The organism is Streptomyces sp. NPDC020597 (assembly GCF_044335095.1).
Taxonomy (GTDB): domain Bacteria; phylum Actinomycetota; class Actinomycetes; order Streptomycetales; family Streptomycetaceae; genus Streptomyces.
In genome coordinates, this window is the sequence record NZ_JBIRUL010000036.1 from 1 (window position 1) to 57,671 (window position 57,671).

8 protein-coding genes and 1 pseudogene (1 of these 9 running past the window's edge) are annotated in these 57,671 nt (G+C 74.8%); 4 read left to right on the top strand and 5 right to left on the bottom strand.

All coding sequences use genetic code 11. The features are described 5' to 3' along the window. The 4 genes and pseudogenes from ACH4ZA_RS35685 to ACH4ZA_RS35700 all read left to right on the top strand — a co-directional run. Positions 1 to 496, top strand: a pseudogene (locus ACH4ZA_RS35685) (dehypoxanthine futalosine cyclase); the annotation flags it as partial. Positions 497 to 596: 100 nt separating this feature from the next. Further along, positions 597 to 1,586 (top strand): ATP-binding cassette domain-containing protein, encoded by a 990-nt coding sequence (locus tag ACH4ZA_RS35690; protein ID WP_398433302.1) that lies wholly within the window; start codon positions 597 to 599, stop codon positions 1,584 to 1,586. Beyond that, the gene (locus ACH4ZA_RS35695; RefSeq protein ID WP_398433303.1) at positions 1,586 to 2,437 is read left to right on the top strand and encodes an ABC transporter permease; all 852 of its coding nucleotides are present in this window, start codon (positions 1,586 to 1,588) and stop codon (positions 2,435 to 2,437) included. The genes ACH4ZA_RS35690 and ACH4ZA_RS35695 overlap by 1 nt, the downstream gene beginning before the upstream one ends. A gap of 10 nt (positions 2,438 to 2,447) precedes the next feature. Beyond that, positions 2,448 to 5,024: an AMP-binding protein gene (locus ACH4ZA_RS35700; RefSeq protein ID WP_398433304.1), complete on the top strand. Its 2,577-nt coding sequence runs from the start codon at positions 2,448 to 2,450 to the stop codon at positions 5,022 to 5,024. A gap of 324 nt (positions 5,025 to 5,348) precedes the next feature. On the opposite strand, the gene ACH4ZA_RS35705 is transcribed toward ACH4ZA_RS35700, so the two are convergent. From ACH4ZA_RS35705 to ACH4ZA_RS35725, 5 genes are all read right to left on the bottom strand, one after another. Next, positions 5,349 to 6,383: a ketoacyl-ACP synthase III family protein gene (locus ACH4ZA_RS35705; RefSeq protein ID WP_398433305.1), complete on the bottom strand. Its 1,035-nt coding sequence runs from the start codon at positions 6,381 to 6,383 to the stop codon at positions 5,349 to 5,351. Then, positions 6,373 to 18,909: an SDR family NAD(P)-dependent oxidoreductase gene (locus ACH4ZA_RS35710; protein WP_398433306.1), complete on the bottom strand. Its 12,537-nt coding sequence runs from the start codon at positions 18,907 to 18,909 to the stop codon at positions 6,373 to 6,375. The genes ACH4ZA_RS35705 and ACH4ZA_RS35710 overlap by 11 nt, the downstream gene beginning before the upstream one ends. Positions 18,910 to 19,361: 452 nt before the next feature. Then, positions 19,362 to 30,251 carry a type I polyketide synthase gene (locus tag ACH4ZA_RS35715; RefSeq protein ID WP_398433307.1) on the bottom strand — a complete coding sequence of 3,630 codons (10,890 nt, stop codon included), beginning with the start codon at positions 30,249 to 30,251 and terminating at the stop codon, positions 19,362 to 19,364. 37 nt (positions 30,252 to 30,288) lie between these two features. Further along, the gene (locus tag ACH4ZA_RS35720; protein ID WP_398433308.1) at positions 30,289 to 40,503 is read right to left on the bottom strand and encodes a type I polyketide synthase; all 10,215 of its coding nucleotides are present in this window, start codon (positions 40,501 to 40,503) and stop codon (positions 30,289 to 30,291) included. Between the two features lie 66 nt (positions 40,504 to 40,569). Next, positions 40,570 to 57,671 carry the 3' portion of a type I polyketide synthase gene (locus ACH4ZA_RS35725; protein ID WP_398433309.1) on the bottom strand. It continues 6,988 nt past the right edge of the window, so the window shows 17,102 of its 24,090 coding nt (coding positions 6,989–24,090); the start codon falls outside the window, past its right edge — the gene reads right to left on this strand; the stop codon is at positions 40,570 to 40,572.

Below are 57,671 nucleotides of genomic sequence, written 5' to 3' on the forward strand. Positions count from 1 at the left end.
CCTGCGGATGATCCGTGACGTGCAGGACCGCACGGGCGGCTTCCGCGCCTTCATCCCGTACACCTACCAGCCCGAGAACAACCACCTCAAGGGCCAGACGCAGACCACGCAGTTCGAGTACCTGCGGATCATCGCGGTCGCCCGTCTGTTCCTCGACAACGTCCGGCACATCCAGGGCTCCTGGCTGACGACGGGCAAGGAGATCGGCCAGCTCTCCCTGCACTACGGCGCGGACGACCTCGGCTCGATCATGCTGGAGGAGAACGTCGTCTCCTCGGCCGGCGCCAAGCACCGCTCCAACCTGCTCGAACTGATCCATCTCATCCGGTCGTCCGGCCGTGTCCCGGCCCAGCGCGCCACGACGTACGAGCACCTCGTCGTGCACGACGACCCGGCGAACGACCCGGTCGACGAGCGCATCGTCTCCCACATCTCGTCCACGGCGATCGAGGGCGGCACGGCACACCCCGAGCTGAAGCTCATCGCCGCCACCTGAGCCGCCGGGCAGGGCGTTCGGGGCACGGGCATCCGGCCCGGGGCGCCCGCCCTCGTGACTCGCCCCCGCCCCACCCCTGCACACGAGGACGGAGAACCCCATGGCGGGTGCCATTCACGCCACGGGTCTGGTCAAGACCTTCGGCGAGACCCGGGCCCTGGACGGAGTGGACCTTGACGTGCCGGAAGGCAGCGTCCTGGGACTGCTCGGCCCCAACGGAGCGGGCAAGACCACGACGGTGCGCGTGCTCGCCACCCTGCTGCGGCCCGACGCGGGCACCGCCGTGGTGGCGGGTCACGACGTGGTCCGCCACCCCGACCGGGTTCGGCTCTGCATCGGCCTCTCGGGCCAGTTCGCCGCCGTCGACGACCGGCTCACAGGCCGGGAGAACCTGCGGATGATCGGTGAGCTGTACGGGCTTCGCACCCGGGCCGCCCGCCTGCGCGCGGACGAGCTGCTGGACCAGTTCGACCTGACCGGGGCCGCCGACCGGATGTCCAGCACGTATTCGGGCGGCATGCAGCGGCGTCTGGACCTGGCCTGCGCGCTCGTCGTGCGCCCTTCGGTGATGTTCCTCGACGAGCCGTCCACGGGCCTCGATCCGACCAGCCGGCTGATGCTGTGGGACTCCATCGAGGGCCTCGTGGCGCAGGGCACCACACTCCTGCTCACCACGCAGTACCTCGAGGAGGCCGACCGCCTGGCGCGGGACATCGCGGTCGTCGACCACGGACGGATCATCGCCCGCGGCACACCGCGCGAACTGAAGGCGCAGGCGGGCGGCCAGCGAGTGGAGGCGGTCGTCTCCCGTCGCGAGCAACTCGACTCCGCGGCCGCCCTGCTGACCCGGTACGGCACCCGTGCACCGGACGTCGACGGTCCCCGCGGCATGGTCTCGGTTCCCGTCGACGGCGGGGTGCGGCTGGTGACCCAGGTGATCTCCGCCCTGGACGCCGAAGGCATCGAGGTCAGCGACATCGGACTGCGCCGCCCCACGCTCGACGAGGTCTTCCTGGCCCTCACCGAGGTCACCCCGCGGGACACGTCGCGCACGGCGGTCGGTGTCGGCGCGGCGAACGAGAAGGAGTGATGAACGTGTCGGCCACGGCATCGTCCGTACCCGAGCTGCGGCCCGGATCGGCCGCCAAATCGCTGCGCGACGTACTCGTCGTGACGCGGCGCAACGTGATCCGGACGATCCGCATCCCCGAGGTGGTCATCCTCAGTCTGGTGCAGCCGATCGTCTTCGTGCTGCTCTTCGCCTACATCTTCGCCGGGTCGTTCAGTCTGCCCGGCGCGGCGAATCCCGCCGCATACCGCGAGTACATGATGCCCGGGTTCTTCGCGCAGACCATCGCCTTCGCGACCGCCGGCAACAGCAGCGTCAGCATGGCCAACGACATGCAGAGCGGCATGGTCGACCGGTTCCGCTCCCTGCCGATGGCGCGGGGGGCGCTGCTCACCGGCCGCACGCTCGCGGATCTCGCCCAGAACGTCATGGTCATGACGGTGATGGTGCTGTGCGCGCTGCTGGTCGGCTGGCGCATCCATCACGGGGCGCTGCGAGCCGCCGCGGCCTTCGCTCTGCTGCTGCTCATGGGGTACGCGCTGTCGTGGGTGGGCGTCGTCATCGGCATGTCGGTGCGCGCCCCGGAGGCGGCGGCAACCAGCAACTTCCTGTGGCTGTTCCCCCTGACGTTCCTCTCCAACGCGTTCGTGGCGCCGTCCACGCTCCCGACGGTGCTGCGCTGGGCCGCCGAGTGGAATCCGCTGAGCGCCACGGTGCAGGCGACCCGGCAGCTGTTCGGCAACCCGGGGCTCGCGGCCACGGGCGCCTGGCCCGCTCAGCACCCCGTGCTGGTGTCGTTGTCCTGGTCGGTGCTGATCGCGGTGGTGGGCCGGACGCTGGCGGTGCGCCGCTACCGTGCGGCCGGCACGTGAGGGGGAAGTCGTGACCGCGGACGCCACGTTCCGGGCGGACCTCGTCCGCCCGGTGCACGAACTGCTCGCCGGGCACGCGGCCCGGCAGCCCGACCGGATCGCGCTCAAGGACACCGACAGCGCGGTGACCTGGGCCGAACTGGACCGCCGCACCGCCCGGGCGGCCGGTCATCTGGTGGGCCTGGGCCTGGCGCGAGGCGCGTCTGCGGTGATCTGCCTGCCCAACCGGGTGGAGGCGGTGGAGAGTTGCCTCGCCGTCACCCGGGCGAGCGCCGTCGGCGTGCCGCTCGACCCGAAGGCCACCGACGCGGAACTGGCGTATCTGCTGGACGACTGCGCGGCGCGGCTGGTCATCACCGGCTCGGCGCAGCTGCCCCAGCTGCGCCGCGTGCTCGCGGACCGGACCGACGTCGTCGTGGTCCTCGTGGGACGGGACTCCGAGCCGGGTTTCGCGGAGGCGGCCGACGACGAACTGCCGCGCTGGGAGGAACTGGCGTCGACGTGGTCGCTGCGCGATCCGCCCCGCGACGACCTGGGCCTGGACGAGCCGGCCTGGGTGCTCTACCCGTCCGGGACGACCGGCCGTCCCCTCGGGGTCGTGTCCACGCAGAGGACGGCGCTGTGGACGACGGCCGCCTGCGGCGCACCGCTGCTGGGTCTGTCCCCTCAGGACCGGGTCGTGTGGCCGCTGCCGCTCTTCCACTCGGCGGCGCACACCGTGCGCGTGCTCGGTGTCGTGGCGGTCGGCGCCACGGTCTGCGTCACGGACGGTCCGGCCGCCGACGAGGTGCTGCGCCGGGCCCTCGACGAGGACGCCACCTTCCTGGTGGGTGTGCCGACGATGTACCGCCGGATGGTGGAGCTCGCCCGGTCCGGTGAGGCCGGCGTTCCGCGGCCGAGGGTGTGCGTGGTGGCGGGCCCGCCGTGTCCGCCGCCCCTGCACGAGGCGTTCCGCTCCGCGTTCGGCGTCGCGCTGCTGGACGGCTACGGCGCGACGGAGACGGGCGGCGCGATCACCACGAACCTGCCGCGGGGCCCGTACGTGCCGGGTTCGTGCGGTGTCCCGCTGCCGGGACTGACGCTGCGGCTCACGGACCCGCGCACCGGCGGCGAGGTGGAGCGGGGCGCCGAAGGCGAGGTGTGGGTGTCCGGCCCGGCGCTGATGCCCGGCTACCACCGGCAGCCGGAGGAAACCGCGAGGGTGCTGTCCGGGGACTGGTACCGCACCGGTGACCTGGCCCGCCAGGACGCGGACGGATATCTGACGCTCACCGGCCGGCTCGAGGAGCTGATCGTCCGGGGCGGGGAGAACGTCCGTCCGCGCGAGGTGGAAGAGGCGCTCGTGCAGGCGCCGGGGGTCGCGGACGCCGCCGTCGCGGGCGTCGCCCACGGGACGCTCGGCGAGGTGCCGGTCGCCTACGTGGTACCGACCGCCGGGGGGCTCGACGTGGCGGCGGTGCTGTCCGCCTGCCGGCGGAGGCTGTCCGTGTTCGAGCTCCCGGAGGAGATCCACGAGGTCGCCGAGGTTCCCCGCGACCCGGCCGGGAAGATCGCCCGCGGACTGCTGGCGGAGTTGCCGACGCGGCCGCTGTGGCGGCGGTCCCGGAAGCGGTCCCCGGAATCGCTCTGCTCTTCCGGCGCCGTCGAGCTGGGGCTGGACGACGCGGGTCATCCCCTGCTCCCGGCCGTGGTCGAACTGCCCGGGCGCGACGAACTGGTGTGCACGGGCCGGATGACCGCGACCGGTGGCGACCCGACGCTGTCGCAACGCGTGGACGGCGCAGCGGTGTTCGCCGGAGCGGCCCTGCTGGACCTGGTGCTGCACGCGGCGGGCCGTGCCGGCTGCGCCCGGGCGCTGGACGTGGCGGCGGACGAGCCGCTGGTGCTGCCGCGCGAGGGCGGCGTCCAACTTCGGGTGACGGTCGGTGCGCCGGAGGCCGACGGCATCAGGCGGGTGACGGTTCACGGGCGGCTGGACACAGGCGCCTCACGCAGACCGTGGACCCGGTACGCGACGGCGACGGTGGCCCCGGCCTCCCCCGCGGGAGCCGACGTGAGACGGTCCGTGTGGCCTCCGCAGGGCGCCCACCCGGTCTTCGGGGACCGCGGAGCCGACCGGCCGGACTCCGCGCGGACGCCCCGCGCCGTATGGCGGCGCGGCGACGAGGTCTTCGTCGAGGTGGCGCTGCCCGACTGGGTGACGGGCCAGGACGGTCACGCGCTCCATCCCGTGCTGTTGGACGCGGCGCTGACCGGCGCCGTGCACCTGGCCCGGGAGGCGGCGCCGCACGGCGCGAAGCCGGTTGCGGTGCGCTGGCGTGACGTCTCCCTGTACGCCTGTGGCGCGTCCGTGCTGCGCGTGCGGATGCGGCCGGCGACGGACGGCTCCTTCGAGCTGGAGGCGGCCGACGGCGCCGGGGACCCGGTGCTGACCGCGCGCTCGGTGACCTGCGCGCCGCTGCGGGGCGACGCCGTACGAGCCGCGTCGGCGACACAGCGGGACGCCCTGCTCGACCACTGCTGGGAGCCGTACGCACTGCCCGCGGTCGGCGGCGCGCCCGCGACGGTGGGCGGTCCCCGGCCCTGACGCGCCGCGAGTCCGCGGCCGGCGCAGACCCGGTTCGTCGTCGTGGCCCGGGACGCGGTCGTCACGGCGACGGGCGAATGCCGGCCGTGGACGCGGCGGCCGTCCGGGTGCTCGTCGGCGCCGCGCAGGACCGGGCCCTGAGGCACTTCGTCCCCTCGACATCGACGCCGTGAAACGTTCCTGGCTCCGCCCCGGTCGGCGTGGCCCGGCCGGCGCCGCGTTTTCGCGGTGGCGGCGGTCCGCCGGCTGCGTTCGGTGTCGTCACACCGCTGCCACCGGCCGCCCTCGACGCATCGAGGACGAGCGCGCGGTGGCAGAAGCACGTCATACAGCCCAGGAGGGAAGATCGACGAGGGTGACGACAGCAGCCGTGCACATCCAGCCCGGGCCCTGGGAGATCAGCAGTACGTGGTCGCCGGGAGCCACCTCGCGCGTACGGACCAGATGCTCCAGGGTGATGAAGACGTCGGCGCCGCCCACATGCCCGATGCCCTTGCCGAAGTCCCACGTGGAGCGTTCCATGGGCAGGCCGAGCGGCATCATGACCGAGTACTGGATCATCCGGCCGTCGATGTTGATCGGTACGACCCTGGCGATGTCGTCGGCATTGAGGTCGGCGTCGATGAGCGCCCGGCGGATGACGCCGAGATTGAAAAGAGTCAGTTTCTCGAGGGTCTCGGAGAGCGGGGTCTCGGTCTCGCTGTAGCGAGTGGCCCGTTCAGCCATGTCCCCGTCGCGCTCCCGGCCTTCGTCCGCCAGCAGCGAGCCGTCGCCACGATGCCACCGTTCGAGCTCGGGCAGGATGCCCGCGCTGAGCGACCTGATCTGCGCGAAACCCTCGTCCGCGCTGATGAGGACCGCGGCCCCGCCGTCGGAGAGGAAGTACGCCTGGCCGATTCCCGTATAGCGGTCCGAGCCCGTGGCGGTGAAGTTCTCGCCGGATGTGAGGAGTACGGTCTCAGCCTGAGCGGCGCCCGTCATCTGCCCGACCGCCACCTCCAGCGCGCCCAGCATGCCGTTGCAGCCCTGGCGCAGGTACAGCGACGAGACCGGCTCCACCTCCAGTTCGCGCAGGACGTATCCGGGTGCGTAGGACCCGGGCGGGCCCTGGTAGTACACCCCGCTGTGCACGTGGTGCGTGATGTCCTCCCGTTGCAGCTTCGACCGGTCCATGGCGACGCGCGCGGCGGAGATCGCGAGTTCCACGGCCGGGATGTCGTGCGCCAGATGGGTGCCGGTCAGCCCGTTCGCGTCCACGAGCTCCTGGCTGATCAGTCCTTTGGACACGGCCCGTCCGACGGGCTCGAACTCGTGCAGCGTGACACCGAGCGAGTCGATGAACACATGGTCAATTCTCATCCGAGGGCCTTTCCGTTCCATTGAGGTGTGAGGGCGCGGAGGCGAGGATCCGCTCGATCAGGTGCTCCGCGAGGTCCGCCGGGGTGTCGAACTCGAACGCCACCCGCGTCGGCAGCCTCAGCCCGGTCGCCTCGACGAGTGCCGTGCGCAGCTGCAGAGCGGTGAGCGAGTCGAATCCGAGGTTCCTCAGCCGGGCGTCCGCGGCCACGCTGTCCGGTGCGGCGTGGCCGAGGACGGCAGCGGCCCGGTCCCGTACGAGGTCGGTCACCGCCGTCTCCCGCTCCGCCCTGCTCATCGCCGCCAGCCGGTGTCGCAGGTCCCTCTGCTCCGCCGGGGTGGACTGGGCCGTGCGGCGGGCGCCGACGGACACCAGGCTCCGCAGGACGGAGGCCACCTCGCCGGTCTCCGCGTCGCCGGTGAGTCCGGCGAAGTCCAGTCGGGACGCGATCACGAGGCCGCGGCCGACCGCCCATGCCGCGTCGAAGAGCCCGAGACCCTGCTGCTCGACGAGCGGATGCGTGCCGCGCAGCGCCACCGGGCGCCGGTCCTTCCCGGACGGCCCCGGCCGACTGCTCGCCCCGGCCCACGGACCCCATGCGATCGAGGTGGCGGCGACGCCGCGGGACCGCAGGTGGTGGGCGAACGCGTCGAGGAAGGTGCTCGCGGCGGCTTGGTCGGCCTGTCCCGCAGCGCCCAGGACGCCGGCGACCGAGGAGAACAGCACGAACTGCCCCACCCCTGCGTCGCGGACCGCTTCGTACAGGTTCACGACCGCGTCCGCCTTGGGGCGCAGCACCTCGCTCAGGCGCTCCGCCGTCAGGGACGGGAGACCGGTGCCGTCCGCCGCGCCGGCAGTGTGCACCACGGCGGCGATCCGCCGGTCCGCGAGCAGGGCGGCCAGGGCTTCGTGGTCCGCCACGTCGCAGGCAACCACCTGCACCCGGGCCCCCAGCTCCGTCAGTTCGGCTTCCAGGACCGCCGCCTCGGGCGCGTCCGGACCCTGACGGCTCGTCAGCAGCAGCTCCCGGACACCGTGTTCGGTGACGAGGTGGCGGGCCACGACCGAGCCCAGCTCGCCCGTCCCACCGGTGACCAGCACCGTGCCGTCCAGGCCGACGTCCAGCCCCGGGAGAGCGCTGCCCGGTGCGAGGCGGGCCAACCGCGGGACCCGTGCCGTCCGCCCGCGCAGCGCCCACTGCGGTTCCGTGGAGGACGCCACGCGATCCAGGGAGCGCCAGGTGGGCTTGGCGAGGTCCGTGTCCACGAGCACGAAGCGGTCCGGGTATGCGGTCTGCGCGCTGCGGATCAGACCCCAGACGCCGGCCGCCGCGAGGTCGAGCGGTGACATGTCGTCGGGCCCGGCCACCGCGGGGACCGCGCCGTGGGTGAGGAACACCAGCCGGGAACCGTCGAAGGCCGGGGTTCCCACCCACGCCCGGGCTGTCTCCAGGGCGCGGGTCGTCGTGGCGTGGACGGCGTCCACCAGTTCCCGCCCGGCCGGCTCGCCGTGCTGCTCCAGGAAGGGGACCACGACGACGTCGGGGACGTCTCGGCCCCCCTCCACGGCGGCCGCCAGCGCCGTCAGGTCCGGGTACGTCTCCGCGTAGCGTCCCGCGGTCATCAGCGAGGACCGCATGCGCACGGGATCCTCGCCCACGATGGCCCATGTGCCGTCGGCGTCGGCGGTGTTCGCCCGGGCGTCCACGGCGGTCCACTCGATGCCGAACAGACTGTCCTGCTGCGCCACGTCCGAGGCCCTGAGCTCCTCGCGCACGGCGGGCCCGAGCCGCAGGGCCGGTACCGACAGAACAGGGGATCCGGTGGCGTCGGCAGCGGCCAGCGACACCGAGCCGTCCAGCCCCGGGGAGACCCGGGCGCGCAGGACGGAGGAGCCGGACGCGTGCAGCGACACCTCTCCCCAGGCTTGTACTCGCCAGGACGCGGCGGCGACCTCGGGTGCGATGCCCTTCATGGCCGCCAGGCTGAGCAGGGCCTGTGCCGGCGCCGGGTGGAGTCCGAACCTCCGGGCCTCCTCACGCAGTTGGTCCGGGACGAAGATCTCCGCGAACACCTCGCTGTCCCGTCGCCACACGCGCCGCACGGCGGAGTGCAGGGCGGGGTGTTCCAGGCGCAGCTCGGGTTCGGGCACCGGGAGGGCGTCCGCGGGCGGCCAGGCCTCGAGATCCCAGTCCGGCTCGGCCGCCGCCGCGACCAGCTCACCCGTCGCGTGGCAGGTCCAGGGCAACCCCAGGACGTCGTCGCCGCGCCGGGAGTGCACGGAGACCGTGCGCACGCCGGGCTCCCCGCCCTCGCCGACCGTGACGCGGACCTGAACGGCGCCGGAACCCGGTATCACGAACGGCGCCTGCGCGGTCAGGGCGCGCAGCCGCCCCCTGCCCAACCGCCCACCGGCCGCGAGCGCCAACTCCGCGGCGAGCCAGTCCGGTTCCCGCCCCACGCCACCGGCCTCCTCATCCGGCGACCACGCGGGCATGCCCGCCGAGAGCCGGCCGGTGAACACCACGGTCTCGGTGCCGGGCAGTTCCACGGCCGCACCCAGCAGGGGGTGCGAGGTGGGAACCGCGCCCAGACCGGACGCACCGCGAGAGGCGCCCGTCGGTGTGTTGAGCCAGTGGCGGGTGCCCTGGAAGGGGTAGGTCGGCAGGTCCGGGTGGATGGGTGTCGGGGGCGAGGTCGGGTGGAGGGTGACGCCCTGTGTCCATGCGGTGCTGAGGGCGTTGGCCCAGTCGTGGGCGTCGCCGTGGTCACGGTGGAGTGTGGCGAGGACGGCGGGCTGTTCGGTGAGCTCGTCGAGGGCGTCGAGGGTTTCCTGGGTCGGGACGGTGAGGTCGGGGTGGGGGCTGACCTCGATGAAGGCGGTGACGCCGGTGTGGGCCAGTGCGCGGGTGGCGGCCTGGTAGTCGACGGTGTGGCGCAGGTTGCGATACCAGTACTCGGCGTCGAGTTCGGTGCCGTCGACGGGACCGCCGGTCAGGGAGGAGTAGAAGGGCAGGTCCCCGCTGCGCGGCGCGATGGGCGCGAGCGCGTCGAGGATCTGGTCCCTGATGGCTTCGGCGTGGACGGAGTGGGAGGCGTGGTCGATGAGGACGCGCCGGTGGCGTACGTCGTTCTCCTCGCACCAGGCGGTGAGTTCGTCGAGTGCTTCTGCGGTACCGGAGAGGACGGTGTTGGCGGGGCTGTTGACCGCTCCGACGTCGAGTCCGAGGTCGGCGGCGACGGTCTCGGCCCGGTCTCGCGGCATGGCCAGGGAGATCATTCCGCCGCGGCCGGAGATCTGGGAGATGAGCTGCGAGCGCAGGGCCACGATGCGCGCGCCGTCGGCGAGGGTGAGGGCGCCGGACACGGTCGCGGCTGCGATCTCGCCCTGCGAGTGACCGACCACCGCGGCCGGACGGACGCCGGCGGCCCGCCACTGCGCGGCGAGGGAGACCTTGACGGCCCACAGAGCGGGCTGGACGACGTCCACGCGATGGAAGTCCGGCTGGTCCGGCTCACCGCGCAGCACCGCGAACAGATCCCAGTCGACGAAGGGCCGCAGCGCCTCACGGCACTCCTGCAGACGCTGCGCGAAAGCACCGTCGCCGTCGCCGTCGAGGAGCTGCACGCCCATGGTCAGCCACTGGGCGCCCTGACCGGGGAAGACGAAAGCGGGATCGCCCAGTCGGCGACCGCTGCCGCGCACCACACCGCTATCGCCGTGCTGATCCGCGTCGGCCAACGCGCGCAGACGCGCGACGAGTTGGACGCGATCGTTCCCGGTGACCGCCGCACGGTGTTCGAACACGGTCCGCGAGCCCGCCAGCATCCGCGCCACCGCGTCGGCCGACAGTTCCGGGCGCCGTTCCAGGAACTCCGCCAGCCGCCCGGACTGGGCCCGCAGCGCCCCCTCACCACGCCCCGACAGCAGCATCGGCGCCCCCACCCCGCCCGACGGCTCGACGACGGCCTCGGCGACGACCTCGGCGGGCGCCTCCTCCAGGATCAGATGCGCGTTCGTGCCACTGATCCCGAACGCCGAGACGCCGGCGCGGCGCGGGGTGCCGGCGCGCGGCCAGGGCTGATTTTCCGTCAGCAGTTCGGCTCGGCCTGCACTCCAGTCGACGTGGGGCGAGGGCGCGTCGATGTGGAGGGTGCGCGGCAGCGTGTCGTGCCTCATCGCCATGACCATCTTGATGACGCCGGCGACGCCGGCCGCGGCCTGGGTGTGGCCGATGTTCGACTTCACCGATCCCAGCAGGAGAGGCTCTCCGGCCGGACGGTCCTGACCGTAGGTCGCCAGGAGCGCCTGAGCCTCGATGGGATCGCCGAGGGTGCTGCCGGTGCTGTGTGCCTCGACGGCGCCGATCTCGGCGGGGGCGAGGCCCGCCTGCGCCAGGGCGGTGCGGATCACCCGCTGCTGCGCGGGACCGTTCGGGGCGGTGAGCCCGTTGGAGGCGCCGTCCTGGTTCACCGCCGAACCCCGCACCACCGCCAGCACCGGATGCCCGAGTCTGCGCGCGTCCGACAGCCGTTCCAGCAGGACCAGCCCGACGCCCTCCGCGAAACCGGTGCCGTTCGCCCCGGCCGCGAACGCCCGGCACCGCCCGTCGGGGGACATGGCGCGCTGCCGGCTGAAGGCGGTGAACGTACCGGGGGTCGACAGGACTGTGACGCCGCCCGCGAGGGCGAGGGTGCACTCGCCCTGCCGCAGCGACTGCGCCGCCAGATGGATCGCCACCAGCGACGACGAACACGCCGTGTCCACCGTGATCGCCGGCCCCAGCAGACCCAGCAGATACGAAAGCCGACCGGAGATCACGCTGGTGGCGTTGCCCGTGAGGAGCATGCCGTCCAGCCCGTCGGGGGCTTCGTGCAGCAGGGTCGAGCCGTACTCCTGGGCGATCGCGCCGACGAACACGCCGGCCGTGCTGTTGCCGAGGGACGTCGGGTCGATGCCCGCGCGTTCGAAGGTCTCCCACGCCGTCTCCAGCAGCAGCCGCTGCTGCGGATCCATCGCCAGCGCCTCACGCGGCGATATCCCGAAGAACGCCTCGTCGAACCGCCCGGCATCCTCCAGGAAGCCGCCGCTGCGGGCGTAGGAGGTGCCCGGTCTGTCCGGGTCGGGGTCGTACAGGGCGTCCAGGTCCCAGCCGCGGTCGGTGGGGAAGTCGCCGATCGCGTCGGTGCCGGAGCGCAGCAGTTCCCACAGGTCCTCCGGCCCCGCGACACCACCGGGCAGGCGGCACCCCATCGCGACGATGGCGATGGGGTCCGCGTCCGTGGTGGCGCCTGACCGGAGCGCCGGGAGGGGCGCCGTTGCCGTGGCTCCGCCGCGGCTCTCGGCCAGGTGCCCCGCCAGGGCTTGCGGGGTCGGGTGGTCGAAGACCACGGTCGGGGCCAGGCGGAGGCCGGTCGCGGTGTTGAGGCGGTTGCGCAGCTCGACGGCGGAGAGCGAGTCGAAGCCGATGTCCTTGAACGCGCTGTCGGCGCGTACGGCCTGCGGCGACTCGTGTCCCAGGACCGCCGCAGCGTGCTTGCGCACCACGTCGAGCAGGGCGCGTTCGGCCTCCTTCGACGAGAGTCCGGCGAGCCAGGCTCCGGCGTCCTGCCCCTCGCCGGATTCGACGGCGGCGGTACGCCGCGTGACGGCGCGGACGAGACCGCTCAGCAGCGTGGGCACCCCGCCCGAACGCCGTCGCAGGGCGGCGTGGTCGAAGAGTGCGGCCACGAAGGCGGCGCCTCGCCGGGCGGCGGCGGCGTCGAGCAGTGCCAGTCCCTGCTCGGCTTCGAGCGGCCGGACGCCGTTGCGGGCGATGCGGACGCGGTCGGTGGCGCCCAGGTGTGCGGTCAGACCGCCACCCTCCCAGAGGCCCCAGGCCACCGCGGTGGCGGGCAGCCCGAGCGAGCGCCGGTGCTCCGCGAGGGCATCGAGGAAGGCGTTGGCCGCGGCGTAGTTGGCCTGTCCCGGGCCGCCCAGGACGCCGGCGACCGACGAGAAGAGGATGAAGTGCTTCAGGTCGGCGTCGCGCGTGAGGTCGTGCAGGTGCAGTGCCGCGTCCACCTTGGGCCGCAGCACGGTGGCGACCTGCTCCGGGGAAAGGCCGGACACCGTCCCGTCGTCGAGGACGCCGGCGCTGTGCACCACGGCGGTCACCGGCCGGTCGAGGCCGGCGAGCACCGTTGCCAGGGACTCCCGGTCGGCCACGTCGCACGCTTCGACCGTCACGGACGCGCCCAGGGCGGTGAGTTCGTCGATCAGGTCGGCGGCGCCCTCGGCTGTGCGTCCGCTTCTGCTCAGCAGCAGCAGATGGCGGGCGCCGTGTGCGGCGACCATGTGGCGGGCGACGAGTCGGCCCAGGCCGGTGGTTCCGCCGGTGACGAGGGTGACGCCCTCCGGATCGAGCGTCCGCGGTTCTTCGAGCGCGAGGTCGGCTGCGCGCGTCAGGCGGGGCGCCAGAACAAGACCTGCGCGAACGGCGGTCTGCGGTTCACCGGACGCGACCGCGGCGCGCAGCCCCGTCACGTCCGCGGCGAGGGAGTCCGGCCCGGGGTCCAGGTCGATCAGGACGAGACGTCCGGGGTGTTCGGCCTGCACCGTCCGGGCGAGACCCCACACGGAGGCCCCGGCCAGGTCGGCGACGCCGGACCCGGGCTCGGTCGCCACGGCGCCACGGGTGGCGAGAACAAGACGAGTCGCCTCGTACCGTTCGTCGCGCAACCAGTGCTGCACCTGCGCGAGGGCGATCTGCACGCGCTCATGGACAGCGGCCGCGGTGTCGGCCGGGGTGCCGGCGGCTTCCGGCCCGGGACGGTCGCAGAGCACGAGCAAGGTGTCGGGCGCGGGCCCCGAGGCTTCCCCCGTCAGGTCCGGCGCCGCGTGCGCGTCGAATCCCGCGTCGGTGAGGGCGGCTGCGGTGCGCGCGGCGTCGGGTCCCACCGCCAGCCATCGGCCCGCAGGCTGCAGCTCCGGCGGGGTCGTCCCGGGCTGCCACTGCGTATGCAGCAGCATCTGCCGGACGGTCTCGTCCTCCGCGGAAGCCGCTTCCCCCATGGGCCGCGTCGACAAGGCGCCCACGGAGACGACGGGGGCTCCTGCCGGGTCCACGGCGAGCAGCGCGACGCCGTCCGGCTCCGGCCGGGTCAGCCGCACTCTCAGCTTGGTGGCCCCTGCCGCGTGCAGTCGCACACCGTGCCAGGAGAACGGCAGGTTGAGCGGCCGGGAGGCGTCCTCGTCCACCTCGCCCAGGACGTCGGGGTGCAGGGCGGCGTCCAGCAACGCGGGGTGCAGACTCCAGCCGTCGGTCGCCTCTCCTTCGGGCAGGGCGATCTCGGCGAAGACCTCCGCGTCCCTGTGCCACACGGCTCCCAGGCCTCGGAACGCGGGACCGTAGCCGTATCCGGCCTCGGCCATCCGCTCGTAGGCGTCCGCGACGGGCACGGATCGCGCGCCCTGCGGTGGCCAGGTGGCGAGCGCTTCGGCGGCGGTGTCGTCCGGCAGGTCGGGGACGAGGAAGCCGTGCGCATGCCGGGACCACAATGGGTCCGCCGTCGATTCGGCGCCGCTCTGCGGCGCGGAGTGGACGCTCACCGCACGGCGTCCCGACGCGTCCGGCGCCCCGACGGTCACCTGCAGGCTGACGGTCTGCTGCGCCGTGACCACGAGCGGGGCCTCGAGGACCAGTTCTTCCAGACAGGGGGCGCCCACCTCGTCACCCGCCCGGATCGCGGCCTCGACGAATGCCGTTCCGGGGAACAGGACGGACCCGCGCACCACGTGGTCGGCCAGCCATGGATGCGTGGCCGTGGAGACCCGCCCGGTGAACACCACGCCTTCCTCGTCCGCGCGGTGGATCGCGGCGCCCAGCAGCGGGTGCACGACGGGGCGCAGGCCGAACGACTGCGGGTCGCCGCCTGTCGGTGTGTTGAGCCAGTGGCGGGTGCCCTGGAAGGGGTAGGTGGGCAGGTCGGGGTGGATCGGTGTGGCGGTGGACGCGGGGGTCGGATGGAGGGTGACGCCCTGTGTCCATGCGGTGCTGAGGGCGTGGGTCCAGTCGTGGGCGTCGCCGTGGTCGCGGTGGAGTGTGGCGAGGACGGCGGGCTGTTCGGTGAGGTCGGCGAGGGTTTCCTGCGTCGGGAGGATGAGGACGGGGTGGGGGCTGACCTCGATGAAGGCGGTGACGCCGGTGTGGGCCAGTGCGCGGGTGGCGGCCTGGTAGTCGACGGTGTGGCGCAGGTTGCGATACCAGTACTCGGCGTCGAGCTGGGTCCCGTCGACGGGACCGCCGGTCAGGGAGGAGTAGAAGGGCAGGTCCCCGCTGCGCGGCGCGATGGGCGCGAGCGCGTCGAGGATCTGGTCCCTGATGGCTTCGGCGTGGACGGAGTGGGAGGCGTAGTCGATGAGGACGCGCCGGTGGCGTACGTCGTTCTCCTCGCACCAGGCGCCGAGTGCGTCCAGTGCGTCGAGGGAGCCGGAGAGGACGGTGTTGGCGGGGCTGTTGAGCGCCCCGATGTCCAGTCCGAGGTCGGCGGCGACGGTCTCGGCCCGGTCTCGCGGCATGGCCAGGGAGATCATTCCGCCGCGGCCGGAGATCTGGGAGATGAGCTGCGAGCGCAGGGCCACGATGCGCGCGCCGTCGGCGAGGGTGAGGGCGCCGGACACGGTCGCGGCGGCGATCTCGCCCTGCGAGTGACCGACCACCGCGGCCGGACGGACGCCGGCGGCCCGCCACTGCGCGGCCAGGGAGACCTTGACGGCCCACAGAGCGGGCTGGACGACGTCCACGCGATGGAACTCGGGCTGACCCGGCTCGCCGCGCAGGAGTGCGAACAGGTCCCAGTCGATGAAGGGCTCCAGCGCCTCACGGCACTCCTGCATGCGCCGCGCGAAAGCACCGCCGTCGTCGAGGAGCTTGACGGCCATGCCGGGCCACTGCGCACCCTGACCGGGGAAGACGAACACGGGATCGCCCAGTCGGCGGCCGGTTCCGCGCACCACACCGCTACCGGTGTCCTGGTCGGTGTCCGCATTCACGTCCGCCAGTGCGCGCAGGCGTGTCAGCAGTTGGGTGCGGTCGTCCCCGGTGACCGCCGCACGGTGTTCGAACACCGTGCGCGACCCGGCCAGCATGCGCGCCACCGTTTCGGTGGGCACGTCCGGGTTGCGCTCCAGGAAGTCCGCGAGCCGTCCTGACTGATCCCGCAGCGCGCCCTCACCACGCCCCGACAGCAGCATCGGCGCCCCCACCCCGCCCGACGGCTCGGCGACGACCTCGGCGGGCGCCTCCTCGAGGATCAGATGCGCGTTCGTGCCACTGGCGCCGAAGGAGGAGACACCCGCCCGGCGGGGGGTGTCCGTGCGCGGCCAGGGCTGGGATTCGGTCAGGAGCCGGAGTCCCCCTGTGCTCCAGTCGACGTGGGGTGAGGGTGCGTCGATGTGAAGAGTGCGCGGCAGTGTGTCGTGCCTCATCGCCATGACCATCTTGATGACGCCGGCGACGCCGGCCGCGGCCTGGGTGTGGCCGATGTTCGACTTCACCGATCCCAGCAGGAGAGGCTCACCGGCCGGACGGTCCTGACCGTAGGTCGCCAGGAGCGCCTGAGCCTCGATGGGATCGCCGAGAGTGGTGCCGGTGCCGTGCGCCTCGACGGCGCCGATCTCGGCGGGGGCGAGGCCCGCCTGCGCCAGAGCGGTCCGGATCACCCGCTGCTGCGCGGGACCGTTCGGGGCGGTGAGCCCGTTGGAGGCGCCGTCCTGGTTCACCGCCGAACCCCGCACCACCGCCAGCACCGGATGCCCCAGCCTGCGTGCATCCGACAGCCGTTCCAGCAGGATCAGCCCGACGCCCTCCGCGAAGCCCGTGCCGTTCGCCCCGGCCGCGAACGCCCGGCACCGCCCGTCGGCCGAGAGCGCCCCCTGACGGCTGAACTCCACGAGGGCGCCGGGGGTCGACATGACGGTGGCGCCGCCCGCGAGGGCGAGGGTGCACTCGCCCTGCCGCAGCGACTGCGCCGCCAGATGGATCGCCACCAGCGACGACGAACACGCCGTGTCCACCGTGATCGCCGGCCCCAGCAGACCCAGCGTGTAGGAGATGCGGCCGGAGGCGACGCTGACGGCCGATCCGTTGCCGAGGTAGCCCTCCAGGTTCTCGGGGGCGCGCTGGTGGAGGCCGGGCCCGTAGCCCCCGTACATCACACCGGCGAAGACACCGGTCCGGCTGCCCTTGAGCGACGCCGGGTCGATGCCCGCGCGTTCGAAGGTCTCCCACGCCGTCTCCAGCAGCAGCCGCTGCTGCGGATCCATCGCCAGCGCCTCACGCGGCGATATCCCGAAGAACGCCTCGTCGAACCGCCCCGCCTCGTCCAGGAACGCGCCCTGCCGGGTGGACGACCTCCCGCCGCCGCTGTCCTCGTCGCCCAGGAGCCGGTCGAGGTTCCAGCCCCGGTCGTCGGGAAGCGGTCCGACCGCGTCGGTCTCCGCCACGAGCAGGTCCCACAGCTCACTGGGCGTCCGGGCGCCGCCGGGCAGACGGCAGCCCATCGCCACGATGGCGATGGGCTCGTCCGACTGCTCCGTCACGGCCGTTCCCTCGGCGTCCTCCGCGCTCTCCGCCCCGGAGCCGCCTTCCCCCAGGCCGTCGAGGTACCGCGCGAGGGCCTGCGGGGTCGGGTAGTCGTAGGCCACAGCGGCTGACAGACGGTGACCGGAGGCGGCCGACAGCCGGTCGCGGAGGGTCACGGCGGACAGGGAGGTGAAGCCGAGTTCGTGCAGAGGCCGGTCGGCGGCCACCTCTTCGGCGGGCAGGCCGAGGACGTCCGCCACCACGGAGCGCACCAGGCCGAGGAGCCCGTGCTGCGACGTCGGGAGGGCGGCGCCGGCGGACTCCGGGGGCACGGCGCCGGCTGTTCCGGTCGGCCCTTCGGCGGCCAGGTCAGGGCGGACGCTCACCGACGGATTGACGACGAGCAGCGTTGCGGGCAGCTCGGCCAGCTGCCGGCGGGCGGTCTTCCCCGTCGCCGTACGCGGGACGGCGTCGATGACGTGGAACTCGTCGGGCACCTTGAAGTAGGAGAGCTCCCGGCGGCAGGTTTCCAGGAGTTCCCGGGTGTCGATGCCCTCGGGGCCTTCCGGACCCGGCACCAGGTAGGCGACGGGTACCTCGCCCAGTACGGCGTGCGGCTTGCCCGCCACCGCGGCCTCGGCCACACCGGGCACCCCGGCCAGGACGTGCTCCACCTCCGCGGGGTGGATGTTCTCGCCGCCGCGGATGATGAGTTCCTTGACCCGGCCGGTGATGGTGAGGTTCCCGGCGGAGTCCTGCCGGCCGAGGTCGCCGGTGCGGTACCAGCCGTCCACGAGCACGGCCCGGGTCGCTTCCGGGGCGTTGTGATATCCGGTCATGGTGGCCGGGCTGTGCACCCAGATCTCGCCCTCCTGACCGGCCGTCACCTCCTCGCCGGTCAGCGCGTCCGTCAGACGCAGCGTCAGGCCAGGCAGCGGGGCGCCGGCCGCGCCGAGGACGCGTGGCCCGGTGAGTGCCTGCGTGGTGATGGCGCCGCCGGTCTCGCTGCTGCCGTAGCTGTCCAGGAGGCGGATGCCGAAGGTGTCCTCGAAGGCTTCGTGCAGCTCGGTCGGGCAGGCCGAGCCGGCCGCCATGCACACGCGCAGCTGCGGCAGTTCGAGCGCCTGCTCGCGCGCGATGTCCACCATGCGGTGGTACGTGGTGGGAGAGCCGACCAGGAAGGTGGCCTGCTCGCTGCGGACGGTCTCCATGATCTCGTCCGGGGCCGAGCCCTCCAGGATGTGGGCGAAGGCCCCGACGGCCAGCGTGGCGAGCACGCCGATGTTGTGCGAGGCGGCGTGGTACAGCGGCATCGGCCACACCAGGCGGTCGTTCGCGGACAGGCCGAGAATCGGCCGGGTGCAAGCGGCCGTGGCCCAGAGGGACTTGCGCTGGGTCGTCACCACGCCCTTGGGGCGTCCGGTCGTGCCGGAGGTGTACAGGATCCAGGCCGTCTCGTCCAGCTCCAGGTCGTCCCGCGGGTCGGCGGGCGGCGGGGTGACGGCGAGGTGCTCGAAGTCGGCGGCGCCCGCGACCGGCTCGGTGGCGCCGACGACGATCAGACAGCAGTCCAGCCCACTGCTCCGGCTGGTCCTCAGCAGCTGGGGTATCTGGGCCGCGCCGCTGATCACCGTGCGGGCGCCGCTGTCGAGGAGATGGTGCGCGAGCTCGGAGTCGGAGGAGCGTGGGTCGACCGGCACGCCGACGGCTCCCGCGCGCGTGACGGCGAGATAACTCTCGACCATCTCGACCCGGTTGCCCATGCGCAGCAGCACGCGGTCACCGCGTCCGACCCCGAGTGCGGCGAGGTGCCCGGCCAGGTACCGGGTGCGCCGCTCCAGAGCACCGTAGGTGACGGACCGCCGGGAGTCCTGGAAAACCCGCTCGTCCGCTCGCTGCAGAGCGTGGTGCGTCAGGATCTCGTGCAGCGGGCGGACAAGTGCGACGGAGGGTTCTTCAGTCACAGCTCGGCTTCCAATCACAGGGGACGATGGACGGACTCTGACAATCCGGGGCCGCCATCCCCCAGGCGCCGTCGGGCACGAGGAGCGGCAGAGATCGGTCCCGATCTTTGCCAAGCAGTATGTCGAGGGCGGCACTAGGTCTTTCTCTAAACCCGGCCCGGCGATGCCCCGGACGCCGCCTGCCGCGGCTGTCAGGGCCCGTCGCGGGCCGGGCCGGGCCGACCGGCCGCGCGGGCCCACCGCAGCACGCGCAGGACACGCGGCACACGCAGCACACGCAGCACACGCAGCCGCGCAACACACGCGGCAGGCGGCAGGCGGCAGGCGGCAGGCGGCAGGCGGCAGGCGGCAGGCGGCAGGCGGCAGGCGGCAGGCAACAAGCAGGCAAGGCCATGGGCCCTGCCCCCGTCGAGGAGGCAGGGCCGTCGGTGTCGGGGCGGCGGGGCGGCCGGTCAGGCGCCCCGGGCGGTGAGCCAGTCGTCGGTGGCCCCGGCGGTGGAGCGGGCGTGGTCCTCCATCATCGTGAAGTGGTTGCCGGGGACGTCGAGGACGGTCTGGGCCCGGTCCCAGGACGTCTGCCACTCCTCGGGCCGCATCTCCTCACCGGGGGCCGCGGGCACCGGGGGCTCGCTGGAGCGCACCAGCAGCACGGGGCAGTCCAGGGGGCCCGGCTCCCATTCCCCGATCATCGCGACGTACCAGCTCATCGCCGTGAGCCGGGCCGAGTCCATGTGCGCGAACATCGACTCCCGTTCGAACATGCCGCTGAGCATCTGCTGGGAGAAGCGCAGGAACGGGGAGTCGGCCCGTGGCATATAGGTGTCCAGCAGGACGACGGCGGCCGGCGGGGCGCCGCGCTCCTGCATCCGACGGGCGGCGGAGAGCGCGAGGACCCCGCCGGACGACGAGCCGAGCAGGACCGGCCGGACGTCCCCGACGGTCCGCCGTACGGCGTCGGCGTGCAGGTCGGCCACCGCGTCGAAGGTCGCCGGCAGCGCCTCACCCGTGCCGAAGCCCTGGGTGGGCAGCGCCCAGACGTCGCGCCGGCCGCGGAACGGCGAGGCGAACCGGGCGTACTGGTGGACGCCGGCGAGGGCCACGTAGGAGCTGAAGCACACCAGTGGCGCCGCGGCGCCGCCCGCCGAGAGCCGGATCGCCCCGGGCAGGCCGGGGAGTTCGTCGGGCGACGTGAAGGTGGGACGCAGTTCCGCCGCCGCCTGGAGCAGGGTGAAGCCGTCGTCGACACGGTCGTCGAGACAGGCCTGCTTGAACAGGCCCCCGAGGGTGTCCTCGGGGCGGATGTCCGGCGCGCCCCCGGCCGTCTCCTGCGGGCCGGTCTCCTGAGTGGCCCGCTCGGCGAGCCTTCCGTGCAGATGGGCGGCGAGGGCCTCGGGCGTGGCGTGGTCGAACAGGAGGGTCGGTGCCAGCTTCAGGCCGGTCGCGGTGGCGAGGTGGTTACGGAGTTCGACCACCGTGAGGGAGTCGAAGCCCTGTTCGGTGAAGAGCCGGTCGGGCTCCACCTCGTCCGCGCTCGCGTGTCCCAGCACGGTGGCGGCGAGGTCGCGCACCAGAGCGAGCAGCAGGGTGCGGCCCTCCTCCGGGGAGCGTCCGGCCAGGAGGGACGGGCCGGCCGGCTCGGCCGGACCGGACGCGCTCCTGCGTCGCACCCCCGCGGCGCCGGGCCTCAGCATCGAACGGACTCCGGTCCGGCCCGCCCCGGTGGCGACGGCGATCACCGCGGGATCGGCCGTGGTGAGGGCGTCGTCGAGAAGAGCCAGGGCGTCCTCGGCGGCCAGGGGACGCAGGCCGCCGCGGCTCAGCCGGCCCCGGTCGGTTCGCGACAGACGGGCGGTGATGCCGCTGTCGTCGCTCCACAGCCCCCAGGCGACGGACGCCGCGGGGCGTCCGAGTGAGCGTCTGAGGGCGGCGAGGCCGTCCAGGAAGGAGTTCGCCGCCGCGTAGTTGGCCTGGCCGGGAGCGCCGAAGGTGCCCGCCGCAGAGGAGAACAGCACGAACGCGGCCGGACGGTGGTCCGCCGTGGCCCGGTGCAGGTTCCAGGCGCCGTCCGCCTTCGGGCGCAGCACCGTGTCGAAGCGCGCCCCGTCGAGTGCGGTGAGGACGGCGTCGTCGGTGACACCGGCCGCATGGATCACCCCGGTCAGCGGGGCGTCCGCGGGCACGTGGGTCAACAGCCGCTCGACCTCGGACGGCCGGGCGACGTCGCAGGCCTCCAGACGTACGCGGGCGCCCAGCTCCGTCAGCTCGGACACCAGAGCGTCCGCGCCGTCCGCGGCGGGGCCGCGGCGTCCGGCGAGCAGCAGCGAACGCACGCCGTGCCGGGTGACGAGGTGGCGGGCGACGGCCCGGCCGAGGGCGCCGGTGGCGCCGGTGACGAGCACGGTGCCCGCGGCGAGGTCGGGTGCGGCGCCGGGGGTGGCGGGCACGGCGTCGGGGTGGAGGACCCGTCCGTCGCGGACCGCGCTGTGCGGGCGACCGGACGCGATCGCGCCGAGCAGTGCGGGCCCGTCGCCGGCCTCGGCCCCGCCGGGCAGGTCCACCAGCTGGAACCGGCCGGGGTGTTCGGTCTGTCCGGCGCGGACCAGTCCCCACAGGGCGGCGCCGGTCACGTCCGGCAGGGCCGTGCCTTCGGATGCGTCGTCCCGGCCCGCCGTCACCGCGCGGCGGGTGACGAACACGAGCCGGGCGTCGGTGTACCGCTCGTCGGCGAGCCAGCCGCTCATCACCTCGTGGGTGCGGGACAGACGGCCCCGCAACGCCTCAGGTACGGCGTGATCGCCGACATGGCACGTCTCCGGTGCGACGACGACCACCTCGGGCATCGTCATGCCGGTGTCGAGGGCCTTGGCGAGCGACTCGAGGTCGGCATACGTCTCGACGTGGACCCCGGTCGCGTCGAGGGAGGCCACCACCCGGTCGTCGCCCTCGCCGAGGACGATCCAGCGCACCGTGCGCGGAGCCGGCGGGTCGGGAACGGGAAGCGTCTCCTGCCAGTCCAGGCGCAGCAGTTCGGGTCGGGCCGTCCCGGAGGCCGGGGCGGCGGACACCTCCCGCAGGGTGATCGCGTCGGCGGTGGCGACGGCCCGGCCGGTGGTGTCGGTGACCAGGACCCGGTAGCCGTGGTCGTGGCCTGCGGGGGTCAGGCGCACCCTCAGCGCGGTCGCTCCGGTGGCGTGCAGGGTCAGCCCGGTCCACGCGAACGGCAGCATCGGCGCCGCGTTCTCGTCGTCGCCCCGCAGCCCGGGGCGTCTGACCAGCAGGGCCTGGACGGCCGCGTCGAGCAGAGCGGGATGCAGGGCGTGCCGGGAGGCGTCCTCCCGGCAGTGTTCCGGCAACGCGACCTCGGCGTACACCTCCTCGCCGCGCTCCCACACGCGGCCCAGGCCTCGGAAGCTCGGACCGTAGGCGAAGCCCGCGGCGGCGAAGGCCGCGTAGGGGTCCTCGTCGGAGACGACCAGGGCTCCGGGCGGAGGCCAGGCGGCCAGGTCGCCGGCCGGCACGGATCCCGTCTGCGGGGCGAGGACGCCCTGGGCGTGCCGTTGCCATTCCCCGTCGCCCGCCGAGGGCCGCGACCACACGGCGACGGCGCGGCGGCCCCGGTCGTCGGCGGCTTCCACGGTGACCTGGAGGTGGACGGCGCCCTCGGCGGGCACGACGAGCGGGCTGAGCAGGGTGAGTTCGCTCAGGTGGCCGCAGCCGGTGCGGTCGCCCACGTGCACGACGAGGTCGAGGTAGCCGGTGGCGGGCAGGATGACCTGCCCGAGGACGGCGTGGTCGGCGAGCCAGGGGTGGCTGCGCAGTGACAGCCGCCCGGTGAACAGCAGGTCGTCCGAGCCCGCGCGGGCTATCTCGGCCGAGAGGAACGGGTGGTCGGCGGGGTGCAGTCCGGCGGCGTCGGGGTCGCCCGCCGAGGCCGCGGTCGGCAGCCAGAACCGCTGCCGCTGGAAGGCGTAGGTGGGCAACGGCACGGCGTGCGCGCCGGGGAGGATCGCCGTCCAGTCGGGCTCGGCGCCGTGTGCGAACAGGGTGCCGACGGCGCGGAGCAGACACCCGGTCTCGGACTCGTCGCGCAGGACGGCCGCGGCGAACACCGTGCCGGCCGTGTCGGACTCCGCCTCGGCGAGCGCCGTCTCGGCGAGCGCGGTGAGCGAACCGTTCGGCCCGACCTCCAGGAAGCGGCGGACGCCGAGGCCGTGCAACCGGGTGACGCAGTCGTGGAAGCGGACCGGCTCGCGGAGGTGCCGCACCCAGTGCTCGGGGTCGGTGAGCAGGCCGACGGGGGCCGGCGCGCCGGTGCGCGCGGAGACGACGGACAGGATCGGCTCGTCGTAGGTGATGCCGGCGGCGACGGCCCGGAAGTCGTCGAGTGCCGGATCCATGAGCGGGGAGTGGAAGGCATGGCTGACCCGCAGCCGCGTCGTGCGCCGTCCGGCCGCCTCGAAATGCTCGCAGATCCGGGCGACCGCCTCCTCCGTGCCGGAGACGACGGTCGCGGAGGGCCCGTTGAGGGCGGCGATGCCGACTTCGCGTTCGCGTCCGGACAGCAGCGGCGCCACCTCCTGCTCGGTGGCCCGGATCGACGCCATCGCGCCGCCGGAGGGGAGTTCCTGCATGAGCCGGCCGCGGGCGGCGACGAGGGCGCAGGCGTCGTCGAGGGAGAACACTCCGGCGACGTGGGCGGCCGCGATCTCGCCGACGGAGTGGCCGGCGACATGGTCCGGGCGGACGCCCCACGACTCCAGCAGGCGGTACAGGGCCACTTCGAAGGCGAACAGGGCGGGCTGTGCGTGCTCGGTGCGGTTCAGGAGTTCGGCGTCGTCTCCCAGGACCACCGCCCGCAGTCCGGGAACGCGTTCGCACACGGCGTCGAAGGCCTGGGCGAACACCGGATGGGCAGCGTGCAGTTCGCGGCCCATGCCGGGCCGCTGGGCGCCCTGGCCGGTGAACAGGAAGGCGGTACGGCCGCCTGCGCGCGCGGTGCCGGTGACCGTGCCGGGCAGCGGCGTTCCCTCGACCAGCGCTCGCAGCCGGGCCGCGAGGCCGTCGTGATCGTCGCCGACGAGGACGGCCCGGTGGGCGAACGGCGTCCGGGTGGTCGCCAGCGCCAACGCGACGTCGGCGACGGCGACTTCGGGACGTGCGCCCACGTGGTCGAGCAGTCGGGCGGCCTGGTCGCGCAGGGCTTCACGGCTACGACCGGTGACGATCCAGGGGACGGACGCCTGTGCCTGTGCCCGCGAGGGGACGGCGTGCGGTTCGTCGGTGTGGGGTTCGTCGGTGTTCGGTCCTGCGGTGGGGGGTTCGTCGGCGACGCCCTCCAGGATGACGTGCGCGTTGGTGCCGCTGATGCCGAACGACGACACACCCGCACGCCGCGGACGCCCGGCCTCCTCCTCCCACACCCGCGCCCGCGTCACCAGCTCCACCGCACCCGCCGACCACTCCACATGCGACGACGGCTCATCCACGTGCAACGTCGCCGGCACCACACCCGACCGCATCGCCAGCACCATCTTCATCACACCCGCCACACCGGCACCCGCCTGCGTATGACCGATGTTCGACTTCACCGACCCCAACCACAACGGCCGACCACCCTCACGACCCTGACCATAAGTCGCCAGCAACGCCTGCGCCTCGATCGGATCACCCAACCGCGTCCCCGTACCGTGCGCCTCCACCACGTCCACATCCACCGCAGACACACCCGCGTCCGCCAACGCCGCCCGGATCACCCGCTGCTGCGAAGGCCCGTTCGGCGCACTCAACCCGTTCGACGCACCGTCCTGGTTCACCGCCGAACCCCGCACCACCGCCAGCACCGGATGCCCCAGCCGACGCGCGTCCGACAACCGCTCCACCAACAGCAGACCACCCCCCTCCGAGAACCCCGTCCCGTCCGCCGCCTCCGCGAACGCCTTGCACCGACCGTCCACCGCCAGCCCCTGCTGACGACTGAAGTCCACGAACAGACCGGGCGTCGACATCACGGTGACGCCGCCGGCGAGGGCGAGGTCGCACTCTCCCGCGCGCAGGGCCTGCGCCGCCAGGTGCAGGGCGACCAGCGACGACGAGCAGGCGGTGTCGACGGTGACCGCCGGGCCCTCCAGCCCGAAGGTGTAGGACAGCCGGCCCGACAGGACGCTCGCGGAGTTGCCCGTGCCCAGGTGGGCGCCCACGTCGTCGCCGGGCGCGAGCGGACGGGAGGTGTAGTCCTGGTAGTTCGTGCCGGCGAACACACCGGTCCGGCTGCCGCGCAGCGACCGCGGATCGATCCCGGCCCGCTCGAACGTCTCCCAGGCGGTCTCGAGCAGCAGCCGCTGCTGCGGGTCCATGGCCAGGGCCTCGCGGGGCGAGATGGCGAAGACGCCGGGATCGAAGTCGGCGAAGCCGTCCAGGAATCCACCGGTGAGCGTGGCGGTACGGCCCGCCGTGCCGGGTTCGGGATGGTAGAGCCCGGCCACGTCCCAGTCCCGGTCCTGCGGGAACGGGCCCATCACGTCGGCGCCGTCGGCCAGCAGCTGCCAGAACCGCTCCGGAGTGTCCGCCCCGCCGGGGAAGCGACAGGCCATGCCGACGATCACGACCGGGTCCTCTGCCGTGTCCGGGCGGGTGACGGCGACCGCGGAGGCGGCGGCTGCCGCCGGGGCCAGCTGCTCGCCGAGGTGCTCGGCCAGGGCCGCGGGCGTGGGGTAGTCGTACACGAGGGTGGCGGGCAGCCGCATGCCGGTCGCCTCGCCCAGGGTGTTGCGCAGCTCCACGGCGCTGAGGGAGTCGAAGCCGAGTTCCCGGAAGGCCCGGGCCGGCTCGACGTCGTCGGGGCTCGGATGGTTGAGGACATAGGCGATGTGTGCGCGCACCAGCTCGAGCAGGGCATGACGGCGGTCCGCCTCCCCGAGGGCGGCGATCGTGGCCATCACGTCGTGGTCGTCGCCGCCGGAGGCTGCCGGGGCGGCGGCCCGCTGCGCGTGCAGCTGTCCCAGATCCGGAAGTTCGGCGTAGAGACGGCGGGGGCGGCCCTTGCCGAGCTCGGCCCCGAAGACCTCCCAGTCGATGTCTGTGACGACGAGTGCGGTGTCGTCCTGGTCCAGGGCGTGCTGCAGGGCCGTGACGGCGACGGCGGGGTCCATGAGGCGGACGCCGTGGCGCTGGAGTCGTTCCCCGACCGTGCCGGAGGCCATGCCTCCCTCGGCCCAGCCGCTCCACGCGATCGCCGTGGCGGGCAGACCGCGCGAGCGGCGGTCCTCGGCGAGGGCGTCCAGGAAGGCGTTGCCGGGGGCGTAATTGCCGTGCCCGGGGCTGCCGAAGACACCCGATGACGAGGAGAACAGCACGAAGGCGGAAAGGTCCAGGCCGGCGGTCGCGGCGTCGAGGTTCCGAGCGCCTCCGGCCTTGACCCGCAGGACCTCGGCGAGGCGCTCGGGCGTGAGCGAGCCGATGACCCCGTCGTCGAGAACGGCGGCGGTGTGGAAGACGGCTGTGAGGGGGCGTTCCTCGGGGACGGAGGCCAGCAGGTCGGCGAGGGCCGCGGGGTCGGCGATGTCGCAGGCGACAAGGTCGGCCCTGGCGCCGAGGGCGGTCAGCTCGGCGAGCAGCCCGGCGGCGCATTCGGCGTCGGGGCCGGAGCGGCTGACGAGGAGCAGGTGCGCCGCTCCCTCGCGGGCGAGCCAGCGGGCCACGTGACGGCCGAGGGCGCCGGTGCCGCCGGTCACGAGGACGGTGCCCTCCGGTCGCCAGCGGCGTCGGCCGGCGAGTCCGCCGACGGCGGCGCGCTCCAGCCGGCGGCCCAGCGCGCCGGTGGCGCGTACGGCGACCTGGTCCTCGTGGTCGGTTCCGGCGAGGACCGCGACGACCCGGTCGGCGGTGCGCGCGTCGAGCTGATCGGGCAGGTCGACGAGGCCGCCCCAGCAGTCGGCCTGTTCCAGGGCGACGACCCGTCCGAAGCCCCAGACGAGGGCCTGCTCCGGTGCGGCGGGGGCCTCGCCGGCACGGGTGGCCACGGCGCCGCGGGTGAGGAACCACACCGGCAGCCGGACGTTGAGGTCGTCCATGGCCTGCACCAGGGCGACGGTGGCGGCGAAGCCGCCGTGCAGCAGCGGGTGCCGGGGGTGCGCGCCGTCGTCGAGGGCGAGCAGGGACAGGACACCGCGGGCGTCGGCCGTCGCGTCGGCCAGCACGGCGGCGAGCGCCGTGCGGTCGGCGTGCTCGTCGACCAGGACGAGGGCGCAGTCGGCTCCGGCGCGGGCCAGGGCGTCCTGCACCGCGGTGACCTCGGGCCCGCTCTCGTGGCTGCGGGGCGCGACGAGGGTCCAGCGGCCGGTGAGGGCCGGCGTGGGCGTGTCCCGCAGGGGGCGCCAGGTGATGCGGTAGCGCCAGCGGTCGGCGGTGGCGCGGTCGTCGCCGCGCCGCCGGTAGCCGGCCAGGGCGGGGAGCAGTGCGGCCGTGGCCTGTTCGTCGAGGCCGAGCGCTTCGGCGAGGGCGGTGAGGTCGCCCGACTCGACGGCCTGCCAGAGCGGGGCGTCCGCGGTGGCGGCGGCAGCGGCGGCAGCGGCCGCGGTGGTCGCGGCGGCGGTGAACCCCGGCCAGTACCGGCGGCGTTGGAAGGCGTAGACGGGCAGGTCGACGCGGCGTGCGGGTTCGTCGTGGACGGCGTCGAAGTCCACGGATCCGCCGCGGACAGCGAGCCCGGCCACGGACGTGAGGAAGCGTTCGGTCCCGCCGTCGTCGCGGCGCAGGGTGCCGAGGACGGCGCCGCCGGTGATGCCGAGGTCGTCGAGGATGTCGCCGACCGCGGTGGTGACCACGGGGTGCGGGCTCATCTCGACGAAGACGCGCTGTCCGGCTCCGGCGAGAGCGCGCACGGTGCTCTCGAAGCGGACGGTGCTGCGGATGTTGTCGTACCAGTAGGCGGCGTCGAGCGTGGTGGTGTCCTCGACCCGTTCCCCGGTGACGGTGGAGTGGAACGGGATGTGGGCGGGGCGCGGGCGCACCGGTGCGAATCCGGCGAGCAGGGCGTCGCGGACCTCCTCCACCTGGGCGCAGTGCGAGGCGTAGTCCACCGGCACGCGGCGTGCGCGGATTCCGTCTTCGGTGAGGCGGGCCAGCAGTTCGGCCAGCGGTTCGGCGTCCCCGGACACCGTGACGGACCGCGGGCCGGTGACGGAGCCGACGGAGATGCGGCCGTGATAGGGCGCGATGAGACGTTCGACCTCGGCGAGCGCCAGCGGCACGGCGACCATGCCGCCGCGGCCGGTGATCGCGGTGAGTTCCCGGGAGCGGGCCACGACGATCCGGGCCGCGTCCTGGAGGGTGAGGACGCCCGCGATGTGTGCGGCGGCGATCTCGCCCTGGCTCTGTCCGGCGACCGCGGCGGGGCGGACCCCGCACGCCATCCACAGTCGGGCGAGGGCGACGCAGACGACGAAGAGGGTGGGCTGGACGACGTCGAGGCGCTCCAGGGGCGGGGCACCCGGGGCGGCCCGCAGCACGTCCAGCACACGGAAGTCGACGAACTCCTCGACGGCGGCGGCGGCTTCGTCGAAGAAGGCGCGGAACCGGGCGTCGGCGTCGTGGAGTTCGGTGGCCATGCCCTCCCACTGCGGGCCCTGGCCGGGGAAGAGGAAGACCGGGTCGCCCTCGGTGTCGGCGACGCCGCGCACCACGGCGGGGTCGGGCGTGCCGTCGGCCAGGGCGGTCAGGCCGCGCAGGAGCACGTCGGGGCCGGGGGCGACGACGACGGCTCGGTGTTCGAGTGCGGACCGGGTGGTCGCGAGGGACCAGGCGAGGTCGGCGAGGCGCGGTGCGCCGTCCGGGTCGGCGCGCAGGCCGGCGGCGAGCCGGCGGGCCTGGTCGCGCAGGGCGGGCGCGGTGCGGCCGGACACGGTGAAGGCGCGCGGGCGGGGCGTGTCGCCGGCGGGCCCGGTGGTGTCGTCCGGCTCGGTCGGCGGGGCCTGTTCCAGGATGACGTGGGCGTTGGTGCCGCTGACGCCGAAGGAGGACACGCCCGCGCGGCGCGGGCGGTCGCCGACGGCGGGCCAGCCGCGGGCCTCGGTGAGCAGTTCGACGTTTCCGGCGGTCCAGTCGACGTGCCGGCTGGGCCGGTCGACGTGGAGGGTCGCCGGCAGCCGGCCCGCGCGCAGCGCGAGGACCGTCTTGATGACGCCGGCGACGCCCGCCGCGGCCTGGGTGTGGCCGATGTTCGACTTCACCGAGCCGAGCAGCAGCGGCCGGTCCGCGGGCCGGTCCTGTCCGTAGGTGGCGAGCAGGGCCTGCGCCTCGATGGGGTCGCCGAGGGTGGTTCCGGTGCCGTGCGCCTCGACGGCGTCCACGTCGGCGGGTGCGAGCCTCGCGTTGTTGAGCGCCTGCCAGATGACGCGTTCCTGGGAGGGGCCGTTGGGAGCGGTCAGACCGTTGGACGCGCCGTCCTGGTTGACGGCGGAGCCGCGCAGGACGGCGAGGACGGGATGTCCGTGGCGGCGGGCGTCGGAGAGCCGTTCGACGACGAGGACTCCCGCGCCCTCGCCCCACGCGGTGCCGTCGGCGGTGTCGGCGAAGGCACGGCAGCGGCCGTCCGGCGACAGGCCGCGCTGGCGGCTGAACTCGAGGAAGATCGTGGGCGTCGACATGACGGTGACGCCGCCGGCGAGGGCGAGGTCGCACTCGCCCGCGCGCAGGGCTTGCGCTGCCAGGTGGAGGGTGACCAGCGAGGAGGAGCAGGCGGTGTCGACGGAGACCGCGGGGCCCTCCAGGCCGAGGGTGTAGGAGATCCGGCCGGACAGGACGCTGGGCGCGTTGCCCACCCCGTCGTCGCCGGCGTTGTCGGACAGGCTCAGCAGGGTGGTGTAGTCCTGCAGGTTGGTGCCGGAGAACACGCCGGTGCGGCTCCCGCGCAGGGCGAGCGGGTCGATCCCGGCGCGTTCCAGCGCCTCCCAGCAGATCTCCAGCAGGATCCGCTGCTGCGGGTCGGTGCCGACGGCCTCACGCGGGGAGATGCCGAAGAACCCGGCGTCGAAGTCGCCGACGCGGTCGATGAATCCGCCGGTGCGGGTGTAGCTGCGGCCGGGTGTGCCGGGCGTCGGGTCGTACAGGGCGTCGACGTCCCAGCCCCGGTCGCGGGGCCACTCGGACATGGCGTCGCCGCCGTCGTCGAGGAGCCGCCACAGATCGTCGGGGTCGCCGACCCCGCCCGGGAAACGACAGCCCATCGCGACGATCGCCACGGGGTCGTTCCGGTGTGCCTCGGCCGCGGCCAGGCGCTGTCGCGTCTGGTGGAGGTCGGCCGTGACCTTCTTCAGATAGCCGAGGAGTTTTTCCTCATCACTCATGTGTCGTCACCAGTTCTCAGGTCCCGTGGCCGCGCCGTCAGGAAATGCCGAGGTCGTTCTCGATGAAGTCGAAGATCTCGTCCGCGCCGGCGGACTGGATCCGGTCGCTGACGTCGTCCCCGCCGGCGGCGGGGGCGACAGCGGCGGAGGAGCCGGTGAAACCAGTGAGGAGCGACTGCAGCCGGGCGCCGATGCGGTCGCGCCGGACGTCGTCCTTCGCCAGCGCGGCCAGGGCCGCTTCCAGGGAGTCGAGCCCGGCGAGGACGGTTTCGGCGCCTTCGGCGTCGTCCGAGAGCCGGCCGCGCAGATACCCGGCGAGCGCGGTGGCGCTCGGCTGGTCGAACAGCAGGGTGGCGGGCAGGGCGAGGCCGGTGGCGGCGCCGATCCGGTTGCGCAGCTCGACCGCCATCAGCGAGTCGAAGCCCAGGGCGTTGAACGCCACGGCGGCGCCCACCCGGTCGGTGCCGGTGTGGCCGAGGACGGCGGCGGCCTCGGTCCGCACCAGCGTGGTCAGGGTGCGTTCGCGTTCGGCCGCGGACTGTCCGGTGAGCCGTTCGCGCAGGGCCTGCGGGGCGCCGGTGGCGCTCTGCGGGCGGCGGGCCTGCAGGTCGCGGACCTCGGGGAGGCCGGCGAGCAGGGGGCTCGGCCGGGAGGTGGTGAAGCCGGGCGCGAAGCGTGCCCAGTCGATGTCGGCGACGGCGAGGACGGCGTCGGTGCGTGCGACGGCCCGGCCGAGGGCGTCGCACGCCCGCTCGGGGTCGAGCGGGTCGATGCCGCCGCGCCGCATGCGGTTCTCGCCGTCGGCGTCGGCGGTGGCCATGCCGCCGCCGGCCCACGGCCCCCACGCCAGTGACGTGGCGGGCAGCCCGGCGGCTCTGCGCCGCTCCGCCAGAGCGTCCAGACTGGCGTTGGCCGCCGCGTAGTTGGCCTGGCCGATGGTGCCGAGGGTGCCGGAGATCGACGAGTACAGGACGAACGCGGTGAGTTCGCGCCCGCGCGTCAGTTCGTCGAGATGGCGCGCGGCGGCCAGCTTGGGCCGCAGGACGCGGTCCAGGGCTGCGGGGTCCATGCCGTCGAGGAGCCGGTCGTCGAGCACGCCCGCGGTGTGCACGACGGCGTCGACGGGGTGTTCGGCGAGGAGCGCGGCGAGCGCGTCGCGGTCGGCGGTGTCGCAGGCGGCCAGGACCAGTTCGGTGCCGGTGTCGGCGAGCGCGTGCTTGAGGTGGGAGGCCCCGTCGGAACCCGGGCCGGACCGGCTGACGGCCACGATGCGGCCGGCGCCCTGCGCGGCGAGCCAGACGGCTGTGCGCAGACCGAGCGCCCCGGTGGCCCCGGTGAGCAGGACGGTGCCGGACCAGTCGGGCGCGGACGCCGTGGGCGGGCCGGCCGGAACGTGTTCGAGGCGGCGCACGAACGTGCCGGCGGGCCGCACGGCGATCTGGTCCTCGCCTGCCCGGTCGGCCAGCGCCGCGGCCAGCCGGCGGGCCACGTCGCTCGCGACGGCGGCGTCGGTGCCCGCGGGCAGGTCCACCAGACCGCCCCAGAGCTGCGGGTGTTCGAGGGCGGCGGTGCGGCCCAGCCCCCACACGGCGGCCTGTTCGGGGACGACGGACGCCTCCGTCCCGAGGACGCCGGCGGCGCCCGCGGTGAGCGCCCACAGGCGCACCGCGTCGGTGCCCGCGGCCCCGTCCGCGAGGGCCTGGACGAGGGCGGTGGTCGCGGCGAGACCGGCCGGGACGGCTTCGAGTCCGGGCAGGGCGGCGGTGTCGGCGGCGAGCAGCGACAGCACGCCCGTCCAGGGCCCGTCGCCGTCCTGGCGCAGGGACCCGAGGGCGGTGGCCAGGGCCGTGCGGTCTGCGGTGGCGCAGTCGACGGGCAGGAGGCGGACGTGGGCGCCGTGCGCGGTGAGCGCGTCCGCGACGGAGGTCGCCCAGGCTCCGCCGTCGAGCCGGTCGGGGACGGCGACGACCCAGGTGCCGGCGGGCGTGGCCGCGTTCTCCGTGGTGGGCCGCCACACGACACGGTGCTCCCAGCCCTGGATCTCCGCCTGGCGGCGGTCCTCGCCGCGCCAGGCGGCGAGGGCGGGCAGGACGGCGCTGAGCGGGGCGTCGGGGTCGACCGCGAGGCGCTCGGCGAGGGCCGGGGCGTCCGTCGCCTCGACGAGTCTCCAGAACGCGGCCTCCTGGCCGGCCGCGGCGGGAGCCGGCGCGGACGCCTCCAGCCAGAAGCGCTCGCGCTGGAAGGCGTACGTCGGCAGGGGCACGGGCCGGGCCGCGGCGTCGGCCGGCGGCGCCGGGACGTCGCCGAGCCCGTGTACGTGCAGGGTGGCGGCGGCGAGCAGGGCGCAGCGGCCCTCGCTCGTGTCGCGGCGCACCAGGGGTACGGCGGTCACCGCAGCGGAGGCGCTGAGGCCGCCTCGGACCAGGGTGGTGAGGGTGGCGTCGGGGCCGAGTTCGAGCGTGAGCGTGACGCCGTTCGCCTCCAGGGTGCGGACGGTGTCGCCGAAGCGGACGGCCCGGCGGACGTGGCGCACCCAGTAGTCGGGGGTGGTCAGGTCGTCGCCGGCCGCGAGGTCGCCGGTCACGTTGGACACGACGGGGACGGTGGGCGGGTGGAAGCGGACGCGGGCGGCGACGGCGCGGAACTCGTCGAGCATGGGGTCCATCAGCGGCGAGTGGAAGGCGTGGCTGACCCGCAGGCGCCGGGTCTTGCGGCCGCGGGCCGCGAACTCGGCGGTGATCGCCTCCACGTCCTGGGCGTGACCGGAGACGACGACGGAGACCGGTCCGTTGACCGCGGCGACGGCGACGCGGTCGGCCCGGTCCTCCAGCAGGGGCAGCACCTCGTCCTCGGTCGCCTCCAGGGCGGCCATGGCGCCGCCCTCGGCGAGGCTCTGCATGAGCCTGCCCCGGGCCGCGACCAGGGCGCAGGCGTCGGCCAGGTCGATGACTCCGCTGACGTGGGCCGCGGTGAGTTCGCCGATGGAGTGCCCCGCGAGCACGTCGGGCAGCACACCCCAGGACCGGACGAGGGCGTGGGCCGCGGTGCCGTACGCGAAGAGGGCGGCCTGCGTGTAGGCGGTGCGGTCCAGCAGGGCGGCCTCGGCGCTGTCCGGGTCGGCGAAGACGACGTCGCGCAGCGGCGGTCCGTCGAGATGGAGGTCGAGTCCGGCGCACACCTCGTCGAAGGTGCGCGCGTAGACGGGGTGTGCGTTGTACAGGTCGCGGCCCATGCCGGGGCGCTGGGCGCCCTGTCCGCTGAACAGGACGGCGAGCCGTGCGCCGCCGGCGGCGCCCGTCGCGGTACGGGCGTCCGGCTCGCCGGCGGCGACGGCGGCGAGCCCGGCCAGGAGTTCCGCACGGTCCGCGGCGACGACAGCCGCGCGGTGGGCGTGCGGATGGCGGGCGACGGCGAGGGTACGGGCGAGGTCACGGGGGTCGACGTCGTGGTGCAGCAGGTGGGTGTGCAGCCGGGAGGCCTGGGCGCGCAGCGCGTCCGGGGTGTGCCCGGAGAGGGCGTGCACCCGGGGCGCGGTGGCGGGCGCCGCCCGTTCGGCGACGGGCGGGGCGGCGGGCGGCTCCTCCAGGACGACGTGGGCGTTGCTGCCGCTGATCCCGAACGAGGACACGCCCGCGCGGCGCGGCCGGTCGGGGCGGGCCGGCCAGGGGCGGGCCTCGGTGAGCAGCTCGATGGCGCCGCTGGACCAGTCGATGTGCGGGGAGGGCTCGTCGACGTGCAGGGTGCGCGGCAGTTCGCCGTGGCGCATGGCCATGACCATCTTGATGACGCCGGCGGCGCCGGCGGCGGCCTGGGTGTGACCGAAGTTGGACTTCGCGGATCCCAGCAGCAGGGGTTGCGCGTCGCGGTCGCGGCCGTAGGTCGCGAACAGCGCCTGGGCCTCGATGGGGTCGCCGAGGGTGGTTCCGGTGCCGTGCGCCTCGACGGCGTCGACGTCGGACGGGGCGAGCCCTGCCGAGGCCAGCGCCTGTCGGATGACGCGCTCCTGAGAGGGGCCGTTGGGGGCGGTCAGGCCGTTGGACGCGCCGTCCTGGTTGGTGGCGGAGCCGCGGATCACGGCCAGGACGGGGTGGCCTTCGCGGCGGGCGTCGGAGAGGCGTTCCAGCAGGAGCATGCCGACGCCCTCGGAGAAGCTGGTGCCGTCGGCGCCGGCGGCGAAGGCCTTGCAGCGGCCGTCGGCCGCCAGCCCGTTCTGGGCCGTGAACTCGGTGTAGGTGCCGGGGGTGGCCATGACCGTGACCCCGCCGGCCAGGGCCATCGAGCACTCGCCCTGGCGCAGGGCGTGGGCGGCGAGGTGCAGGGCGACCAGTGCGGACGAGCAGGCGGTGTCGACCGTCATGGTCGGCCCCTCCAGGCCGAAGGTGTAGGCGACCCGGCCGGAGATGACGCTGCCGGACACGCCGAGTCCGATGTAGCCCTCCATGCCTTCGGGGATGTCGGCCAGGCCGGAGGCGTAGCCGGAGCCCATCGCGCCGACGTAGACGCCGGTGCCGCTGCCGCGCAGGGACAGGGGATCGATCCCGGCGCGTTCGAAGACCTCCCAGGACGTCTCCAGCAGCAGCCGCTGCTGGGGGTCCATGGCGAGCGCCTCGCGGGGTGCGATGCCGAAGAGGGAGGCGTCGAAGTGCGTGGCGCCGTAGAGGAATCCGGCCTCCAGGCCGGGCAGGCGGTCCAGGTCCCAGCCGCGGTCGGTGGGGAACGCGCCGATGGCGTCGCCGCCCTCGGAGACGAAACGCCACAGGTCCTCGGGGGAGGTGACCCCGCCGGGGTACTGGCAGGCCATGGCGACGACGACGACCGGGTCGTCCTCCTCGGCTGCACGCCTGGTGGTGGCGAACTCCTCGGTGACGCCCGCGAGTTCGCGCAGGAGGTGGCGGGCGAGCGCGGTGGGGCGGGGGTGGTCGAAGACGAGCGTGGCCGGCAGCCGCAGTCCGGTCTCGGCGTTGAGGCGGTTGCGCAGGTCGACGGAGCTGAGGGAGTCGAAGCCGAGGTCCTTGAAGGACTGTTCGCCGTCGACGGCGCCGGCCGAGCCGTGGCCGAGGGCGACGGCGGCGTGGCGGCGGACCAACTCGAGCAGGTGGCGCTCCTGTTCGGGTACGGACAGGCCGGACAGGAGGCGGCTCAGCGCGGAGGAGTCCGTGTCCGCGGCGCGGGCGGTCCGCCGGGCCGGGGCGGCCGGGACAAGGCCGTGCAGGAGGGCGGGCAGCCGTCCGGCCGAGGCGGCGGCGCGCAGCGCGGCGGGGTCGGTGCGCAGCGGTGCGAGCAGCGGCTCGCCGGCGGCGAGAGCCTCGTCGAGCATGCGCAGGGCCCGGTCCGGGTCCAGGGCGGGCAGTCCGGAGGCCGCGATGCGGCGCTGGCCGTCCTCGCCGAGCCCGCCGGTCATGCCGCTGTCGTGGTCCCACAGCGTCCATGCCAGCGAGGTGGCGGGCAGACCGGCGGCGCGGCGGTGGTGGGCCAGGGCGTCCAGGACGGTGTTGGCGGCGGCGTAGTTGGCCTGTCCGGCGCCGCCCAGCAGGCCGGAGGCCGAGGAGAACAGGACGAAGGCGGTGAGATCGGCGTCCCGGGTCGCCTCGTGCAGGGTGAGCGCGGTGTCCGCCTTCGCCCGCAGCACGGTGGCGAGCCGGTCGGGGGTGAGCGAGCCGAACACGCCGTCGTCGAGGACGCCCGCGGTGTGCACCACGGCGCGCAGCGGCCGCTGTGCGGGCAGCGTGCCGAGGAGGTCGGCCAGGGCTCCCGGGTCGGCTGCGTCGCAGGCCTCGACGCGTACGACCGCGCCGTGGGCGGTGAGTTCGTCCTTCAGCTCGCGGGCGCCCGGGGCTTCGGCGCCCCTTCGGGAGGTCAGCACCAGGGAGCGGACGCCGTGAGCGACGACCAGGTGGCGGGCGACCAGCGCGCCGAGCGCGCCGGTGCCGCCGGTGACGAGGACCGTGCCCTCGGCGTCCCAGACGGGTGCCCGTTCGGCTGCCGGGATTCGGGTGAGCGCGGGGGTGAGCAGCGTGCCGTCGCGCAGGGCGAACTGGGTCGCCCCGGTGCCGACGGCGGCCGCGAGGGCCGCTCGGGAGGCGGCGGTGTCGTCGACGTCGGCGACGACGACGCGTCCCGGGTTCTCGGTCTGGGCCGAGCGGACCAGACCCCAGACGGCGGCCGCGGACAGGTCGGTGACGTCCTCGCCGTCGACCGCGCCGACGGCGCCGCGCGTGACGATCACGATGGGGGCGCTGTCGGTGCGCGGATCGGCCAGCAGCGTCTGCAGGCGGGTCAGGACGCGGCCGGCGATGCCGGCCGGGGTCTCGTCGGGAGCGGAGACGCACGGCAGGAACACGCACGAGGGGGCGTCGTCGGCGCCGAGCACGGGCCAGGCGGGGACCAGGCCGGCCGGGTCGTCGCCGGCGAGCCGCAGGCCGTCGGCGACCGCGGCGTCGGCGTTCGCGGCGTCGGCGTTCGCGGTGCCCGCGATCGCGGCGTCGGGCCGAGCGCTGTCGCTCCAGCGCACCGCGTACAGGGCGCCGTCGGCGGGCCGGGAGGCGTGCGGGGCGGCCGGGGAGATCGGGCGGCTGACGAGGGAGCCGACGGTGGCCACGGGGCGTCCCGTGCCGTCGGCGAGGTGCAGGCTCACGGCGCCGGAAGGACCGCGCTCCAGGCGGACCCGGAGCCCGGTTGCGCCGACGGCGTGCAGCGTGACGCCGCTGAACGCGAACGGCAGGCCCACGCCCCGGCCTCCGCCGTCGCCCTCGCCCTCGTCGCCGGAGCCGGCGAGCTGGGCGTGCAGGGCGGCGTCGAGGAGCGCCGGGTGGAGGCCGAAGCGAGCGGCGTCGCGGTGCTGGTCCTCCGGGAGGGTCACCTCGGCGTACCAGACGTCGCCGGACCGCCACGCGGCCCGCAGGCCCTGGAAGGCGGGGCCGTACTGGTAGCCCCGGACGGCGAGGGCGTCGTAGAAGCCGTCCAGGGGGACGCTGCGGGCGTCCGCGGGAGGCCAGGCGACGGGCTCTGCCTCGGGCACGGCGGGCGCCGGTGCGAGGACGGCGGTGGCGTGCCGGGTCCAGGGGCCGTCGTCGTCGGCGTCGGCCCGGGAGTGCACGGCGACCGGCCTGCGGCCGTCCGCGTCGGGGGCGCCGACGGCGATCTGCAGCTGGACGCCGGAGGTGTCCGGGAGCGCGAGCGGCGCTTCGAGCGTGAGGTCGTCGAGGAGACCGCAGCCGACCTCGTCGCCGGCGCGCAGCACGAGTTCGACGAACGCGGCGCCCGGCAGCAGGACCGTGCCGGACACGGTGTGTTCGGCGAGCCAGGGCTGGGCGCGGGTGGACAGCCGTCCGGTGAGCAGGACCCGGTCGTCGTCGGCGACGCGGACGACGGCCCCGAGCAGCGGGTGGCCGGCGCCGACGAGCCCGGCGCCGGTGACGTCGCCGGTGCCGAGGGAGGGGCGCAGCCAGTAGCGGTCCCCCGTGAACGCGTAGGTGGGCAGGTCGACCCGCGGGCCGGCCGGGTCGCTGCCGAGCAGGGCCCCCGTCTCGACGGAGGCGCCGTGGACGTGGACGGCGGCGACGGCGGCGAGCAGGGTGCGGGGCTCGGGGCGGTCCTTGCGCAGCACGGGCACGCACACGCGGTCGGCGGCGTCGTCGGGCAGACCGGTCCGGGCGAGGGCGCTGAGGGTGGCGTCGGGGCCGAGCTCCACGTAACGGGTGACGCCGTGGGCGGCGAGCCAGCCGACGCCGTCGGTGAAGCGGACGGTGTGGCGCAGGTGGCGCACCCAGTAGTCGGCCGACGCGAGTTCCCCGGCCGTGGCGGGACGTCCGGTGAGGTTGGAGACGACGGTCAGGCGCGGGGTGTGCGCGGTGACGCTTTCGGCGACGGCCCGGAAGTCGTCCAGGACGGCGTCCATGCGTGCCGAGTGGAAGGCGTGCGAGACCCGCAGCCCGCGGGTGGTGCGACCGCGTGCCGCGAGTGCGGACGCGACGGCTTCGACGGCGCTCTCGTCGCCGGAGATCACGGTGGCGCGCGGTCCGTTGACGGCGGCGACCGAGACGGCGTCGCCGTGTGCGGCGAGCAGTGCGGTCACCTCGTCCTCGGCGGCCTCCACGGAGACCATGGCGCCCCCGCGCGGCAGGGCCTGCATCAGCCGCCCGCGGGCGGCGACGAGCCGGCAGGCGTCGGGCAGCGACCACACGCCGGCGACGTGTGCGGCGGAGAGTTCGCCCAGGGAGTGCCCGAGGACGTACTTGGGCGTGACGCCCCATGATTCCAGCAGGCGGTAGAGGGCGACCTCGACGGCGAACAGGGCGGGCTGGGCGAGGCCGGTCTCGCGCAGCGCCTCGTCGTCCGGGGCGCTCTCGAGGACGGCTTTCCCGAGGCTCAGGCCCAGTTCGGGGTCGAGATGGGCGCAGATCTCGTCGAAGGCGGCGGCGAAGGCGGGGAACGCGCCGTACAGTTCGCGGCCCATGCCGGGCCGCTGGGCGCCCTGGCCGGAGAAGAGGAACGCGGTCGCGCCGCGCAGCGTGCGGCCCGTCACGACGTCCGGATGCGCCTCCCCGGCGGCGAGGGCGCGCAGGGCTTCGCGGGCGCCGGCCGTGTCCTCGGCGAGGACGACGGCCCGGTGCTCGAAGGCCTGCCGCGTCCCGGCGAGTGCGCGGGCGGTGGCGTGCGGGTCGTCGGCGGGGTGGGCGTCGGTGTGCTCGAGGAGGCGGGCGGCCTGGGCGCGCAGCGCTTCGGCGCCGCGCGCGGACAGCAGCCAGGGCACGAGCGGCAGCCGCACGGCGGTCGTGGGGGCCGGACCCGTGTCCTCGCTCGCCTCGCCCCCTGATGTTCCCTCGGCTGTTCCCTCGGTTGTTCCCTCGGCCTTCTCGGTCTCGCCGGGCGCGGCCTCCAGGACGACATGGGCGTTGGTGCCGCTGATCCCGAAGGACGAGACGGCGGCGCGGCGGGGACGTCCCTCGGTGAGCGGCCAGTCGGTGGCCTCGGTGAGCAGCCGGACGTGACCGGCGTCCCAGTCGACGTGCGTGGACGGCTGGTCCACGTGCAGCGTGCGCGGCAGCCGTCCGTGCCGCAGGGCCATGACCGTCTTGATGACGCCTGCGACGCCGGCCGCCGCCTGGGTGTGGCCGAGGTTCGACTTCAGCGAACCCAGGTGCAGCGGATGTGCGGCGTCCTTGGCGCGGCCGTAGGTGGCCAGCAGGGCCTGGGCCTCGATGGGGTCGCCGAGGGTGGTGCCCGTGCCGTGCGCCTCGACGGCGTCGACGTCCGCGGCGGTGATCCCGGCGTTGGCGAGGGCCTGCTCGATGACGCGCTGCTGGGCGGGCCCGTTGGGCGCGGTCAGACCGTTGGAGGCGCCGTCGGAGTTCACGGCGGAGCCGCGGACCACGGCCAGCACCGGGTGTCCGTTGCGGCGGGCGTCTGAGAGACGTTCCACCAGCAGCAGGCCCACGCCCTCGGACCAGCCGGTGCCGTCGGCGGCGTCGGCGAAGGCCTTGCAGCGGCCGTCGGGGGCGAGGCCGCGCTGCCTGCTGAACTCGAACAGCAGGCCGGGGGTGGCCATCACGGCGACGCCGCCGGCCATGGCGAGGTCGCACTCGCCGGCCCGCAGGGCCTGCACCGCCCAGTGCAGGGCGACCAGGGAGGAGGAGCAGGCGGTGTCGACGGTGACGGCCGGCCCTTCCAGGCCCAGGACGTAGGAGATACGGCCGGAGGCGACCGAGGTGGCGTTCCCGGCGAGCATCAGTCCGTGCACGTCCTCGGGCACCTCGACCGGGCCCTGACCGTAACCGGAGGTCGCGGCGCCCACGAACACGCCGGTGGAGCTGCCGCGCAGGGTCCGGGGACGGATTCCGGCACGCTCCAGCAGCTCCCAGGACGCCTCCAGCAGGATCCGCTGCTGTGGGTCGGTGGCGAGGGCCTCGCGCGGGCTCATGCCGAAGAAGGCGGCGTCGAAGGAGGCGGCGTCGCGCAGGAAGCCGCCCTCACGGGTGGAGAACGTGCCGGGCCGGTCGGGGTCCGGGTCGTAACGGTCCGCGATGTCCCAGCCCCGGTCCTCCGGCAGTGGGCCGATGGCGTCCCGGCCCTCGTCGACGAGCCGCCACAGGTCCTCCGGCGAACGGACGTCGCCGGGGAAGCGGCAGCTCATCGCGACGACGGCGATCGGCTCCCGGCTGCGGTCCTCGACCTCGCGCAGCCTGCGGCGGGTCTGCCGGAGTTCACCCGTGACCCGCTTGAGGTATTCAACGTACTTGTCGTCGTCAGCCACGAAAGTCACTTCCTTGAACCGGGCGGGGCCGGGGCGTCGGGTGCGTGCGGGGGATCTGCGGGGTGCTCATGCGTCCCCCAGCTCGCGGTCGATCAGGTCGAAGAGGTCGCCCGCCGTCTCGACGTCGGCGAGCTCCTCGTCCCGTGCGGCGGGGACGGCGGCGGCCACGCGGGGTTCGCCCTGCCAGCGGGAGAGCAGCTCGCGCAGCCGGGCGGTGACCTTCTCGTGGTCCTCACCGGCCATGTCGGCGTCCGCCAGGGAGCCCTCCAGGCGGTCCATCTCCGCGAGGAGGGCCTGCGCGGTGCCGGGCGGCTCGGGCAGGGGCAGTTCGTTCAGCAGGTACCGGGCCTGGGCCAGGGCGGTCGGGTAGTCGAAGACGAGGGTGGCGGGCAGCCGCAGGCCGGTGGCGGCGCCGAGCCGGTTGCGCAGCTCGACCGCCGTCAGCGAGTCGAAGCCCAGTTCCTGGAAGGTCTGTTCGGGATCGATGTCGGCCGCCGAGCCGTGTCCGAGGACGGCGGCGGCCTGCTCGGCGACCACCTCGAGGAGGAGCTGGTCGCGGTCCGCGGAGGGCAGCGGAGCCAGCCGGTCGGCGAGCGACAGCGGGGTCCCCGCGGCGGGCGTCGCCCCGGCTGCCGTGGCGCGGCGCCGGGCGGGGGTGCGGACCAGGCCGCGCAGGAGCACCGGCAGGGCGTCGTGGTGTGCGCGCAGCGCGGCCGGGTCCAGGTCCATCGGCAGCAGTGCGGCCCGGTCGGTCGCGACGGCGGCGTCGAGGAGCCGCATGCCGGTGGCGGCGCCGAGCGGCACCATGCCGGTACGGGCGTGCCGTTCGCGGTCGGTGTCGGCGAGTTCTCCGGTCATGCCCGCCTCGGGCAGCCAGGTGCCCCAGGCGAGCGACACGGCGGGCAGGCCCTGGGCGCGCCGGTGGTGGGCGAAGGCGTCCAGGAAGGCGTTGGCGGCCGAGTAGTTGGCCTGTCCCGCTCCGCCGAACGTTCCGGCGACGGAGGAGAAGACCACGAACCGGGCGAGGTCGAGATCGCGGGTCAGTTCGTGCAGTGCGACCACGGCGTCGGCCTTGGGCCGCAGCGCTTGGTCCAGTCGGTCCGGTGTCATCGAGGACAGCACGCCGTCCGCGAGGACACCCGCGGTGTGGATCACGGCCGTGAGCGGCCGGTCGGCGGGGACGCCCGCGAGGAGCGCGGCGAGCGCGGTGCGGTCGGCCACGTCGCAGGCGGCTACCGTGACGTCGGCTCCCAACTCGGCGAGTTCGGCGCGCAGTTCGGTGGCGCCGGGCGCGTCAGGGCCGCGCCGGCCGGCGATCAGCAGGTGCCGTACACCGTGCTCGGCGACGAGGTGACGGGCCGTGATGCGGCCGAGTCCGCCGAGTCCGCCGGTCAGCAGGACCGTGCCGGCCGGGTCGGGCTCGGTCGGCAGGGTCAGCACGACCTTGCCGATGTGCCGTGCCTGGCTGACGAACCGGAACGCGTCGGGCGCCCGGCGTACGTCCCATACGGTCATCGGCAGCGGCCTGAGCACGCCGCGCCCGAACAGGTCGGCCAGGTCGGCCAGGATCTCGCCGATCCGGTCGGGGCCGGCCTCGATCAGGTCGAACGCCCGGTAGACGACGCCGGGATGGTCGGCGGCGACCTGTCCGGGGTCGCGTACGTCGGTCTTGCCCATCTCCAGGAAGCGGCCGCCGCGCGGCAGCAGCCGCAGGGAGGCGTCGACGAACTCCCGGGCCAGCGAGTCGAGGACGAGGTCGAAACCGCGGCCGTGGGTGGCGGTGCGCAGCCGCTCCTCGAAGCCGAGGTCGCGGGAGGAGGCGGTACGGGCGTCGTCGAGGCCGGCTGCGCGCAGCGCGTCCCACTTGGCGGGCGACGCGGTTCCGTAGACGTCGGCGCCGAGGTGCCGGGCCAGCTGGACTGCGGCCGAGCCGACTCCTCCGGCCGCCGCGTGGACGAGGACGCTCTCGCCGGGCTCGAGTCCGCCCAGGTCGACCAGCGCGTAGTAGGCGGTGAGGTAGGCGATGGGGACGGTCGCGGCCTCGGCGAAGCTCCAGCCCTTCGGGATCCGCACGACCATCCGGGCGTCGGCGACCGCGACGGGCCCGAAGGCGCCGGCGAACATGCCCATCACCCGGTCCCCCGGGGCGAGGGCGGTCACGTCGGCGCCGACCGCGGTGACCACGCCGGCGCCCTCCAGGCCGATCGCGGTGGCGTCGCCGGGGTACATGCCGAGCGCGGTGAGGACGTCGCGGAAGTTGACGCCGGCGGCGCGCATCGAGATGCGCACCTCGTTGGGGGCGAGCGCCGCGTCGGCCTCGGGGCAGGCTTCGAGGCGCAGTCCGTCCAGGCTGCCCTTGTGTTCCACACCGAGCCGCCAGGCGCCGGGGCCGGCGGGCGGGAGGAGGGCACGGTCGGCGGCCAGCGGGACGATGTGCGGTGCGGCCACCGCTCCGTCCCGGACGACGAGTTCGAACGCGTCGTCGCCGAGCGCGGCGGGCAGCGCCCTCACCGAGGCGTCGCCGGCGTCGGTGTCGGCGAGGACGAAACGGCCCGGGTTCTCGGTGCGGGCGGCCCGCACGAGGCCCCAGACGGCCGCCTGCGCCGGGTCGGCCGGCCGGGGGTCTGCGGGGACGGCGTCACGGGTGACGACGGCGAGCCGGGCGTGCGCGAACACCGGGTCGTCCGCCCACTGCCGGACGACGGCGAGCGTCTCGGCGAGGGTCGCGCGGGTCGCGTCGACGAGTCCGGCGGCGTCGCCCGGGACGTCCGCCATCACGGGCACGGCGTACAGGACGGTGTCGGGCACCTCCCCGGCCTGTGCCAGGGCGTCGAGGCCGGCGACACGGCGCACGGTGTGACCGGCGGCCCGCAGAGCGTCGGCCATCGCCTGCGTCCCGTCCGCGCCGACGATCGTCCATGCGGCCGGCGCGACGGCGTCCGCCGAGGCCGTCGGCTGCCAGTGCAGTTCGTAAAGGCCCTGGCGGTCCGGGGCGCCGACGGTGGAGCCCGCCAGATCGCCGGTCAGCTCGCGCAGGGTGAGCGAGCCGACGGAGCCGACCGGGCGTCCCGTCGGGTCGGCGAGGGCGAGGCCGACGGCCTCGGGGCCTTCCTGGACCATCCGCAGCCGCAGCGCCGAGGCGCCGACGGCGTCCACGCGCACATCGCTCCACGAGAACGGCAGCCGTCCGGCGTCCTTCATGGGCACGAACATCACGGCGTGCAGCGCGGCGTCGAGCAGGGCCGGGTGCAGGTCGAAGGCGTCGGCGGCCGGGGTGGCGTCAGCGGGCAGCCCGACCTCGGCGAACACCTCCTCGCCGCGCGTCCAGACCCGGGTCAGGCCCTGGAACAGCGGGCCGTAGAGGTGGCCGCGGTCGGCGAAGGCCTCGTAGAAGCCGTCGAGCGGGACCTCCGTGCCGTGCTCGGGCGGCCAGACGGTGAAGTCGTACGGTGCGGCCGCCGGTTCGGCGGCGACGGTCAGCAGGCCGCCGGCGTGCAGGGTCCACGGCGTGCCGGCCTCGGCGGTGTCGGGACGGCCGTGCACGGTCAGGGGGCGGGCGCCGGTGGCGTCCGGGGCCTCGACCCGTACCTGGACCTGGACACCGCCCTGGGCGGGCAGGGTGAGCGGGGCCAGGATCGTCAGCTCCGCGACGTGTTCGCAACCGGTCCGGGCGCCCGCGTGCAGGGCCAGGTCGAGGAATCCGGTCGCCGGGAACAGGGCGGTGCTGGTGAGCGCGTGGTCCTTGAGCCACGGGCTGCTGCCGAGCGCGAGCCTGCCGGTGAGGACCTGGGTGTCGCCGTCGGCGAGTTCCACGGCCGCGCCCAGCAGGGGGTGGCTGCTCGCGCCCAGCCCCGCGGAGGTGACGTCGCCGAGGAGCAGGGGCGGCCCCGGCCAGAAACGGCGGCGCTGGAAGGCGTACGTGGGCAGCTGCACGGTGCGGGCGGCGGCGCCGTCGAAGAGTCGCGGCCAGTCCACGGGCAGGCCGTGCGCGAAGGCCCGGGCGACGGCGTCGAGCAGCGTCTCGCGCTCGGCACGGTCCTTGCGCAGCGACGGCACGAGGAGGGCGCCTTCGGCGTCCGGCAGGCAGCTCTGCGCCATCGCGGTGAGGGTGCCGTCGGGACCGACCTCCAGGAACCGGTCGACGCCGTGCTCGGCGAGCCAGCGGACGCCGTCGGCGAAGCGGACGGCCTCCCGCACGTGGCGCACCCAGTACTCCGGGTCCTGGAGTTCGGCGCCGGCGGCGCCGCCGGTGACGTTGGAGACCACCGACATCCGGGGCGCCTCGTAGGCGATGCTCGCGGCGACCTGGCGGAACGCGTCGAGCATCGGCTCCATGAGCGGGGAGTGGAAGGCGTGGCTGACCCGCAGCCTGGTGGTGCGTCGCCCGGCCGCGGCGAGGTGCGCGGCGATCCCGGCGACCGAGTCCTCGGCGCCGGAGACGACCACCGAGCGCGGGCCGTTCACCGCGGCGATGCCCGCGTCGCGGAGCCCCTCCAGCAGGGGCCGTACCTCGTCCTCGGTGGCTTCGAGCGCGAACATCGCGCCGCCGGAGGGGAGTTCCTGCATGAGCCGGCCGCGGGCGGCGACCAGGGCGCAGGCGTCCTGGAGGGAGAACACTCCGGCGACGTGGGCGGCCGCGATCTCGCCGACGGAGTGGCCGGCGACGTGGTCCGGGCGGACGCCCCACGACTCCAGCAGGCGGTACAGGGCCACTTCGACGGCGAACAGCGCGGGCTGGGTCCACTCGGTGCGGTCGAGCTCCTCGGCCTCGCCGCCGAGGACGAGGTCGCGCAGTTCGTCGCCGAGGTGGGCGCAGACGGCGTCGAAGGCGTCCGCGTAGACCGGGAACGCTTCGTACAGTCCGCGTCCCATGCCCGGTCGCTGGGCGCCCTGTCCGGAGAAGAGGAAGGCGGTCTTCCCCTCACCGCGGCGGACGCCGGTGACCGTGTGCGGTCCGCTCTCGCCGGAGGCGATCAGCCGCAGTCCGTCGGTCAGCGCCGCCCGGTCGGCCCCGAGGACGACGGCGCGGTGCTCGAAGACGGTGCGGGTCGCGGCGAGTGACAGGCCGATGTCGGCGACGGTCGTGTCGGGCGACTCCCGCAGGTGCTCGACGAGTCGGGCGGCCTGGGCGCACAGGGCGTCACGGCTGCGTGCGGTGAGGACCCAGGGGACGGGCGGTGCGCCCGCGTCGTCGGCGTGCGGTCCTTCGGTGTGTGGTTCGTCGGTGTCCGGTCCTTCGGTGTTCGGTCCTGCGGTGGGGGGTTCGTCGGCGACGCCCTCCAGGATGACGTGCGCGTTGGTGCCGCTGATACCGAACGACGACACACCCGCACGCCGCGGACGCCCGGCCTCCTCCTCCCACACCCGCGCCCGCGTCACCAGCTCCACCGCACCCGCCGACCACTCCACATGCGACGACGGCTCATCCACGTGCAACGTCGCCGGCACCACACCCGACCGCATCGCCAGCACCATCTTCATCACACCCGCCACACCGGCACCCGCCTGCGTATGACCGATGTTCGACTTCACCGACCCCAACCACAACGGCCGACCACCCTCACGCCCCTGACCATAAGTCGCCAGCAACGCCTGCGCCTCGATCGGATCACCCAACCGCGTCCCCGTACCGTGCGCCTCCACCACGTCCACATCCACCGCAGACACACCCGCGTCCGCCAACGCCGCCCGGATCACCCGCTGCTGCGAAGGCCCGTTCGGCGCACTCAACCCGTTCGACGCACCGTCCTGGTTCACCGCCGAACCCCGCACCACCGCCAGCACCCGATGCCCCAGCCGACGCGCGTCCGACAACCGCTCCACCAACAGCAGACCACCCCCCTCCGAGAACCCCGTCCCGTCCGCCGCCTCCGCGAACGCCTTGCACCGACCGTCCACCGCCAGCCCCTGCTGACGACTGAAGTCCACGAACAGACCGGGTGAGGCCATGACCGTGACGCCGCCGGCGAGGGCGAGGTCGCATTCGCCGTTGCGCAGGGACTGCGCGGCGAGGTGCAGGGCCACGAGGGAGGCGGAGCAGGCGGTGTCGACGGTGACCGCCGGGCCTTCCAGCCCGAAGGTGTAGGACAGCCGGCCGGAGACGACGCTGGCGGCGTTGCCGGTGAGCATGTAGCCCTCGAAGTCCTCGCCCGACGCGGCGAGCATTCCGGTGTAGTCCTGGCCGTTGGTCCCGGCGAACACCCCGGTCCGGCTGCCGCGCAGCGACCGCGGATCGATCCCGGCCCGCTCGAACGTCTCCCACGCCATCTCCAGCAGGAGACGCTGCTGCGGGTCCATCGCGACGGCCTCGCGCGGCGAGATGTTGAAGAACGCCGGGTCGAATCCGCCCGCGTCGCTGAGGAACCCGCCGGTCCGGGTGTGGACGGCGCCGCCCTTCCCGGGCTCGGGGTGGTGGAGGGCGTCGAGATCCCAGCCGCGGTCCTCGGGGAAGGGGACGAGGCCCTCTTCGCCGTCCAGGAGCATCCGCCACAGCTGTTCGGGGGTGTCGATGCCCCCGGGGAACCGGCAGCCCATGGCGACGACGGCGATCGGGTCGTCTTCGACCGCGGTGCGGCGCCGGGCTTCGTCGGGCGCCGCGGGTGCGGTGTCGTCGGCGATCTGGGCGAGCAGGAAGTCGGCCAGGGTCCGGCAGTCGGGATGGTCGAAGACGAGGGTGCTCGGCAGGCGCAGGCCGGTGACGCGGTTCATGCCGTTGCGCAGTTCGATGGCGCTGAGCGAGTCGATGCCCAGGTCGGTGAAGGGGCGTTCGGGTTCGACGGCGTCGGCCGAGGGGTATCCGAGGACGCTCGCGACGTGTCCGCGCACGATCTCCAGGGCGGCACCGGCCCGTTCGTAGTCGGGCAGGGCCGTCAGGTGGGCGTGCAGCGACGAAACCTCGGCCGCAGCGGTCGTGTCCTGCCGCACGGTCTGCAACGCCCGGCGTGCGGCGGGCAGTTCGTCAAGGAGGCGGGTCGGCCGCGGGGCGGCGAAGGACAGCGCGTAGGTGTCCCAGCGCAGGTCGGTGACGACGACGTGGGTGTCGCCGAGGTCGAGGGCGCGGCCGAGGGCCTCGCAGGCCTCGGCGGTGTCCATGGGGTGCACTCCGTAACGGCGCATGCGGTCGCCGGCGGCGTCTCCCACCATGCCGCCCTCGGCCCACAGACCCCAGGAGACGGCCGTGGCGGGAAGTCCGGCGGCACGGCGTTCGGCGGCGAGGGCGTCGAGATACGCGTTGCCGGGAGCGTAGTTGCCGAGTCCCGCGCCGCCGAGGACGCCCGCGGTGGAGGAGAACATGACGAAGGCGGAGAGGTCGAGGTCGCGGGTGAGTTCGTGCAGGGCCCGTGCGGCGGCGGCCTTGCCGCGCAGGACGGGTTCCATGCGGTCGGCGCCGAGCGATTCGATCACGCCGTCGTCGAGGGCGCCGGCGACGTGGAACACCGCGTCCAGCGGCCGGTCCGCGGGGACCGCGGCGAGCAGGCCGGCGAGGGCGGTGCGGTCGGCCACGTCGCAGGCCGCGAGGGTGACGTCCACTCCACGGGCGGTGAGTTCGTCCCGCAGTTCGACGGCGCCCGGTGCGTCGGCGCCGCGGCGGCCGGCCAGCACCAGACCGGTCGCGCCGCGGTCGGCGAGCCAACGGGCGACGTGCCCGCCCAGGGCTCCCGTGCCCCCGGTGACCAGGACGGTTCCGCGGGGCTTCCAGCTCTCGGCGACGACGTCCGCGGCCGGGGCGTGGACCAGCCGCCGGCCGTGGGCGCCCGTGGCGCGCAGCGCGATCTGGTCCTCCTGGCCGGGGTCGGCGAGGACGGCGGCCAGCCGGGTGGCGGAGCGGGCGTCGAGGGCGGCGGGCAGATCGATCAGACCGCCCCAGCGCTCGGCGTGCTCCATGGCGGCGACCCGGCCGAGGCCCCAGACGAGGGCTTGGGCGGCGTCCGGCGCGGGATCGGCCGCGCCCACGGCGACGGCGCCGCGGGTCGCGCACCACAGGGGTGCGTCGACGCCGAGGTCGCCCAGTGCCTGTACCAGGGCGAGCGTGGAGGCGAGGCCGACCGGGACGGCCGGGTGGGCGGGGTGGTCGCGGGTGTCGAGTGCGAGCAGGGAGAGCAGGCCGTCGATGCGTCCCGTGTCCTCGTCGGCCGTGAGGAGGCCCGTGAGCGTGGCCCGGTCGGCGCCGCCGTCCGGCAGGACGATCCGCCGGACCGTGCGGGCGCCGCCCGCGGCCAGCGCGTCGGCGACCGCGTCGGCGAGCGCGGTGTGGCCGGCGGCGTCGGCGGCGTCGGCGGGGGTGAGCAGCAGCCAGGTTCCGGTGAGGGCGGCCGGGCCGAGGTCGAGCGGCGTGAAGGCGACGCGGTAGCGCAGGGCGTCGGTGGTGGCCAGTGCCCGGCGGGCGCGCCGCCAGCTGCCCAGCGCGGGCAGCACGCTGCTGAGCGGGGCGTCGGCGGGCAGGTCGAGGGCGTCGGTCAGGCTCTCCAGGTCCTCCTGCTCCACGGTCTGCCAGAAGCGGGCCTCGACGGAGTCGGCCGTGAGCCCGCCGTCGGCGGCGAGGTCGGCGGCGACCGCTTCCCGCAGGTTCGGCCAGTAACGCCGGTGTTCGAACGGGTAGGTGGGCAGGTCGGCGCGAGTGGCGCCGGTGCCGGCGAAGACCGCTTCGAAGTCGATGCCGACGCCGTGGACGTGGGCCTCGGCGAGCGCGCTGAGGAACTGCCTGAGGTCGCCCCGGTCGCGTCGCAGGGAACCGAGGACGGCGCCGTCCGTTCCGGCCGCGTCGAGGGTCTCCCGCAGTCCGACCGCGAGCACGGGATGCGGTCCGACCTCGACGAAGGTGCGGTGTCCGGCGGCGATCAGGCCGCGCACGGCCTCCTCGAAGCGGACGGTCTCGCGCAGGTTGGCGTACCAGTAGTCGGCGGTCAGCCCGGTGGTGTCGAACCAGTCGCCGGTGAGGGAGGAACGGAAGGGGATGTCCGCCTCCCGCGGCGTGATGCCGTCCAGTGCGGCGAGGACGGTGTCCCGGATCGCCTCGACCTGTGGGGAGTGCGACCCGTAGTCCACGTTGACCTTGCGGGCCCGGATGCCGTCGCCGGTGAGGGCGACGTGCAGTTCGTCCAGCGCGCCGGCCTCGCCGGAGACGACGACGGACGCGGGTCCGTTGACGGCCGCGACGGCGAGCCGGTCCGCCCACGGCGCCATGCGGGCGCGGGTGTCGTCGGCCGGCAGCGGCACGGACATCATGCCGCCGGTTCCGGCGATGCCGGTGATGGCCCGGCTGCGCAGGGCGACGACGCGGGCGCCGTCCTCCAGGCTCAGGGCGCCGGCGACGCACGCGGCCGCGATCTCGCCCTGGGAGTGTCCGACGACGGCGGCCGGACGGACGCCGTGGGCTTGCCACAGAGCGGCGGTCGCCACCATGACGGCCCACAGGGCGGGCTGGACGACATCGACGCGGCCGAGGTCGGCGGCGTCGTCGTCGCCCCGCAGCACCGCGGTCAAAGACCAGTCGACGTGCGGGGCGAGCGCCTGCTCGCAACGGTCGATCAGTTCGGCGAACACCGCTGACTCGTGAAGGAGTTCGCGGGCCATGCCGGCCCACTGGGCTCCCTGTCCCGGGAACACGAGCACGGGTTCGTCGCCTCCGGGGAGGGCCGCGCCGACCACCGCGGGCGCGCTGAGCGGTCCGTCGGCGGCGAGCGCGGCGAGCGTCTCGTCGAGCCGCTCCGCGTCGTCGGCCAGGACGGCGGCGCGGTGGGCGAAGGAGGCGCGTCCGACGGCGAGGGTGTAGCCGAGGTCGGTGAGCGAGGTGCCGGGCCGGGCGCGCAGGTGGGCGCGCAGCCGGACGGCCTGGGCGCGCAGCGCGGCGGGCGTGCGGGCGGACAGCAGCAGCGGGACGGCGGGCAGCGCGGTCCGCTCGGCGGGCGACTCCGGCGCATCGGGGGCCTGCTCGACGATGACGTGCGCGTTGGTGCCGCTCATGCCGAAGGAGGACACCCCGGCGCGGCGGGCGCGGCCGGTGACGGGCCAGGGCTGTTCCTCGTTCAGCAGCCGGACCCGGCCGGCGTTCCAGTCGACGTGCGGGGTCGGTTCGTCCGCGTACAGGGTGCGCGGCAGGATCCCTTCGCGCAGGGCCATGACCATCTTGATGACGCCGCCGACGCCTGCGGCGGCCTGGCTGTGCCCGATGTTGGACTTCAACGAGCCGAGCCACAGCGGCCGGTCCTCGTCGCGGTCCTGGCCGTAGGCCGCGATCAGCGCCTGGGCCTCGATGGGGTCGCCGAGGACGGTGCCGGTGCCGTGCGCCTCCACGGCGTCGACGTCCTGCGGCGACAGCCCCGCCGAGGCCAGCGCCTGCCGGATGACCCGCTGCTGCGACGGCCCGTTGGGGGCGGTCAGGCCGTTGGACGCGCCGTCCTGGTTGAGGGCGGAGCCGCGGACGACGGCGAGCACCCGGTGACCGTTGCGGCGGGCGTCGGAGAGGCGTTCCAGGACGATCATGCCGACGCCCTCGGCCCAGCTCGCGCCGTCGGCGTCCGCGGAGAAGGGCTTGCAGCGGCCGTCCTCCGCGAGGGCGCGCTGACGGCTGAACTCGATGAGCGAGCCCGGTGTCGACATCACGGTGACACCGCCGGCCAGGGCGAGTTCGCACTCTCCCTGGCGCAGCGACTGGACGGCCAGGTGCAGGGCGACCAGGGAGGAGGAGCAGGCGGTGTCGACGGAGACGGCCGGGCCTTCGAGACCGAGGGCGTAGGAGATGCGGCCGGACAGCACGCTGGGCGAGTTGCCGGTGCCCACGTAGCCCTCGAAGTTGTCGTCGGAGGCGGCGAGGATCGTCACGTAGTCCTGGTAGGTGACGCCGGCGAAGACGCCGGTGTCGGAGCCGCGCGCGGCGACGGGGTCGACGCCGGCGCGCTCCAGTGCCTCCCAGGACACCTCGAGGAGCAGACGCTGCTGGGGGTCCATGGCGAGGGCCTCGCGCGGACTGATCGCGAAGAACGCCGGGTCGAAGCTGCTCGCGTCGTGGAGGAACCCGCCTTCCCTGGTGTAGACCGTGCCCGGGTGGTCGGGGTCGGGGTGGTAGAGCCGCTCGGGACTCCAGTTGCGGTCGGTGGGCAGGGGCGAGATGCCGTCCACTCCGGCGCGCACCAGGTCCCACAGGTCCTCGGGTCCGGCGATGCCGCCGGGGTAGCGGCAGGCCATGCCGACGACCGCGATCGGATCGTCGTCGACGGCACGGCGGACGCGGGCGGCGGGCCCGCCGGTGACGACGGCGCCGAACAGGTCGTCGGCGAGGTGGCGGGCGAGGACGGCCGGCGTCGGGTGGTCGAAGACGAGGGTGGCGGGCAGGGTGACGCCGAGGGCCGCGCTGAGCCCGTTGCGCAGTTCGACCGCGGTCAGCGAGGTGAGACCGAGGTCGGTGAAGGGCCTGGCGGGTTCCACCTCTTCGGGACCGCTGTGGCCGAGCACGGCGGCGACCCTGTCCCGCACGGTGGCGAGGAGTGCGCGCTCGCGTTCGGCGGCCGGGCGGCCGGCCAGCCGTTCGAGGAGGCTGCCGGGGGGCTGGGTGCGGGCGGCGGCCCGGCGGCGGCCCGGTTCCGTGACGCGCACGGTCTCCGGGCGGTCCGCGGGCGCGGGGGCGGCGGGCGCCCCGGGCACCGGCCGCAGCAGCAGCGACCCGATGGTGACGACGGGGTCGCCGACCGCGTCGGCGGCGGTGAGGGACAGCGTGTCCGCCCCGCTGCGCTCCAGGCGGACGCGCAGCGTCGTGGCGCCGGTGGCGAAGAGGTGGACCGCTCCCGCGGAGAACAGCATGCGTCCTTCGCCCAGGCCGTCGAACGTCCCGAGGCCCAACGGGTGCAGGGCGGCGTCGAGCAGGGCCGGGTGCAGGTCGTGGCGGCCGGCGTCGGCCGTGGCGGACTCGGGGAGCGCGACCTCGGCGTACACGGCGGTCCGGTCCCGCCAGGCGGCCGACAGGCCCTGGAAGACGGGCCCGTAGTCGAGACCGGCCTCCCGCAGCCGCGTGTACAGCCCCTCGGTGTCCAGTTCCTCGGCGCCGGGCGGCGGCCATGCCGTCAGGTCGTGGTCCGGGGTCGGTTCGGTCTGCGCCGTGAGGACGCCGGCGGCGTGCCGGTTCCACGCGGCGCCGGTGTCGGCGGACGGGCGTGCGTGGACGGCGAAGGCACGATCACCGCGCGCGTCGGGCGCCTCCACGCGGATCTGCAGCGCGACGGCGTCGTGCTCGGGCAGTGACAGCGGGCGTTCCAGGACCAGTTCCCGAACCTGCGGGCAGCCCGCGTGGCCGCCGACGGCGAGAGCGAGCTCGAGGAAGGCGGTGCTCGGGACGACGGCCGTGCCGCCGATGCGGTGTGCGGCGAGCCAGCTCGCGGCCCGGGCGCCGAGGCGGCCGGTGAACAGCAGGGAGTCGTCGACGGCGGACGGGACGACCGCGCCGAGCAGGGGGTGGCCGGCGGGCATGAGCCCGACGGCGGCCGGGTCGCCGCCTGCCGTCCCCGCCTCGATCCAGTACGGCCGGTGCTGGAAGGCGTAGGTGGGCAGCTCCACCGGACGGGCGCCCGGCGCGGTGGCGTCGAGCACGGCGCGCCGGTCGACGGGTGCGCCGTGGGCGTGCAGGGCGCCGACCGCGGTGAGGAACGTCTCCGCCTCGTCGCGGTCGTCGCGCAGCGTGGGCACGGCGACCGGCGCGCCGCCCTGCCAGCACCCCTGTGCCAGGGCGGTCAGGGTGGTGTCGGGGCCGAGTTCGACGAGGCGGGTGACGCCCTGCTCCTCCAGGGCGGCGACCGCGTCCGCGAACCGTACGGCGTGCCGCACGTGCCGCACCCAGTACGCGGCGTCCGTCAGCAGGCCGGGCCCGGCGACGCGACCGGTGAGATCGGAGACGACGGGGACGCCGGGCTCGCTGTACGCGACGCTGTCCGCCACGGCCCGGAAGTCGTCGAGCATCGGCTGCATGCGCGGCGAGTGGAAGGCGTGACCGACCCGCAGCCGGGTGGTCTTGCGGCCCTGCTCCGCGAAGTGGGCGGCGACGGCGAGAGCGGCGTCCTCGTCGCCGGAGACGACCACGGACCGCGGTCCGTTGACGGCCGCCACCCCGATGGCCTCCTCGCACCCGGCGAGCAGCGGCAGCACCTCGTCCTCGGACGCCTGGAGGGCGATCATCGCGCCGCCCTCGGGCAGCGCCTGCATCAGCCGGCCGCGGGCGGCGACCAGGCGGCAGGCGTCGGGCAGGCTGAACACCCCGGCCACGTGGGCGGCGGCGATCTCGCCCACCGAGTGGCCGATCAGATGCGTGGGCCGCGCCCCGAGCGACTCCAGGAGGCGGTAGAGGGCGACCTCCACGGCGAACAGGGCGGGCTGGGCGTACTCGGTGCGGTTCAGGGTGTCCGCGTCGCCCTCGTGCACCACCTCGGCGAGTGGCCGCGGGAGGAGTCCGTCGAAGTGCCCGCAGACGGCGTCGAAGGCGTCGGCGTACACGGGGAACGCCTCGTGCAGCCCGCGGCCCATCCCGGGTCGCTGGGTTCCCTGTCCGGCGAACAGGAACGCGGTGCCGCCCCCGCTCAGGGTGTCCCCGGTGACAAGGGCGGGGTTCGTCTCTCCCGAGGCGAGCGCACGGAGTCCGGCCAGCAGTGCGGCGCGGTCGGAGCCGGTGACGACGGCGCGGTGTTCGAGCGGCGCGCGTGTGAAGGCGAGCGAGTGCGCGACGTCGGCGGCGTCCAGAAGCGGGCGCTGTTCCAGGTGGGCGAGGAGCCGGCTCGCCTGGTCGCGCAGGGCGGGTGCGCTGCGCGCCGCCAACAGCCACGGCAGCGCGGTCCGTCCGCGGTCCGTGCCGCCGACGGGGGAAGCGCTCGGCTCCTGCCCGGCGGCGGCCGGTTCGGCGAGGATGACGTGTGCGTTGGTGCCGGAGACGCCGAACGCGGAGACACCGGCGCGGCGGGTGCGGTCGCCGGCGTGCCAGGCCACGGCCTCGTCCAGGAGGCGGACCCGGCCGGTGTTCCAGTCGACGCGGGAGGAGGGGCGGCCGGCGTGCAGGGTGGACGGCAGCATCCCGTTGCGCAGGGCGAGGACCATCTTGATGACGCCGACGGCTCCGGCCGCGGCCTGGGTGTGGCCCAGGTTGGACTTGACGGAGCCGAGCCACAGCGGCCGGTCCTCGTCGCGGTCCTGGCCGTAGGCCGCGATCAGCGCCTGGGCCTCGATGGGGTCGCCGAGGACGGTGCCGGTGCCGTGCGCCTCCACGGCGTCGACGTCCTGCGGCGACAGCCCCGCCGAGGCCAGCGCCTGCCGGATGACCCGCTGCTGCGACGGCCCGTTGGGAGCGGTCAGGCCGTTGGACGCGCCGTCCTGGTTGACGGCGGTCCCCTCGACGACGGCCAGCACACGGTGACCGTTGCGCCGGGCGTCGGACAGCCGCTCCACGACGAGGACGCCGACACCCTCGGCCCAGCCGGTGCCGTCGGCCTCCTCGGAGAACGCCTTGCACCGGCCGTCCGGGGCCAGTCCGCCCTGCAGGCTGAACTCGACGAAGGCGCCCGGGTCGGCCATGACCGTCACTCCCCCGGCGAGGGCCAGGTCGCTCTCGCCGGACCGCAGCGACTGCGCGGCCAGGTGCAGGGCGACCAGGGAGGAGGAGCAGGCGGTGTCGACGGTGACGGCCGGGCCCTCCAGTCCGAGGCAGTAGGCGATACGCCCGGAGACCACACTGCCCGCCTGTCCGGTCAGCAGATGTCCGCCGAGGCCTTCGGGGATCTCCGTCAGACCGGTGGCGTAGCCGGAGCTGCCGGCGCCGACGAAGACGCCGGTGCGCGAGCCCTTCAGGGCGGTGGGGTCGATGCCCGCGAACTCCAGTGCCTCCCAGGAGGTTTCCAGCACCAGCCGCTGCTGCGGGTCGAGCGCCTGGGCCTCGCGGGGGCTGATGCCGAAGAACGCGGCGTCGAAGGCGGAGGCCCGGGTCAGGAAGCCGCCGGAGCGGGTGTCGCTGACGTCGAGCAGGGACGTCAGGTCCCAGCCGCGGTCCTCGGGGAACCCGCCGACGGTGTCGCCGCCCGCGGCGAGCAGCTCCCACAGCTGGTGGGGGCCGTCGATGCCGCCGGGCAGACGGCAGCCCATGCCGACGATGACCACGGGATCGGTGTCGTCGATCCGCGGCGTGACCTCGTGCCGGACCTCCGCGGTTCCGAACAGCACGCCCCGCATGAACTCGGCGACGGCGAGCGGCGTGGGATGGTCGAAGACCAGGGTGGTCGGCAGCGGAACGCCGGTCTCGGCGGTGAGGTCGTTGCGCAGTTCGACCGCGGTGAGCGAGTCGAAGCCCATGTCTCGGAAGGCCCGTCCCACGGTGACCGCGCCGGGGTCGGCGTGGCCGAGCGCGGCGGCGGCACGACGGCACACCAGGTCGAGCAGGCCGGCCTCGCGCTCTTCCGCGGTGAGCGGCGCGAGACGATCGCGCAGCACGTTGCCCGCCTCCGTGACGGCGCCGTCCGCGGCCGGTCCCGCGGCCGTGTCGGCCGGCACGGCGAGCAGGGGGCTGGGGCGGCCGGTGGTGAAGGCGGCCAGGAACCGCTCCCAGTCCACGTCGGCCACGACCACGGTCGTGTCCCGGCCGGCCAGGGCGCGTTCGAGCGCGGTCAGCGCGGCAGCGGGATCGAGCGGCCGCAGCCCCCGGCGGATCAGCAGCTTCGCCGCCTCCTCGCCGGCGGCCATGCCGGAGTCGCCCCACGGCCCCCAGGCCACGGAGGTGCCGGCCAGGCCGCGCGCGCGACGGCGTTCGACCAGCGCGTCCAGGTGGGCGTTGGCTGCGGCGTACGCGGCCTGCCCACCGCTCCCCCAGACTCCCGCGATCGAGGAGAACGTCACGAAGGCCGACAGGCCGCTGTCACGGGTCAGTTCGTCGAGGTGGTCGGCGGCCACGGCCTTGGCCCGCAGCACGGCCGCGAGCCGGTCGGGCGAGTAGGCGGCGATGACGTCGTCGTCGAGGACGCCCGCGCAGTGCAGCACCGCGTCCACGGGGTGCTCCGCGAGGAGCCGCTCGACCGCGTCCCGATCGCCCATGTCGCAGGCCACCACGGCCACCCGCGCGCCGAGCTCGGCGAGTTGCGCGCGCAGCTCGTCCGCGCCGGGCGCCTGGGGCCCACGACGGCCGGTCAGCACCAGCTCGCGCGCCCCGCGCGCGACGGCCCAGTGCGCGACGCGCGCACCGAGGGCGCCGGTGCCGCCGGTGATCAGGACGCGCTCCGGGGACGTCCACTCCTTCGTGCCGGCGGGGACGGGAGCGGGCACGAGCCTGCGGGCGTAGGCCTGGGCGCCGCGCACCGCGACCTGGTCCTCGTCGGCGGCCTCCAGAACCGCGGCGGCCCTAGCGAGAGCACGCCGGTCCGGCCGTGCGGGCAGATCGAGCAATCCACCCCAGACGTCCGGGTGTTCGAGCGCCGCGACCCGACCGAGGCCCCACACGGAGGCCGCGGCGGGCTCGAGGGCGGCCTCGGTCCCGGCTCCCACGGCCACGGCCCCGCTGGTGACGATCCACAGCGGCGCGCTGAGACCCGCGTCGCCGTGGCCCTGCACCAGGGCAAGGGCGCTGTCCGCACCCGGCAGGCACGAGAGCACACCGGCGAGGGGAACACCGTCGGCCATGGCCGCGCCGAACAGATCGCGCAGCACCGGACGTTCCGTACCGGCGGCGCAGACCACGCGCTCGACTCCCGGCACGAACTCCTCGATGCCGGGCAGCACCTCGTCGTCACCGGCCTGCAGCAGCAGCCATCGACCGCTGACCGTGCGCCCGCCGTCCGTCGCCAGACGATCCCAACGGACGCGGTAGCGCAGCGCATCCGCGGCGGTCCGCGCGAGCTGAGCACGCCGCCATTCCGCCAGCGCCGGCACGACGCCGTTCAGCTCCGTACCGTCGAGGCCGAGGACACAGGCGAGTTCGTCGGCGTCACCCTGGTCGACGGCAGCCCAGAACGCGTCCTCCCCGGCCGTCACCGCGGCCGTCGCCGCAGGGCCGCTCTTCTTCACCTCGGGCCAGTACCGGGTGCGCTGGAAGGCGTACGTGGGCAGCGGCGCGGGACGCACGCCGGCGAAGAGCCCGTCCCAGCGGACGGGAAGTCCGCAGGCGTGCTGAGCGGCCATCGCCGCGAAAAGCCCGTCGACTTCGGGGCGGCCCTTGC

Coding starts and splice junctions, on each gene's coding strand:
- ACH4ZA_RS35695 (WP_398433303.1), top strand. CDS start 1,586: ATGAACGTGTCGGCCACGGCATCGTCCGTACCCGAGCTGCGGCCCGGA.
- ACH4ZA_RS35705 (WP_398433305.1), bottom strand. CDS start 6,383: ATGAGAATTGACCATGTGTTCATCGACTCGCTCGGTGTCACGCTGCAC.
- ACH4ZA_RS35715 (WP_398433307.1), bottom strand. CDS start 30,251: ATGAGTGATGAGGAAAAACTCCTCGGCTATCTGAAGAAGGTCACGGCC.
- ACH4ZA_RS35690 (WP_398433302.1), top strand. CDS start 597: ATGGCGGGTGCCATTCACGCCACGGGTCTGGTCAAGACCTTCGGCGAG.